Source organism: Roseovarius sp. PS-C2, assembly GCF_018862045.1.
Taxonomy (GTDB): Bacteria; Pseudomonadota; Alphaproteobacteria; order Rhodobacterales; family Rhodobacteraceae; genus Roseovarius.
The window spans coordinates 1-57,671 of the sequence record NZ_JAHKSQ010000011.1 but is presented as its reverse complement, the minus strand read 5'-3'; the positions used below and the strand labels follow the sequence as shown (position 1 = coordinate 57,671).

The 57,671-nt window shown below is 58.7% G+C and carries 52 protein-coding genes and 1 pseudogene (1 of these 53 running past the window's edge); 37 read left to right on the top strand and 16 right to left on the bottom strand.

The annotated features are described in order from the left end of the window. Together KPG71_RS17415 and KPG71_RS17410 are read left to right on the top strand one after the other, a co-directional pair. A protein-coding gene (locus tag KPG71_RS17415) for a lipid II:glycine glycyltransferase FemX (protein WP_216339687.1) crosses the window boundary here: on the top strand, positions 1-1,004 show its 3' portion. The gene continues 40 nt to the left of window position 1, outside the view; the window shows 1,004 of its 1,044 coding nt (coding positions 41-1,044); its start codon lies beyond the left edge, outside the window; its stop codon occupies positions 1,002-1,004. Further along, positions 1,001-1,681: a polysaccharide deacetylase family protein gene (locus KPG71_RS17410; RefSeq protein WP_216339685.1), complete on the top strand. Its 681-nt coding sequence runs from the start codon at positions 1,001-1,003 to the stop codon at positions 1,679-1,681. The genes KPG71_RS17415 and KPG71_RS17410 overlap by 4 nt, the downstream gene beginning before the upstream one ends. Before the next feature lie 41 nt (positions 1,682-1,722). Here the strand turns inward: KPG71_RS17410 and KPG71_RS17405 are convergent, their stop codons facing one another. Continuing rightward, entirely contained in the window at positions 1,723-3,063 is a 1,341-nt protein-coding gene (locus tag KPG71_RS17405; protein ID WP_216339683.1) for an O-antigen ligase, read from the bottom strand. Between the two features lie 74 nt (positions 3,064-3,137). Next, on the bottom strand, positions 3,138-3,857 hold the full coding sequence (locus KPG71_RS17400; protein ID WP_216339681.1) for a sulfotransferase family 2 domain-containing protein: 720 nt from the start codon (positions 3,855-3,857) through the stop codon (positions 3,138-3,140). Between the two features lie 279 nt (positions 3,858-4,136). Here KPG71_RS17400 and KPG71_RS17395 point away from each other — a divergent pair, with 279 nt between their 5' ends. Then, positions 4,137-5,030, top strand: coding sequence for a capsular polysaccharide synthesis protein (locus tag KPG71_RS17395; protein ID WP_216339679.1), 894 nt, complete (start codon positions 4,137-4,139; stop codon positions 5,028-5,030). Here the strand turns inward: KPG71_RS17395 and KPG71_RS17390 are convergent. Next, complete coding sequence (locus KPG71_RS17390; protein WP_216339677.1) at positions 4,994-5,791, bottom strand: sulfotransferase family 2 domain-containing protein; 798 nt, start codon at positions 5,789-5,791, stop codon at positions 4,994-4,996. The genes KPG71_RS17395 and KPG71_RS17390 overlap by 37 nt on opposite strands. A gap of 155 nt (positions 5,792-5,946) precedes the next feature. Further along, complete coding sequence (locus KPG71_RS17385) at positions 5,947-8,004, bottom strand: right-handed parallel beta-helix repeat-containing protein (RefSeq protein ID WP_216339675.1); 2,058 nt, start codon at positions 8,002-8,004, stop codon at positions 5,947-5,949. A gap of 479 nt (positions 8,005-8,483) precedes the next feature. Here KPG71_RS17385 and KPG71_RS17380 point away from each other — a divergent pair, with 479 nt between their 5' ends. The 3 genes from KPG71_RS17380 (at position 8,484) to KPG71_RS17370 (ending at position 12,076) form a co-directional block, all read left to right on the top strand. Beyond that, the gene (locus tag KPG71_RS17380) at positions 8,484-9,710 is read left to right on the top strand and encodes a right-handed parallel beta-helix repeat-containing protein (protein ID WP_216339674.1); all 1,227 of its coding nucleotides are present in this window, start codon (positions 8,484-8,486) and stop codon (positions 9,708-9,710) included. 279 nt (positions 9,711-9,989) lie between these two features. After that, positions 9,990-10,205: a hypothetical protein gene (locus tag KPG71_RS17375; protein ID WP_216339672.1), complete on the top strand. Its 216-nt coding sequence runs from the start codon at positions 9,990-9,992 to the stop codon at positions 10,203-10,205. A 446-nt stretch (positions 10,206-10,651) separates the two neighbouring features. After that, a complete protein-coding gene (locus KPG71_RS17370; protein ID WP_216339670.1) occupies positions 10,652-12,076 on the top strand; it encodes a UbiA family prenyltransferase in 1,425 nt (474 codons plus the stop codon). A 12-nt stretch (positions 12,077-12,088) separates the two neighbouring features. On the opposite strand, the gene KPG71_RS17365 is transcribed toward KPG71_RS17370, so the two are convergent. After that, a complete protein-coding gene (locus tag KPG71_RS17365) occupies positions 12,089-13,066 on the bottom strand; it encodes a lysylphosphatidylglycerol synthase transmembrane domain-containing protein (protein WP_216339668.1) in 978 nt (325 codons plus the stop codon). A gap of 97 nt (positions 13,067-13,163) precedes the next feature. Between KPG71_RS17365 and KPG71_RS17360 the strand changes: the two genes are divergently transcribed. The 5 genes and pseudogenes from KPG71_RS17360 to KPG71_RS19865 form a co-directional block, all read left to right on the top strand. Beyond that, complete coding sequence (locus tag KPG71_RS17360) at positions 13,164-14,507, top strand: hypothetical protein (protein ID WP_216339666.1); 1,344 nt, start codon at positions 13,164-13,166, stop codon at positions 14,505-14,507. 9 nt (positions 14,508-14,516) lie between these two features. After that, a complete protein-coding gene (locus KPG71_RS17355) occupies positions 14,517-14,798 on the top strand; it encodes an oligosaccharide flippase family protein (RefSeq protein ID WP_216339664.1) in 282 nt (93 codons plus the stop codon). A gap of 21 nt (positions 14,799-14,819) precedes the next feature. After that, positions 14,820-15,791: an NAD(P)-dependent oxidoreductase gene (locus KPG71_RS17350; RefSeq protein ID WP_216339662.1), complete on the top strand. Its 972-nt coding sequence runs from the start codon at positions 14,820-14,822 to the stop codon at positions 15,789-15,791. An 8-nt stretch (positions 15,792-15,799) separates the two neighbouring features. Continuing rightward, positions 15,800-17,266 (top strand): glycosyltransferase family 39 protein, encoded by a 1,467-nt coding sequence (locus KPG71_RS17345; RefSeq protein WP_216339660.1) that lies wholly within the window; start codon positions 15,800-15,802, stop codon positions 17,264-17,266. Between the two features lie 21 nt (positions 17,267-17,287). Then, positions 17,288-17,380: pseudogene (locus tag KPG71_RS19865) on the top strand (hypothetical protein); the annotation flags it as partial. A gap of 16 nt (positions 17,381-17,396) precedes the next feature. Here KPG71_RS19865 and KPG71_RS17340 read toward each other — a convergent pair. After that, entirely contained in the window at positions 17,397-18,659 is a 1,263-nt protein-coding gene (locus KPG71_RS17340; protein ID WP_216339658.1) for a glycosyltransferase family 4 protein, read from the bottom strand. Between the two features lie 219 nt (positions 18,660-18,878). Here KPG71_RS17340 and KPG71_RS17335 point away from each other — a divergent pair, with 219 nt between their 5' ends. Continuing rightward, positions 18,879-20,015, top strand: a complete 1,137-nt coding sequence (locus KPG71_RS17335; RefSeq protein WP_253196347.1) for a glycosyltransferase family 4 protein — start codon at positions 18,879-18,881, stop codon at positions 20,013-20,015. Here the strand turns inward: KPG71_RS17335 and KPG71_RS17330 are convergent. Continuing rightward, positions 20,012-20,932, bottom strand: a complete 921-nt coding sequence (locus KPG71_RS17330; RefSeq protein ID WP_216339653.1) for a hypothetical protein — start codon at positions 20,930-20,932, stop codon at positions 20,012-20,014. The two genes, KPG71_RS17335 and KPG71_RS17330, sit on opposite strands and share 4 nt — an antisense overlap. Continuing rightward, entirely contained in the window at positions 20,922-21,983 is a 1,062-nt protein-coding gene (locus KPG71_RS17325; protein ID WP_216339651.1) for a Gfo/Idh/MocA family protein, read from the bottom strand. The genes KPG71_RS17330 and KPG71_RS17325 overlap by 11 nt, the downstream gene beginning before the upstream one ends. Positions 21,984-22,143: 160 nt before the next feature. On the opposite strand from KPG71_RS17325, the gene KPG71_RS17320 reads away from it, so the two are divergent. From KPG71_RS17320 to KPG71_RS17310, 3 genes are all read left to right on the top strand, one after another. Continuing rightward, entirely contained in the window at positions 22,144-23,232 is a 1,089-nt protein-coding gene (locus KPG71_RS17320) for an NAD(P)-dependent oxidoreductase (protein ID WP_216339649.1), read from the top strand. 78 nt (positions 23,233-23,310) lie between these two features. Continuing rightward, complete coding sequence (locus KPG71_RS17315; RefSeq protein ID WP_216339647.1) at positions 23,311-24,486, top strand: glycosyltransferase family 1 protein; 1,176 nt, start codon at positions 23,311-23,313, stop codon at positions 24,484-24,486. 129 nt (positions 24,487-24,615) lie between these two features. Further along, positions 24,616-25,929: a hypothetical protein gene (locus KPG71_RS17310; protein WP_216339645.1), complete on the top strand. Its 1,314-nt coding sequence runs from the start codon at positions 24,616-24,618 to the stop codon at positions 25,927-25,929. A gap of 183 nt (positions 25,930-26,112) precedes the next feature. Here the strand turns inward: KPG71_RS17310 and KPG71_RS17305 are convergent, their stop codons facing one another. The 4 genes from KPG71_RS17305 to KPG71_RS17290 form a co-directional block, all read right to left on the bottom strand. Then, a complete protein-coding gene (locus KPG71_RS17305) occupies positions 26,113-26,361 on the bottom strand; it encodes an acyl carrier protein (RefSeq protein WP_216339643.1) in 249 nt (82 codons plus the stop codon). Continuing rightward, complete coding sequence (locus tag KPG71_RS17300; protein WP_216339641.1) at positions 26,358-28,223, bottom strand: HAD family hydrolase; 1,866 nt, start codon at positions 28,221-28,223, stop codon at positions 26,358-26,360. Before KPG71_RS17300 ends, KPG71_RS17305 begins: the two co-directional genes overlap by 4 nt. Positions 28,224-28,312: 89 nt before the next feature. Beyond that, entirely contained in the window at positions 28,313-29,422 is a 1,110-nt protein-coding gene (locus KPG71_RS17295) for a hypothetical protein (RefSeq protein WP_216339638.1), read from the bottom strand. Positions 29,423-29,530: 108 nt separating this feature from the next. Further along, a complete protein-coding gene (locus KPG71_RS17290) occupies positions 29,531-30,733 on the bottom strand; it encodes an MBOAT family O-acyltransferase (protein ID WP_216339636.1) in 1,203 nt (400 codons plus the stop codon). Between the two features lie 270 nt (positions 30,734-31,003). Between KPG71_RS17290 and KPG71_RS17285 the strand changes: the two genes are divergently transcribed. From KPG71_RS17285 to KPG71_RS17225, 13 genes are all read left to right on the top strand, one after another. Beyond that, the gene (locus KPG71_RS17285) at positions 31,004-31,405 is read left to right on the top strand and encodes an SxtJ family membrane protein (RefSeq protein ID WP_216339634.1); all 402 of its coding nucleotides are present in this window, start codon (positions 31,004-31,006) and stop codon (positions 31,403-31,405) included. Positions 31,406-31,417: 12 nt separating this feature from the next. Further along, the gene (locus tag KPG71_RS17280) at positions 31,418-31,567 is read left to right on the top strand and encodes a DUF5989 family protein (protein ID WP_216339632.1); all 150 of its coding nucleotides are present in this window, start codon (positions 31,418-31,420) and stop codon (positions 31,565-31,567) included. 11 nt (positions 31,568-31,578) lie between these two features. Further along, positions 31,579-33,417: a carbamoyltransferase gene (locus KPG71_RS17275; protein ID WP_216339630.1), complete on the top strand. Its 1,839-nt coding sequence runs from the start codon at positions 31,579-31,581 to the stop codon at positions 33,415-33,417. 4 nt (positions 33,418-33,421) lie between these two features. Continuing rightward, positions 33,422-34,429, top strand: a complete 1,008-nt coding sequence (locus KPG71_RS17270) for a hypothetical protein (RefSeq protein ID WP_216339628.1) — start codon at positions 33,422-33,424, stop codon at positions 34,427-34,429. Positions 34,430-34,485: 56 nt separating this feature from the next. Continuing rightward, the gene (locus KPG71_RS17265) at positions 34,486-35,073 is read left to right on the top strand and encodes a sulfite oxidase heme-binding subunit YedZ (protein WP_216339627.1); all 588 of its coding nucleotides are present in this window, start codon (positions 34,486-34,488) and stop codon (positions 35,071-35,073) included. Positions 35,074-35,294: 221 nt separating this feature from the next. Then, a complete protein-coding gene (locus tag KPG71_RS17260) occupies positions 35,295-36,221 on the top strand; it encodes a glycosyltransferase family 2 protein (protein WP_216339625.1) in 927 nt (308 codons plus the stop codon). Position 36,222: 1 nt separating this feature from the next. Further along, positions 36,223-37,191 carry a lysylphosphatidylglycerol synthase transmembrane domain-containing protein gene (locus tag KPG71_RS17255; protein ID WP_216339623.1) on the top strand — a complete coding sequence of 323 codons (969 nt, stop codon included), beginning with the start codon at positions 36,223-36,225 and terminating at the stop codon, positions 37,189-37,191. Positions 37,192-37,194: 3 nt separating this feature from the next. Then, on the top strand, positions 37,195-38,643 hold the full coding sequence (locus KPG71_RS17250) for an FAD-dependent oxidoreductase (RefSeq protein WP_216339621.1): 1,449 nt from the start codon (positions 37,195-37,197) through the stop codon (positions 38,641-38,643). Between the two features lie 3 nt (positions 38,644-38,646). Next, positions 38,647-39,402, top strand: a complete 756-nt coding sequence (locus KPG71_RS17245; RefSeq protein ID WP_216339619.1) for a polysaccharide deacetylase family protein — start codon at positions 38,647-38,649, stop codon at positions 39,400-39,402. A gap of 217 nt (positions 39,403-39,619) precedes the next feature. Next, on the top strand, positions 39,620-40,990 hold the full coding sequence (locus KPG71_RS17240) for a nucleotide sugar dehydrogenase (protein ID WP_216339618.1): 1,371 nt from the start codon (positions 39,620-39,622) through the stop codon (positions 40,988-40,990). Between the two features lie 251 nt (positions 40,991-41,241). Then, a complete protein-coding gene (locus tag KPG71_RS17235) occupies positions 41,242-42,990 on the top strand; it encodes a type I secretion system permease/ATPase (RefSeq protein WP_216339616.1) in 1,749 nt (582 codons plus the stop codon). Then, the gene (locus tag KPG71_RS17230) at positions 42,987-44,300 is read left to right on the top strand and encodes an HlyD family type I secretion periplasmic adaptor subunit (protein ID WP_367397378.1); all 1,314 of its coding nucleotides are present in this window, start codon (positions 42,987-42,989) and stop codon (positions 44,298-44,300) included. The genes KPG71_RS17235 and KPG71_RS17230 overlap by 4 nt, the downstream gene beginning before the upstream one ends. Positions 44,301-44,471: 171 nt before the next feature. Further along, complete coding sequence (locus KPG71_RS17225; RefSeq protein WP_301182915.1) at positions 44,472-45,881, top strand: efflux transporter outer membrane subunit; 1,410 nt, start codon at positions 44,472-44,474, stop codon at positions 45,879-45,881. Positions 45,882-45,886: 5 nt separating this feature from the next. On the opposite strand, the gene KPG71_RS17220 is transcribed toward KPG71_RS17225, so the two are convergent. Beyond that, positions 45,887-46,549 (bottom strand): rhomboid family intramembrane serine protease, encoded by a 663-nt coding sequence (locus KPG71_RS17220; protein ID WP_216339611.1) that lies wholly within the window; start codon positions 46,547-46,549, stop codon positions 45,887-45,889. 303 nt (positions 46,550-46,852) lie between these two features. Between KPG71_RS17220 and KPG71_RS17215 the strand changes: the two genes are divergently transcribed. Next, the gene (locus KPG71_RS17215; protein WP_216339610.1) at positions 46,853-47,068 is read left to right on the top strand and encodes a hypothetical protein; all 216 of its coding nucleotides are present in this window, start codon (positions 46,853-46,855) and stop codon (positions 47,066-47,068) included. 176 nt (positions 47,069-47,244) lie between these two features. On the opposite strand, the gene KPG71_RS17210 is transcribed toward KPG71_RS17215, so the two are convergent. After that, positions 47,245-47,847 (bottom strand): sugar transferase, encoded by a 603-nt coding sequence (locus KPG71_RS17210; RefSeq protein WP_253196340.1) that lies wholly within the window; start codon positions 47,845-47,847, stop codon positions 47,245-47,247. Positions 47,848-48,785: 938 nt separating this feature from the next. Here KPG71_RS17210 and KPG71_RS17205 point away from each other — a divergent pair. The 4 genes from KPG71_RS17205 to repC all read left to right on the top strand — a co-directional run bounded on the left by KPG71_RS17205 (position 48,786) and on the right by repC (position 53,489). Continuing rightward, a complete protein-coding gene (locus KPG71_RS17205) occupies positions 48,786-49,643 on the top strand; it encodes an ExeA family protein (protein WP_216339606.1) in 858 nt (285 codons plus the stop codon). Between the two features lie 265 nt (positions 49,644-49,908). Continuing rightward, positions 49,909-51,087, top strand: coding sequence for a plasmid partitioning protein RepA (repA, locus tag KPG71_RS17200; protein ID WP_073036513.1), 1,179 nt, complete (start codon positions 49,909-49,911; stop codon positions 51,085-51,087). Between the two features lie 2 nt (positions 51,088-51,089). Then, entirely contained in the window at positions 51,090-52,082 is a 993-nt protein-coding gene (repB, locus tag KPG71_RS17195) for a plasmid partitioning protein RepB (RefSeq protein WP_216339604.1), read from the top strand. Positions 52,083-52,289: 207 nt separating this feature from the next. Continuing rightward, on the top strand, positions 52,290-53,489 hold the full coding sequence (gene repC / locus KPG71_RS17190; protein WP_216339603.1) for a plasmid replication protein RepC: 1,200 nt from the start codon (positions 52,290-52,292) through the stop codon (positions 53,487-53,489). Between the two features lie 142 nt (positions 53,490-53,631). Here repC and KPG71_RS17185 read toward each other — a convergent pair whose 3' ends face one another. Together KPG71_RS17185 and KPG71_RS17180 are read right to left on the bottom strand one after the other, a co-directional pair. After that, entirely contained in the window at positions 53,632-54,384 is a 753-nt protein-coding gene (locus KPG71_RS17185; protein WP_253196338.1) for a metallophosphoesterase, read from the bottom strand. Positions 54,385-54,529: 145 nt separating this feature from the next. Then, positions 54,530-55,588 carry a tyrosine-type recombinase/integrase gene (locus KPG71_RS17180; protein WP_216339601.1) on the bottom strand — a complete coding sequence of 353 codons (1,059 nt, stop codon included), beginning with the start codon at positions 55,586-55,588 and terminating at the stop codon, positions 54,530-54,532. Between the two features lie 22 nt (positions 55,589-55,610). Here KPG71_RS17180 and KPG71_RS17175 point away from each other — a divergent pair, with 22 nt between their 5' ends. The 4 genes from KPG71_RS17175 to KPG71_RS17160 form a co-directional block, all read left to right on the top strand. Further along, positions 55,611-55,832 (top strand): type II toxin-antitoxin system CcdA family antitoxin, encoded by a 222-nt coding sequence (locus tag KPG71_RS17175; RefSeq protein WP_216339599.1) that lies wholly within the window; start codon positions 55,611-55,613, stop codon positions 55,830-55,832. Positions 55,833-55,844: 12 nt separating this feature from the next. Further along, a complete protein-coding gene (locus tag KPG71_RS17170; protein ID WP_216339597.1) occupies positions 55,845-56,138 on the top strand; it encodes a CcdB family protein in 294 nt (97 codons plus the stop codon). Positions 56,139-56,395: 257 nt separating this feature from the next. Next, on the top strand, positions 56,396-57,349 hold the full coding sequence (locus tag KPG71_RS17165; protein WP_216339594.1) for a DUF1403 family protein: 954 nt from the start codon (positions 56,396-56,398) through the stop codon (positions 57,347-57,349). After that, a partial coding sequence (locus KPG71_RS17160) for an SMC-Scp complex subunit ScpB (protein WP_216339592.1) occupies positions 57,346-57,671 on the top strand: 326 nt, incomplete at its 3' end. The genes KPG71_RS17165 and KPG71_RS17160, both read left to right, overlap by 4 nt.

The following is a 57,671-nucleotide window of genomic DNA, read 5'->3' as shown; positions in this document are numbered from 1 at the left end:
ATGACTGGCCCGGTCTCAGCGCCGCCTTCGATGACCTGACCTTCGAGCAGAGCCTGACCTATGCCCGCGCTGCGGCAGAGCGGATCGGAGCGCAGGTGCGGTTCATCGCCCTTGCCGACCCCGGAGGACAGACCGTGGCTGCGGCCTGCCTGCGCATAAAGACCGTCCCGGGTCTGGGGCGGGGCATTGCCTGGGTGGCTGCGGGTCCCCTGATCCAGAACCGGGAGCGCCCCGACCCCGGCCCCGAAGAGATGCGCGCCGTTCTCGCGGCACTACGCGCCCATGCGCAGGACACCGGGCATATCCTGCGCCTGCGGCTCCCGGCCTCGGGGACGCAGGATATAGCGGCAACAGACCAACTGGCTACCTCCGAAGGATTCCGCCGCACAGGCCGCGCGACGCCTTACAGGACCGTGATCGTCGATTGCACGGAGGACGAAGAAACCCTCATGCGAGACCTGCACGGCAAGTGGCGCAACCCGCTGCGCAATGCCTTGAAGGCGGGGATCGAACTCGAATGCCACCCGATTGCGGACTGTGCCGACCGGTTCCATGCGCTCTATCAGGAGGTTCAGGCCGCCAAGGGGTTTGCTCCCGACATCCCACCCGAGTTCTATTATGCGCTCAAGGGCCCGGATTTCAGCCATGAGGTGCTGATTGCGCGCAAGGACGGCGCCGATATTGCCGGCATGACGATTGGGCGGACCGGCGGCACGGGCGTCTATTTGTTCGGCGCTACCTCCGAGGCTGGACGGCGCCTGAATGCCGGCCACTTCCTGATGTGGCAAGCCATCCTCCATTGCCGAAGGCAGGGCATGAAATGCTTCGATCTGGGTGGAATAGACCCTGAAACCAACCCCAGCGTTACCCGTTTCAAACAGCGGACCGGTGGAGTGGATACTACAGCGCCTGGCCCTTATGAATTCCGTCCCGCGCGCCTGTCCTCTGCCCTGATCGGCGCCGCCGAGACCCTGCATGCCCGCATCAAGGCGAGAAAACGATGACTCGTGCGATCGGCCTGAACTTTCACGGGATCGGAGCGCCCAAGCGTGCGCTCGAACCCGGCGAAGCCCCCTACTGGCTGAGCCCGGACCAGTTCGGGCGGGTGCTGGATCAGGTCGCGGCTGCCCCCGATCCGTCGGTCTTTGTCCTGACCTTCGATGACGGCAACCTTTCGGATTACGACATCGCCCTGCCCGCTCTTGCCGCCCGGGGATTGCAGGCCCGCTTCTTCGTTCTGACAGGTCGAATAGGTCAGCCCGGATCCCTGGACAGCCACCGGATACAAGCATTGCAGCAGGCCGGCATGAAGATCGGTAGCCACGGCATCGGCCATGTCATGTGGCCCACGCTGGATGATGATGCGCTTGCGCAGGAGTTGCATAGTTCACGCGCTCGACTCGAAGATATCTGCGGGTGCCCGGTGGCCGAGGCTGGCATTCCCTTCGGACGCTACGACGCCCGTGTGCTGCGTGCCCTGCGGGCCGCTGGCTACACCGCTGCGTGGTCGAGCGACGGCGGCAGGCTGCGCCGGGACGCTTTCTTGCGCCCGCGCACATCGTTGCGCGGCGACATGTCCGACGCGATGATTGGCTCTGTCCTGGCGGGACAGATGCCGCCCCTGCGTCGCCTCCGCCGCGCGCTCGGCATGGTCCGACGGCGCTGGACGGTGACCGGCTGACACACCCGCAGGATCAGGGGCGCGGCATGAACCGGGCCGGTTCAGGAAGGTGCATCGTCCGGTGCCTGTTTCGGAAACCTCGTATATCTGATTTCCCGCCTGCCCGGTGGTTTTACCCCACCGCTTTCAGGCCCCTGGTCTTGTGTGCCATCGGTATCGGTAAACCATGCCCCTGCCCCAAGCAGGAACATGAACATGCAATATGTTGCATCCCACAGATGGACGGTGAAGGCCGAAACGATCATGCTGATGAAGGCGATCAGGTATCCGGTGCGGGCCCGCGCATGGAGCCCGGTCAATCGGGCCCGGCCAACGGTCCAGCACATGACAAGCGCCGACAGAGTCATGAGAAACCAAGCCGGGATGCCATACCGCAAGGCGACAAGAAGCCAGTAATTGTCCACGCTTGCCCGCAGCCAGTTCGGACGTGTCCAATATCCCAGCCCGATCCCGAAAACCGGATTCCTGAATATATCGTCGATCGCGTTATTGAAAATGTGAATCCGATTCCAGGCGGTGCCTGGCGAAAAGGTGAACTCCGTCGCGATGATCTGGAACGCGTTGCGGTTCGAGGCGAGTTCGAGGACGATGTAAAGCAGGCCGAAAATAAGCGCAAAAATTCTCCAGCGCGTTTTTATCGATTTCAGAATCTCATCCCAGGCAATGAGGAACGCCTGCAACAGAACCCCCATGAACGCTCCGGATGACAGGGAACTGAATACCGCTGCGCCTACCACAAGGGGCCGACGAATTTGCTTGAAAAATTTGCCTTCGGGGCTGAGCACATACCAGGATAACGCAAATGCGGGCGCACAGAAGACCCCGAACAGAATCGGGTGCGGCATCGAAGCCTGGGCGCGCTCAAGTCCCAGCCGGGGCTCCTGATTCACGTTGTAGTAGACCTTGAATACCCCGCGGAAGAAATCCATCAGGATCGGTCGCCCGGTCAGGTTCTCGTAGAATGCAAAGGGCAGCAGCACCATCACGATGGTGAAAAACCACCACACGAAGGTCCGGAATGACACCAGATCGCGGATGAGAACGCGCGCCGCCAGATAGGGGACAATAGTTTCGACGACCAGAATGCCTGCAAACTCCAATTGACTGTTGACCCCGTGATTGATGAACAGAGCCGCCATCATCCAGAATGAGGCAATGATCACCAGGATATCCGATGTTCGGATGCGCCCTCCTGCCCCGGCAAGCCAGCGCACGAAGACGGGAACAGCAAAAACGAGCAGGTAGACACGATACATGCTCAGCCGAAGGCCGCCCAAATAGAAGAAGAACGGCATCACCAGCGACAACATCAGCAAAGCAATGAGAAGCCTGTTGGGCGACTGCTGTGCCGTCTGGGTTTCGGATTGTGCTGCAAGCGTCATAGCATATGTCTTCCTTGTCGCGATCCTACACGATCCGGCCAGACTTTGACTGGACATCTTCGCACCTGCAGGTATCAGGCCGCCAGCGCGTTCTCGGCAGTATTGATGTCATACATAGCCCCAAGCAACCTGTAATCCGCCTGGGTGATCTGTAGCAGAGTGTCAATCTGCCTGCGGGTCAGCCTGTCGTCCCGCTGGCTCAAGCCGGATTTGTTGGCATGGTGGATCGGAAAGGGCTGGCCAAGCCGTTCGGAAAGGCGCGCATGCATCTCGTCCAAGGCTTCCAGCCGAAATGCCCAATCGAAAAATCCGATGTCCTCGCCCAAATGCCAGGAATACGGCGTGGTATGGACCCGGACGGGGCGGCTGACCGCGCGATACTCATGAAAATGGTCAATGAACTCGCCGAATGTCGGATCCAGCGGCAACCCTTCGTTCTCAATATCCATCTCTTCGGCACGCCACCGGAACTGGTTCCGGTGAATCTTGTCTTTCCAGGCGGATTTCATGCGGGCCACGGGATCGCGCACAAGCGTGAATGTGATGTACCCTTCCGGCACCTTCGACAGAGAAAATATCTGTGTGCGGTAGCCTTCCTGCTCATGAATATTGCGCGGCTGCATCAGCTTGGCCGCGGCCAGCCGCCAGCGCAGGTTGTTCACGACCCGCCGGACACCACGCCCTTTGAAGGGCGCGCCATGATCAAGCTCCCAAAGGGTTTCCTTCAGGCTGCTGCTGCCCACCTTCGTGATATCAAAGTAAACCGCTTTCAACGCCTGTGAAATGACCGCCATACTATCTATCCTTTTGGCCCGAATACGGCCCTATTCCAAAAAATAATATGTATCTCTTCATTATTTACAACAGAATCCCGGTGAGTGGGATGGCGCGCATGTCATGGCAGAACAATACGCTCATGTCGCTTGAATTGTTTCTGTGGCATCACTCTATTTCGCCACCATTGCGCCAAATCCGGGTATATTAAACGCGATGCTGGCGCTCGTGTTCTGCGATGGCTAGAAGTGTTGTCATGATGTTGTAAAGGTATGCGCATGCGTGTTCCAAAACCTCAGATGTGGCTGTTTACTCTGATCGTAGGTCTCCGGGTGTTGCCAACACTGTGGCGACGCGCCCGCAAGAAGCTGTGGGGCAAACCCAACCACTTCGCGCAGTCCGCGCCGCGGCAAATTCCCAGGAAAATTTGGATTTACTGGGACAGTGGAGAGAGTAACGCGCCGGATCTGGTGCGCACCTGCATCGCTTCATGGCGCAATCGAAATCCCGGGTGGGATATCCGCGTTCTGGATGCGCAGACAGCGGCAACAATCGTTGATCTGCCGCACGATCCGTCGAAACTTCCGGTTCAGGCCTACGCGGACCTGCTGCGCCTGCGTCTGCTCAAGCAACACGGCGGGGTCTGGGCCGACGCGACGACATTTTGCCTGGCTCCCCTCGACACCTGGCTGCCGGTCGCGGCGCAACGCGGGTTTTTCGCCTTCACGTGGACGAAAACCGATGCCTGGTTCATCTGGCCGGGCATGCATCGGTCAATGACAAACTGGTTTCTTGCGTCCGAACCGGGCGGGCGTTTCATCTCGGCTTGGGAAGATGCCTGTTTCGGCTATTGGCAGGGCCGGACAAAGCCCCATAATTACTACTGGCCCCATATCATGCTCGACTATCTTTACCTGACGAGCCGGTCTTTTCGGCGTGCCTTCGATGATATTCCCAAGATCAGTTGCTACGGGGCGCATTTGGTGCATGACGCCGTGACGCAGGGCAAAAATATCGAAGAAACCGCCGCATTACTCAGAACCGGCGCCACCCCGGTCCAGAAACTGCGCTGGAACTGGAGTGCAGAACGTATTGCTGCGGCACTGGAATTGCTGCAGGCAGGTCAGGGTGATCCCCGGATATCGTCGGAGCCAAATCAGGCGCAGGCAGGGGCCTTTGCCAGAAGCTCCTGATGCAGCGCAATATCGGCCGAATAGTAATGGGCGATGAACTCCTGGACGCGATCCTCGCGCAGCGCGGGCAGGTCGGCTTTGGCGCCCGGTTTCATCAGGACTCGCCGTGCCGAACGGCGCAATGTTTCGTGCACCGGCTGCGGTAGAAAATGTCGCGCCAGGGCGCTGCCGCTCTGCACCATATGTTTCAGCTGTGGATAGCGGAACACTGTCGTTCTGTTGGCATGCTCAATCCGTAGCGCATCGGTGCCGATATGCCGGCCAAGCGCCTGCACGAACAAATCTACCCTCTCGACCGGGTACAGATGACGCACCAGTCTCTCGTCCCTGAGCTGCACAAAATCTGACTGCCGGGCAAAATGAATGAACGCTGGCGCGATCACGGTCGGTTCAGACCGCAGGTAATCCATTACGCGCTCGATCTCGGTGCGCAGTTCCTGCGCGTCCATCTGCGCGAATTCCTTGCCCAGATACATCTTGGCCCGCTGCGACATCGCCGAGCGGAAACGCTGGAAAGGATCCCGCAAAAGCGCGTAACTGTCATAGCGTTTCAGCTTGTGAAAGGCTTCGGGATCGAGCTCGCGCAGCAACGCCAACGGAAGATGCCGGTAATCAATCTCCCCGAGTTCCGGGTGTTTCTCGACGGCTTTCAGAAACCGGTCATCGGCATCGTGATATGGCAGGACCGCCGCGCGCACCGAGGTTCCTGCGCATTTCGGCACATGGATGAATATGAAACGATAGCGATCCGATAAAATCATGGCGCCGTACTCTCACCCTTGTCCGGCCTATATGCAAGAACCACGGCGAAACTGGCAATACAGCACACCGGGAAAACCCGAATGCGGGGCCATAATACCCGGCCCCGCATGCATTTTCCTGTCCCGGCTATGTCCGCCGTCCGGCGTCCAGACAATCAGACGAGGAAATCGTCTACAAGCCCGGCCGACGTATCGACGAATTGAATGTCGTCATCAATCGCAAACCCGCTGACAAGCCCATCAACATCGCGATTGCGAAGGCCGATGTTCCAGCCCCATTCCATGCCGCCGTTCGAGCCGACAAAATCGAAATCCGTATTCGTCTCGTTCAGAACCAGTTGACCATCGACCAGCACCTGCAACTGGTCCGTGACCTGATCGACGATCAATGTGATCTGGTGCGTGTCAGTATCGTTCATACCCAGATCATCAACCGCAAAACCCTCATAGAATTTGCTGTCGTTATTCTTGACATGGGCTTTCAGGCCGTCTCCGACCAAGGTCAGGCCCACATGGCCCTTATTCCAGACCAGGCGTTGCGCGCTGCCATCCGCCTCTGCCCGGGTGAACTCAACCGTAAAGGCGATCTGTTCGGATTCCTCGAACTGGTGCAACCGGCCGAGTTCCACCCGGTCCTTCTGTCCGTCAAACAGAATGGCCGGGCCCGAGGCGGTGTCCACGACAGTGGCATCGTCTCTCAACTTCGCCTGATCGTTCCCGGGTAGTCCGGCGATATCCAGCACGAAATCGTCGAAAACCATCGGAGACTGCGTGCTACCGGTATCGGTCCCGCTCGTGTCTGAACTACCTGTATCGGTGCCACTCGTGTCCGTACCGCCTGCGTTTGCATCGCTCGTATCGGTACTGCCTGCATCGGTGCCACTCGTGTCCGTACCACCCGCGTTTGCGTCGCTCGTATCGGTACTACCTGCATCGGTGCCACTCGTGTCCGTACTACCTGTGTCGGTTCCGCCCGTATCGGTACTACCCGTACCCGTGGTATTCGAGCCGGAACCGCTCACCACCGTGGACGAACTGCCAACCCAGCTGTTGTAGTCATACGGATAATTGTCGACCAAACTTGAACCGGCATTCAGGGAATCCACAAGGCTCCCCGTAATGACACCGAACTGATTGTAGCCATCGACCATGCCCGTTGCATAATAGGTGAAAATTGAATCATAACTCCCGGGCGCAACAAGAGCGTTGTTCAGCAGGGTCCAATCGGCCTGGCCCTGATCGCCCACGATAGTAGGGGCGACGTTCCCGGTCACCGCCACATTCAGGGAATCGGGGGAAATGATGATCTTCGGAATCGTGACCCCGCCAGTCTGATACGGGTCGGGAACCGCGATCACGGTGTTGTTCAGGATGTTCAGCCCGTCCGTCTGATGCAGGGCGATCCCGTTTGCATGGGCGTTGTAGAGAATATTGTTCTCGATCGTGATATTGTAGTTCCAGTTCGTCGGGTCGGAATAACTGGCCTTGTCACGGCCCGCCCAGATGCCTTGGGTATAATCGCCCGCTCCCATGTCGAGAACATTGTTGCGAATGATGATATCGCTGCTCCCCGTGCCACCGGAGCGCTGGATCTGGATCATGTCGCGATGATCGCCGGAGCCCGCAGCACCGCCGAAATCATGGATATAGTTGTTCTCGATCAGAACATTCTGCACCTCACCCAATGAAATGCCGTCGGAGCGGATCGTATGGATGTTGTTACCGATCATGGCGATGTCGTTCGACATGGATGCGCCCAAGGCCTTCCACCAGGAATGGAATTCAGTGTTGATCACTTCCACATTGGTCGAGCCGCGGATCACAAGGCCCTTGCCAAAACCGGTGCCATCTGCGCTGGTGCCGGTGCCGCTGGCAAAGTCACCATCGAAGATAGAGTCCGTAAAGGTGATGTTGCTGCTGTTTTCGACCCGAAACTTGCTGGCGTAGCTCGAATCTCCGGAACTGTATGTGTAGTCGAACATTATCGTATCGAATGTGATATTCGACGCGCTGGTCACGTAAGCCTCGGAAAAACTTGCCATCGCGCTGGAATCCGCCGACTTGATCGTGACGTCCGACGCGTATTGCGTCCCTTTCAGGACCAGTTTGCCGTAACTTCCCGCAGCGAGCAGGATGGTTTCACCGCCCGTCGCGTTCGAGAGTGCCTGATTCAGCTCGGTAGTCGTGCTTACCGTGATCGTTTGCGTTGCCATCTTATACCTGCCATCTTGCGTTCTTGTTCAAAGCGCCCTCAGCGCGCAAAAGCCCCGTCTACTTGCCCGAACGATACCGTTGCCTTTGGGAAAGGCATCAGTATGACCAAAATACGGCTATGGTTGGAAACATGCGCCTGCTATGAAAAACAGCTCCGACCACCGGTCGTTTCCGAGCGAACTCGTTCTTGACTGGGAATTATTCCTTCCCTTACTCGTTGCCTGTGCTTCTGCGGAAACATTCTGACAAGTGCAACGCACCGGGAAGGAAACATCTGAAAAAGGCAGATACCCGCGCAAACCGATAGTGTATCGGCAGATTGTTGCCCTATGCAGGACAGTGGAGGGGCCGGGAACTACTCCTATGCAGCCTGTTTGCCAGTGGACAGCGCTCCACATCGCACCTACACTTTCGTGCAAACCCGGCCGGAGAGGTACTTCCGATGCGCAGACCACCCCCTCTTGTTCTGGCGGGCGCGATGCTGCTGATGCTGAGTTCTGCGCTCGCGGCCCAGCCGTCCTGCGAGGCGCAAAAATTCACGACCCAACCTTCAGGGTCGGCCAAAGGACAGGCTGTCAGGGATGCTGCTGGCCTCGGCGCAGCCCTCGAAAACGCCAAGGGGGGCGAGACATTCATCCTCGCGCCCGGTAATTACGGCGGGCTGTCGCTCGGCAAAACCTACAATGCCGCCGTAACGATTCGGTCTGCTAACCCGGCGGCCCCGGCTTGCTTCTCGGACCTGCGGCTGAAAGGGGCCGGAAACGTTACCTTTGACGGCGTCGTGTTCGACTATAGTTACTCTCCTGGAGAAAAGGACTTCGCCAACAGGTTCAGTATCCTTCAAAGCCGGAACATCACCATTTCCGGATCCTTGTTCGACGGCGATCATAACAGAACTGTGGGTCATGGGCGCGGGTTGCGCATTCGTGACAGCGCGTCGATTACCGTCACCGGTTCCGTGTTCCGGAAATGGTGGAAGGCCCTTACCGGGGGCAAGAACACCAACCTGACCATTCGCGGCAATGAGTTTTACGATATCCGCTCCGATGGCATGACGCTTGGCGTGACAGATGGGCTGATGATTGCCGCCAACCGGCTGCACAACTTCAGGGGAGCTCCTGGCCGGGATCACCGCGACATGCTGCAGATCACGCGCAGTTCGAACCAACGCAGCACGAATATCGTGATCCGGGACAATGTCTTTGACATGGGGGCGGGCGACTATTCCCAAACCATATGGATGGGAGGCGACGGCAAGAACCTTGGCGACCCGATGCTGCGCCATCAAAACGTGCTGATCGAAAACAATGTCATTTACAACGCGCATACCCACGGTATTTCCGTGCACGCGATCGATGGGCTTTCCATCCGCAGGAACTCGCTGATCCGGGTCCACAGAGCCGAAAAAGGCAATGTCACTATTCCGCGCATCAATGTCTCGAGAGGGTCAACATCCGTGGTGATCGAGCAAAACGCTACGAGCGGCATCATCGGCTACCATAACCAGCGGGACTGGGTCATTCTCAATAATGCGATCATTCAGGATACGTCACCGGGCGCTCGCGGCTTCTACGACCGCCAGTTCATCTATTATGCCACCGGCGCCACCCATGGATATCATGAATACGGTGTTCGGCCCGGCAGCCTGATCGCCAAATTGAATGCCGGCTCAACCCTGGTAAAGAACTACCCGACCCGCCGCTAGATGGGCGAAACACTTACGCGTATACTGCAAAATGTTTTGCACTCGGCATCGTTGGCCCTGTTGCAAGCCTCCGCTGAAGTCACCGACAGAGCGTTTCACAGTTGACCTTCATGCTTCTAGACGGTCTTCGAGTACGGACAAGCCTCGGTCAGTGTATGCCTTCTCGATTTCAGATGCGTATTCCTGGGGCCAGTGATGGATCATACTGTGGTCTGGAGTGGTCCCGGAAAATCGGAGAGTCGGTTAAGGTGTATCCCGAACCTTTTGTAGGGATACGAGATGGCGAAACGCCGGAAGTTCTCAGGTCAGTTCAAGGCGAAGGTCGCGCTTGAGGCGTTGCGTGATGGCGAGACGATCCAAGTCAACACATGGAAGCGCCAGACCGTTAGGGGCATGGCCGATGTGGTTGCCCGCAGCGGCAAAACCGAGCGGCTGACCGGTGCCACCGGAAAGTTCGGTCCGCCCGAGATTGCGAACACCGACCAGGGATCGTAGTTCACCGGATCGGTCGAGATCACCGCGTTGACTGAGGCGAGCATGCGCATCTCGATGGCTGGGCGGAGTCACTGTATGGACAACATCTTCATCGAGCGCCTCCGGCGCTTTATGAAACAGGAGTCATCTATTTCGAGGAAATCACAGACGGCTTTCAGGTTCGGCGTGTGATCAGAAACTGGACGGCACTCTACAATACCGGGTGGCCCCATTCCTCGCTTGAATGACGAACGTCCGAGGAGGCATAGTACAATAGTCGAAATCAGAATTTGGCAGCATGAAACCTAAACAAGATACATCTTGGAAGCGCTGCGAACCTGTCCGGAAAACTGGAATCACTTCCGCCTCTGGATTTGCAGACGCTTTGCCCTCCTGACATTGAGGCAAGGAGACGGACACGGGGACAAGATATTTTATCAGATTGTATTCACGATTAAGAGGTAGAAATGGCACAAGTTAAAGTGCTCGTCGCCGACCTGGACGGAACCCTTCTCAGAACAGACATGTTGTTCGAGACTTTCTGGTCTTCGATTGCATCGGATTGGCGCTCGCTGTTCTCGGCAATTGGCGGGCTGATCAAAGGCAAGGCGTGCTTGAAACAAGTCCTCGCAAGAGAGAGTGCGGTCGAGGTCGCACATCTGCCGTATAATGATCAGGTGATCGATTACATCCGTTCTTGGAGGGCCGAGGGCGGCCAAACAGCCCTTGTCACAGCGTCTGACCAAGTTCTCGCAGACAGGATCGCAAAACATCTTGGCCTCTTTGACGAGAGTCACGGATCAGATGGGAGCCACAATCTGAAGGGACCGAACAAAGCGGCGTTTCTGGTAGAGCGGTATGGTGAAAACGGCTTTGTCTATATCGGGGATAGTGCTGCTGACCTGCATGCATGGAAGCATGCGGCCAAGGCTGTCACCGTCGACATCCCTGATGCCCTCAAAGCACAAGTTAACGCGATGAATATCGAGGCAGATCACCTGACATCATGCTCAAAGGGCATCATTCCGTATCTGAAAGCGCTACGGCCTCAGCAATGGCTCAAGAACTTGCTGATTTTTATACCTATGCTTGCGGCGCATCAATTTGGGGCGGAAACCATTACTCAGAGCATACTCGCTTTCGTCGCATTTTGTTGTGTCGCGTCGGGTGTTTATGTTCTGAATGATCTTCTGGACCTGTCCGCGGATCGCTGTCATCCGACCAAATGCAACCGGCCGTTCGCGTCAGGCGCGCTTCCGATAGTTCACAGTGTCTGGCTTGTTCCGGGCCCGCTTGTATTGGGATTGTCTGTCGCGGCATATCTTGGTTGGTGGTTTTTTGCAGTACTGCTTTTTTATTACATATCGACTTTGGCTTATTCCATGTGGCTGAAACGGATTGTAATTATCGATATCTGCATGTTGGCGGGCCTTTATACTTTGCGTATTCTGGCTGGCAGCGCAGCGACGTCTATTCCCGTCTCTGACTGGTTGCGCGAATTTTCCCTGTTCTTCTTTTTCACCCTTGCAACCGTGAAGCGGCAGGCGGAACTGGTAGAGTGCAAGGCATCTGGGAAACCCGACGTAGCGGGCCGGGGTTACCGCGTTGCAGATCTTCCGCTTGTCAGTCAGCTCGGCTCCGCGTCGGGGTTTGTTTCCATTCTGGTTTTGGCCCTCTATTTTAATTCGCCTGCGGTGATCGAAACGTATTCAAGTCCCGAAATACTATGGGGGAGCGCGGTTGTTTTATTGTATTGGCTGACCCGTGTTTACATGATCACTCATCGGGGCGGCATGCATGACGATCCTATTATCTTTGCCGTAAAGGACAAAGTGAGCTGGGCTTGCCTTGTCATAATCTTCCTGTTTGTCTGGGTCGCATTCACTTTCTAGCATCAAACACCGCTATCGCACTGCAATGTGCCTTGATCCCGCTTCGGAAAATGGCAACACGGCCAATCCAAGCAGCACGGCATACCATAAAGTCGTGAGGCGTATGACCAAGGTTGCGAGCAGCGCTGTTTCAAGCGAGACCCCTTGCAAAAGAAGCAAAGCAACGCTGGCGGCTTCTGTTCCGCCAAGACCGCCGGGCAGGCCCGACAATGCGCCTGACAATACCGCCGCCAGAAAAATCGCTGTGGCAGTCCATAAGGATATCTCTACTCCCAACCAAGCCAACAAGATGTAAAAGGCAGCCCCTTCCAAGAACCAGCCGATCATCCCTAGAATAATCGAAATGCCTGAGATTTTCGGGGTCATGAATGGCCCCAGACCTTTCGTTACTCTGCGAAGCTTGACAAAGAAACGGGCGCCGCGCCCAAGGCCGCGCCAAGTCATCTCAACCACATGAGTCAAAAGTTTTGGGCGACACGATATCCAGGCCAGCATCACCGAGATCGCAACAACTGGCCAGATTGCGCTTGTTCCCAGGTTAGACATGCCGACCGCAAGAACAATCAAAAGTGTAATGGCCACAAGCTCCAGTGCCCTATCGGCGAAAACAATCGGGATACTGCGCTCGGGTGGCCAGCCTGTTTCCCGCCCGATCCAGCGCAGTCGCACCAACTCGCCCAGTCGACCGGGCGTCGCGGTCAGGGCAAACCCACCAAAAAAGTGACGCATATTTTGTCTGAATGTCGTCGGCAATTCGACGGCCCGTGTTAACAGATGCCAGCGCAATGCGCGAATAAAATAGTGGCTCGTGGCAAACCCAAGAAGCAGGACCACCTTCCCGGTGCCCAAGTTTGAAAGAGCCTGGACTGCTGTTGTCCACCCAATTGACGCCACAGCGCCGACCATGCCGATAACAAATAGTGCAAATAGTATAATTGTGGCCGTTAGGCCCTTATATTTCGAACGGATGCGAATGGGATTACCTTCCATTCAGATGTCAGTATCTGTCTGTTGCTGACTCTTGAGTAATTTTCTATCCTTAATGCCATATTGCTTGATGAGGTCATAGTTTTATGTGGTCGAACCTATGGTTTTGAAACAACTCCGGCATTTCCGCCGTATTGCAGTTTTTCTGGTCGCATCAGGCACATTGGCCCAGGCCGCTGATATTTCGTTAGACCCTCAAACGACATTTCAGACCATGTCCGGATGGGAGGCGACGGCGGATCTTCCTGACAATCCGACAGCACCTGTTTGGACACCTTACCGTCAGGAAATGCTGGACCGGATCGTCAACGAAGTTGGCATCAACCGCCTTCGGGTCGAGATCCGCTCCGGCGCGGAAAGCAGCACAGGCGTCATTCACCGGTTCATCAACGGGAAATTGGACTTAAAGACATGGGAGGGTACGCGATATCAGTCGAACAATGACAATGCCGATCCCTTCGAGATCAATTGGGGTGGATTTGATTTTGCCGAGCTTGACTGGCACATTCAGAATACCGCTATACCCATCCGGCAACGGCTTGCAGCGCGGGGCGAACCTTTAATCATCAACCTGTGCTATGTGAATTTCTCCGGTCCCGGTTTGCATGCCGATGCGGAGGAATATGCCGAGTTTGTCCTCGCCACCTATTTGCATATGCAGGAAAAATACGGCTTTGTTCCTGATATGTGGGAGGTTGTCCTGGAGCCCGATCTCAATAACCGCGGATGGAGTGGTGAAATGATCGGACAGGCAATGGCAGCAACTGCAACCCGCTTGCGTGCACATGGTTTCAAACCGTCTTTTGTTGCCCCATCGGTGACCGATATCAAAAACATCATGCCATATTTGGAGGGCATCGCATCTGTTCCCGGAGCAATGGATGCGTTCGATGAGGTTTCATATCATCGCTATTGGGGGGCATGGCCAGAGATTCTCAACCAGGTCACCGAATTTGCCAATCAGCACAAGCAGAGGGTTTCCATGCTCGAATGGTGGTTCGGAAATGCCACTCATGAGATACTTCATGAAGACCTTACTGTTGGGAACAATTCTGCCTGGCAAGGGCGCGTCGAAAGAGGGCTTTTCACAACGAAGAACAAGCCGACCCAAAGGCTCGAGTTGCAACCAGAGGTCAGGTATAACCTGCAATATTTCCGTCATGTTCGTCATGGAGCCGTCCGTATCGGGGCGGTCTCTACTCAACCCGATATGTTTGATCCGGTTGCCTTCATCAATACTGACGGTCGTTACACAGTGATCGTGAAAGCCTCGCGTGGCGGTTCACTCCGTATCTCGGGACTGCCGGAGGATAGCAGGTACCAAGTATCGTATGCGATCGCATCGGGATCAGTCGCATCTCCTGATTTTGTCACCCTCGGAGAGGATGGCTGGCTGACCGCCTCGATCCCCGATGCAGGGGTGTTAACGATCGCCGCCGAGTAGGCCACGTCGATGCAGAAAAAATTCTCCACTGGTGTCGCCTGGATGTCTGCGGGCGGTTGGATTGAGCAGGCAATCAATTTTGTCATCTTCGCCATTCTTGCCCGCCTTCTGGGTGTCGAGACCTTCGGCTTTCTGGCGATGGCCGCCGCTTTCGTGCTGATCTCGGAATCCATAGTGCGGGAGTCCGTTTCGGAAATCCTGCCACCCGTGTCTGCTCGCCAGCTCAGGTCACTGAGAATTGTAGATGTCTCATTGGGTGCGTGCTATAAACAGGGTGAATTGATTGTTTGAAAACAGCTTTTGCGAGGACATATGCATATTCTGGTTACTGGCGGCGCCGGATTCATCGGCTCCCACCTTGCAGAGCGGCTCATCCTCGACGGTCACACGGTCACCGTGCTGGATGATCTTTCCACCGGGCAGCTGTCAAACCTTGCCGCGCTGACTGGCCAGCGTGGTTTCGAGTTTGTCGAAGGGACCATTCTGGACCGGCCGTTGGTGGCAAAGCTGGTCGAACCTGCCGATGTCGTGTTTCACCTTGCCGCAGCGGTCGGTGTCAAACTGATTATGGATGAACCCAGCCGCTCGATACTCACCAATGTCGCGGGCACCGAAAACGTGCTGGATGCGGCCTTGCAGAACAAGGCGCACACGTTCATCGCCTCCAGTTCCGAAGTTTATGGCAAGACCACCAAATTCCCGTTTCGGGAAGACGATGACCTGACCATTGGCGCCACGAAAAACCTGAGATGGTCCTATGCCTGTGCCAAGACGCTGGATGAATTTCTGGCCTTGGCCCATGCCCGCGAATCCGGTCTTCCGGTGACGGTCCTGCGGTTTTTCAACACAACCGGTCCGCGTCAAACCGGACGCTACGGTATGGTGTTGCCGAATTTCGTCAAATCGGCACTGGAAGGGGCTCCGCTAATGGTGCACGGCACCGGCGAACAATCGCGCTGTTTCGGGCATGTGGCGGATGTGGTCGAGGCGATGTGCCGGTTGATGATCTCTCCGGGGGCACAGGGTGAGGTTTTCAACATCGGGACTGACCAGGAGGTTACCATCCACAGTCTGGCCGCACAGGTCATCGAGGCGGCGGGGTCCGGTTCGGAGATACGGCTGGTCCCATATGATCAGGTTTATCCCGAGGGTTTCGAGGATATGCAGCGGCGCCTGCCGGATGTGTCGAAACTGGAACGCGTGACCGGATTTCGACCGATGCTGCCCCTGCGGCGGATCATCGATGACATAATTGCCGATGTGCGCGTGCCGACAACAGTGTAAGTGCGACGATGCAGCATCAGGCGCACAGGTATCGTGACTATGTCTGGCTGACCGGGATACTGGTGCTCGCCATCATCTTGCGGGTGATCGGGCTGAACGCGCCGCTCTGGTTTGACGAGATCGTCACGGTGCATTCCTATGTTCAGGGGCCTTGGCGTGAAATCACGCAGGGCTATTCGATGAATAATCATTACCTGTTCACTCTGCAGTCAAAACTCGCTGCAACGCTGTTTGGCGACGAGATCTGGGCCTACCGGTTGCCGGCGGTGCTGTTCGGGACCGGCACTGTTTTGGCGATCTGGTGGTTGGCCCGCGACATCGCCGGAGCAACCGTGGCACATGTCTCTGCGCTTCTGGTTGCCATGTCCTATCATCAGGTCTGGTTTTCCCAGAATGCCCGCGGCTATACCGAACTCGCGTTCTGGAGCACATTGGGCATGATCCTCTTCCTGCGGGGGGTGCAGGTGCCGCGGCGAGGTATCTGGATAGCGTTTGGGCTGACTCTGGCTGCAGCCGTTTCCACTCATCTGACCGGCGCGTTTTTCTTTGTCGCCCTGGGAATGGTGTGGCTCGTGCTTGTGGCTACATCGGCACTGAAGGGGCGATTTTCTCGCGATCTGTTCATTACGCCGCTCGTGGGAGCCGCAACGGGGATCGCGTTGCTGGTTGCCTTCTACGCACCGGTATTGCCGGATATTTTCGCCACGCTGGGCACTGTCTCGGAAACGTCCTCGGCCGATCTGATGCAGGAATACCAGAACCCGCTCTGGACCGTGCTGGAGGGCGTGCGGACGGCCATGGGCAGGATCGGTGCCTTGGCGTTGCTGGTCGCGGCGGGGGTGCTGGTCGTGGCGGGCATCGGCGCGGTTGGGCTGCACCGCCGCTCACCTCTTTTCGCGCCAATCGTGCTGGCGCATATCGTCCTCACGCTGGTGCTGCTCCAGATATTGGGCATGCGCATATGGCCGCGGTTCTTCTTTGCAGATATTGGTTTCGTCATCATTCTGATCGTGGCTGGCACTTCAACCGGAGCCCATGCCGTGGGGAGGCTGGCCGGGCGGCCGGAACTTGCGCGCTACCTGTTCGCTGCCGCTGCTGCCGTAATGGTGGTTCTGTCCGCTGCGCTGGTGTACCGCAATTATTCCAAGCCCAAACAGGACCTTGCGGGGGCCTACAGGCTGGTGGAAGATATCCGCATACCCGGAGAACGTGTTTATTCCATAGGCCATAGCGGCCCTATTTTTTCGGACTATTTCGGAGCCGACTGGGGCAACCTGATGTCGCAGCAGGACTATGACAGGGCGTTGTCCTATCCCGGACCGATCATATTGGTCGTACCCTTCCCTGCGCGCTCTCACAGGATGATCCCGACGCTGAGAGAAGATACCGGGCAGGTCTTGCAGCCGGTCCGCCGGTTCCCCGGAACGCTGGGCGATGGAGATATTCTTGTCCTCAGACGCACCGGGCATGACTGATCTGGTCATCGGGTTCATGTCGTCGATGCGTCGGTTCTGCCCAGCATACCCGCGACGACCATAACCTTTTCCGTGATGGCCAACGCTCATCGTATCGGAATGCTGGCTGGCTAATGCTGTTCGGGATGCGTCAGGCGCCTGTTTCGAAGGCGCCAGCCTCCAGGGCATGGGCCAGTTCACTGTCCCCTTTTGCCCGGGCAGCGCGAGCCAGCGCCGCTCCATAGGCCGCAAGCACCCGGTTCTCGCTCCAGATATCCTCGAAAGCCTGCCGCGCTGCGCGGCCTTGCGTCTCGCGCCGGTCCGGGTTGTGCTGCAAATCACGCATCGCGGTGATCAGCTCATCTTCGGTTTCAAAAAGGGTACCGGCCTCCGCCCGCTCCACGATCTCGGGGAACGGGCCCAGTCGCCGGGCGATCACCGGCGTGCCCAGTCGGAAGCTTTCTATCAGGATGATTCCGAAAGTCTCGTAACAGACCGACGGCACGATCAGCCCAAGTGCACCACGGTAGTAGGCATTGAGCTCATCGAGGGTTTTACGGCCCAGGAATTTGACCCGTTCATTTCCTGCCGCCAGTTTTTTCAGAGGGCCAGCATAATCTCCGTCGCCCAGGATCAGCAGGTCGGCGTCAGGGTAGCGTTCGAAAGCCGGGAACACGTCCTGCAGCCCCTTGATTTTCTCCAGCCGACCGACAAACAGGAAATAGGGCCGGTCGTGCACCGCCGGTTCGGGCAATGCGGACTGGTCCATGTCGGGCAGGAAATAAGGCAGTACATGCATCTCATGCCTGAGACCGAATTCGCGATGCTTGGCACGGCTGAACTCGCTTTTCGCCACGATCAGGTCCATGTGGTCAAGTTGCCGGTCAAGATAGCCGGTATAGCGCCAGAGCTGCGGCGGGCGTTTATGTGCAAGCACACAGCGCAGGCATTGGCGCTCGTCGCACAGTTCGCGGTGATGGCGCCACAGCACATGGGTAGGACAGACCAGCCAGTGCTCATGCGCCTCGTAGAGCTTCAACCCCTGCCCCGCCGACAGAATCCCCGGCCCCCCCACGAGCGAGACATTGTTGTACCAAATGATGTCGTAATTTCCGTCATTCATGATCTCGCCGATCCGGCGGCGATGTACGATATTCCGCCCGGTCTGCTGGGTCAGCAGGTTCGAGAGCACCCCGTGCCGACTGCGCAACCCGATCGCCCGAACCCCGTCATCGGGGGCCGGGGCGGGCTCTTTCCCGCCAAGGGACAGATAGGCATCTTCATCATGCACCACGGTTACGTCGTGCCCGCGCACCTGCAGCGCCCGCGCCATGCGCTGCACCCCCACCGCATCCCCCCCGAATGAATAAGGCGGATAAAAGGTGGTGAACATCAGGATACGCAAAGATCTCATTCGGAATGTACCGGATAGCCAATGACCTTCCAGTATGAAACACGATCCCCGCCACAATCAAAAGGCGGAACCCATGTGATCGCCCGGTTCGTATCCAGTGTTGCGTACAAGCTGCAACCGGGCCTGCATCCGCTGTGAATCCGCGAGAAACATAGGCGAACTGCATACGACTGTTATGATTGCGCGACATTATCCGGTTTTGAGCTTATCCTTTTGAACATGCAGCCCGATCCTCCTATCAAGCCGCTTCATGTGCTCGAAATGGGCACCCAGTTTGGTATGGGCGGCATCACGCGTCATATTCTCGGCCTCAGCGACTGGTTGCGCGACCATGGTCATAAGGTAACGCTGGCCGGTACTGCCGATGTATGGGCAGGACCGAAAAACCAGACAGGGTTTGTCGACCTGCCGACGCGGTATGTGGCTGGTGATGGCGGTTATATCGCCAACCGGTTGCGCTATATGATGACATCGGCCTGGCTCTTGCGGCGCTGGCTGATCAGAAATCCGGTTGATCTGATCCATTGCCATGAATCTGCACCGGCCTTGGTGGCCGATATAGCCAGAATTGGACGCGGTATACCGCTTGCGGTCACGTATCATGGGTCCGAACCTGAACGTATCTCCGCCTTCGGCAGAATCGCGGCGAAATGTGACTTGGTCATTACCCCCAGCCACCGTTCGGCCGAGGATCTGGTGAACATCGGAGGTGTCCCGCGCAACAAGCTGAAAGTAATCGGATTGGGGGTCTCGCCCCCGCCTGATGACACCGATGAAGACATCGCCCGGCTGCGCACCGAACTGCTTGGTGACGGTGAACGGATGATCGTCACGCTGGCCCGTCTGTTGAATCAGAAAGGGATCGACATTCTGATCGACTGCGTTGCCCGGATGAAGGACACGCATCCCGGATACCGGTTTGTCGTGGCCGGGGATGGCCCGGACGAGGCGATGCTGCTCAGGCTTGCGCAAGAAAGGAACCTGGGGAAGCACCTTAACTTCATCGGGAGGACCAATCAGCCAATCCGCCTTCTTCGGGCCGCGGATCTGTTCCTTTTGACATCCCGCTGGGAAGCGCTCCCTTTTACCATAGCCGAGGCATTTCAGGCCGGAACTCCAGCGGTGGCCACCGCCTGTTCCGGCGTTGTCGAGCTTATTGATGAAACTGTCGGCGCAGTGGTGCCCATCGGCGATGTCGATGCCATTTGCGCCGCCGTCGCTGATGTGCTGTCGGACGAGACACGCCGCGCGCGCCTTGCCGCCAATGCCTTGGAACGCAGCCGCGAAGATCGGTTCAACCCGGATTGGGTACACCGCCAGTTCGAAAAGACCTATTACGAATTGACAGGTCTCTAAGGACGTTTGGTAATGTACCCCCAGACCTCGCCCAGGGTCCATGCCGTTGACAACAGCATCACATAGGGCAACGCCTTGATATATCGCATCCCGCGACCCTTGCTGGCCTGCAGTTTGTAATGCCGGAACCATAGGAGTGGCGGGATCAGCGGACCTGCCAGAATCAGCGCCAAACGTTTTGGCGTGCTTTGATTGCGCACCCGGATTTCTCCGAACAAACGCCCCCAGTCAAAGCGTTCCGGCAGCAATTCCCCGAAGGTTGCCTTCGGACGCCGGTGATGCACGATCACCTCGTTTGACAGCCACAGATCCTCGCCTTGATCAATCAGGTACCAATGCACAATCGGTTCGTGATAGCGGTCTTTCCACAGGTGCCGGGTTTCATCCAAGGCCTTGCGGCTATAGGTCAGGTTGACGTCCGACACCCAGTCGGCGGGTCCGGTTTCAAAAGGCCGGCCATAGCGGCCGAAGTCGGTAACGTAGAATGCCCAGTTCAAAGCGCTCACGGGTTCCATGCATTCAATCGCGCCACCGATCACGTTCTTTCCTGTCTCGGCATAAAGCCGAACAATGGTGCGTGCCCAATCCGCCTGTGGCAGGCCGCGATCTTCGAGAATGCCAATGATGTCGCCCTTGGCCGCGGCCAGGCCGGCCGATCGGCGGCGGTCATAAAGTTCGTGCTTGCCGGCCTCTGAGGTGATCGGGCGGATCGGGGTGATCACACCCAGGTCAAGGAATGTCACGTCGGGGTAAGCGTCTGCGTATTCCGCCACATCCGAGACACTGGCATCATACGGAATGATCACATCCAGTGGCGGTGGGTTCTCAAAGCTATGCACCGCTTCCAGGAAATCGCGTACATAGGTACCGCCCTGCACAATCGTCAGAACGATGGAAAGCGTCGGATCATTGCTCATCGGATCTCATATCCCCAAGGTTTTCCAGCACAACCGGCTGACCGGTACGAGAGCTTTCCGGTACGGCAGCGGCAATTTCGACAGCCCGCAAGCCAGCATGACCGTCAGCACACCGCAGACCGGTTTCGCCGCGAGTCAGGCGAATGAAATCGGCCAGTTCCTCGGCGAATGACATGACGGCGGTCGTTTTCCATGACTTCAGCTTTTCGCGAACCATGATTTCCGGGTAGAATTTCCGAGTCTTTTTGGCCGTCCCGCCCGGCTTGTCCAAGGTGATCAGCAAGTTCTGCATCGGCGCATAGGATCCACGCACCATTCCGTGCGAACCGTAAACCTCGATCGCGCTTTTATAGCCTTTCCAGTCGATCCAACTGGCCTGGTAAATAGCGGGTGTTCCTTCTGCGTTCCGAAAGATGGCAAGAGCATTGTCTTCCGATCCGGGTACCTGCCAGACCTTGTTGTCCGTCACACCATAGACGCTCGTGATCTCGCCCAGAAGGTGGCGGGTCATATCGGTCATGTGAATGCCCACATCCCACAATGCGCCCCCACCGGAAAATTCCGACTGATATTCCCAATCATGCGTGAAATGACCCAGCCCGTCATGACCGCCATAGACACGGACATGGTCGATTTCCCCGATCTGGCCCGACGTCACAACATCCTTTACATATGCAAAGGACGGGTAGTAACGCATGTTAAAGCCCGCTCCCAGAACCCTGCCCGCTTTCTTGGCGGCCTCGACAATCCGCCTCGCCCCTTCCACCGTGGGGGCAAGGGGTTTCTCGGTCAGGACATGAAGCCCATGCCCAAACGCCTTGAGGCACAGTTTCTCTCGGACATGAGCCGGGGTCGAGATCACGACAGCATCCATATCGGTCGCAAGGAACCTGTCCAGATCAGTAAAAGCCGGCGCATCGTTTGCGACTGCAACGGCGCGGTGCATCTCAATATCCAAGACCGCTGCCAATGTCGTATCAGGGTTTTCAATAATATTTTGTACTCGCATCTGGCCAATCTTGCCGGACGCACCGATCACACCGATCCTCATCAAATTCCTCATTCACGATTATAATTGCGTGGCACTATACACGGCCTTCTATAGCAGCAAATCATCTGCAAACGGAGTAGAATGTGTCGTTACCCTGCGCTAGGCTCCTGAAACACAACGATTTGCCGCATTGGTTTAGCCTGACAAAGGGTAGGAGACCATGAAATTCACCGGGTCGGACAAATTGCGGGGACAGAGGGTGTTTGTCACCGGTGCAACGGGATTCGTCGGGGCGCGCCTGATCCCGGCATTGCTGGAAAACGGCGCGGTGGTCACGGCCCTGCTGCGCAGCCGCCACGGCGCGCGCGACCTGGAAAAAACGGGCGTCAATGTGGTGGTCGGTGCGCTTTGCAACCACGGCGCACTGGAGACGGCCTTGCGCGGACAGGACACGCTTTTCCACTTGGCCTATGACATGCGCGCGACAGCCGAAAAAAACCTGTCGGATTTCGATTCTCTCTTCACTGCCGCCCACGCCGCGGCGATTGGGAGGATCATTCATACCAGCTCGATTGTGGTCTATGATAGCTGGCCGGACAAGGATACGGACGAAACGGGCACCATGCAGCGCCCCGGCGGCAGCCCGTATCGCCAGGCCAAGATCAAAATGGAAACGAGGCTAATGGACGGAGCCGTTCCCGCGGCCATTCTCCAGCCGACTCTCGTCTATGGACCGGGCAGCGCATTTTGGACCGACCAACTGGCAGAAAAACTCTCCAAGGGGGGGCAAGTCCTGCCCGAGCCGGAGGGGCTTTGTAACGCTGTGTTCGTCGACGACCTGGTGCAGGCGATGCTGCGCGCGGCCATCCTCGAAGACTTGGGGCAGGAGCGGTTCATCGTCTCCGGGCCCGAACCGGTATCATGGTCCGCTCTGTTGAACGGCTATGCCCGGATTATCGGAAAGGGTGAGATCCGGTCCGAGCCTTACGACATGCTGTCGGAACGGCTCGGGCCGGAGCCGGTGCATGACGGTGCGCCCGACAAACCCTCGACCGCCGCCCGTATCAGTGCGCTTGGCCGGCGGTTGCTGGGACGCCGGCGTTTTGAGGCGCTGGTAAGGGCTGTCAAGCGGCGGGTCATCGCGGGGAACGAACCCAGTTATCCCGACCGGCACCTTCTCGAACTCTTTGCCGCCAGGGGCCGGTGCGCGATTACCCGTGCACAGGCCAGGCTGGGATACCAGCCGGAGTATTCGCTTGAGAAAGGGCTGGCGGCCACGGCTGACTATCTGCGAAATCGATATGGCTGACCTCTCGGTCGTCGATTTGATGTAACTGAGGCAATAACGCATGGCCCGGATGTCCGGGCCGCTATCGAGGCAAAAGCAATGCTGCATATCGGTGTTGACGCCAGTTCTTGGGAAAACGAGCGCGGCTTTGGCCGCTTCACTCGCAATCTGATCCCGGCGCTGGCGGCGCGCGATGGAGAGTTCCGTTACACGCTTCTGTTCGATCAACCGCCAACGCGGCCTGTCCCGGACGGTGTCGATATCGTGGTCGCGGGGTCGGAAAAGTCGATGTCCGAAGCCTCGTCCGGCGCGGCGGCTCGCGGTGGGGCGGATCTCTGGACCATGGCAAAAGCCGCGCGGCGGCTGGACTGCGACTTGTTCTTCTACCCGGCGGTTTATTCCTATTTCCCCCAGCTGACCCGACGGCCCTCGGTGGTGTGCTTCCATGACACCATTCCCGAACGCTTCCCTGATCTGATTTTTCCGCGGAAACTGAATTTCCGGCTGTGGCAAGCAAAGTGCTGGCTGGCCAAGAAGCAGGCAACACGGGTGATGACAATCTCCGAGGCTTCGGCCAGGGATCTGACCCGCTTCCTGGGTATCTCCCACGACCATATGGATATCATCACCGAAGGCGCCGAGCCTGTCTTCCGGCCGGTCAGCGAAGCGCCCCTTCTGCGGCATACCCGCCAGAAATACGGCCTTCCCGCGGACGCGCCCCTGCTGGTCTATCTGGGCGGGTTCAATCGGCACAAGAACGTTCTGCGCCTGATCGAGGCGATGCCTGCCATTCTCGCGCAGGTGCCAAACGCCCGGCTGGCCATTGTGGGGCGCATTACCGGCGCGCGTTTCTGGGACAATGTCGAGGATCTCAAGGCCAGCGCAGCCGCAGATGCCGCTCGTTCCGAGAGCATTGTCTTCACCGGTGAGATCGAGGATGAAGATCTGGCGCTCCTGCTCAATACAGCCGATGCGCTGGTTTTTCCGTCACTCTGGGAGGGGTTCGGCCTGCCGGCGCTCGAGGCGATGTCCTGCGGCACGCCGGTGCTTAGTTCGGACCGGGGCAGCCTGCCGGAAGTGGTGGGCGATGGCGGGCTCTATTTCGACCCCCTGTCGAGCGACGCGTTGACAGCGCAGGCGGTTCGTCTCCTGGCCGAACCCGGCCTGCACAACGAACTGGCCCGCAAAGCCCTGACACAGGCAAAGGACTTCAGTTGGGACAAGGGCGCAGAACTGGCTGAACAATCATTCCGCCGCGCAATCGCAAGAAACTGACACATACGCATTATGCGCGGCGGTTTTTGCAACATTGGCTGTCCGGGTAACATGAAATGTTGTTTGTTCAGCAAATAATGGTGTTACTTTTGACGCAAAGGACATTTGTAACTTTGAAATGGGTGGATTGTGCTCAACCGTTTGATTTCCGAGGTTCGGAGCGATGCGCCCGCTATCAAGCGTAACGTTTTTGAAACGGTACAATCCTTTTGGCGATGGACGTGCGCCATACGCGGCGACCTGTTATTGGTTGCTGTTATAGCTGTTTTTCTGGGCGGGGCGACTTTCATTCTGGCACACCAGATGCCGGAACATGCAACACATCCGACATTCGATACCGGTGCATGGTTTGAAAGCGATCTCGCGCGAGTCAAGAAAACCATGACCGCCCGTGGGCCGCATAATTACCGTACATACGTGCATCCATTGCAAACATTGCTCATGTATGTGCCGACCAAGGCTATGATCATCGCCGGGCTATCGGAAATCACCGCCGTTATGCTTTATCTCGCAACAATAGCGGGTCTTTGGGGCGGATTGTTGTATGCAACCCTGCGCGGGCTCGGCCTGCGGCGGCCCGATGCGATTGTGTTTACCGCTCTTGGCGCTTCGACAAGCGCCTCTGTCTTCTGGTTTCCGGTTCCGGAATCTTATGGTGTCGGAGCCCTCAGCTTGATGATAACTTTTGCACTGGGAGTTGCCATTTTCAGGTATAAACTCCCCGCTTTCATACATGCAGTTGCAAGCGCATCATCCCTGTCCATTGCAACAACAAACTGGATGGCGGGAATACTGCTCGCTTTCAGCGCCAACAGTTACAAGCGGGCGATCCGCATTACTCTTGATGCGCTGTTGATCGTCACGGTGCTTTTTGCCGTGCAAAAGGTAATAGATCCGAACTCCCAATTTTTTGTGCCGGGTTCACACGAATGGAGCTTTGTTCTTCATGAATCGGCTGGCGGGCCCCTCAATAAAGTAATTGTCTTTTTCCTGTATGGCGTGGCTATGCCGGCAATTCCGAACCTGGAAAATGCCGCAAGCCCGGATTGGGCAGGGTTGACGATCCAAACCGTCATGCCCTCTCAACTGGCGCCCGCGGCCATCGCCGGGCTTCTGGCCTGGATGACCCTGCTGGTTATCGGCGTAAAGTTCGCTTGTCGGACCGGGGTCAGCCGGGGATTGTTTCATGTCCTGTCGCTCTACATAGCCTTCGAGTTGTTTCTTCACCTCGTTTATGGCGATGAAACATTTCTTTTCTCGTTGAATTACGTGCCGGCAATGGTCCTTGTTGCTGGCTGTTCCGCGCTTTCGTCAAGGCGCGTTACGGTATTGGCGCTCGCGCTTATCTGTACGGGCCTTCTCGCATACAACAATCTTACGATGTATGTCTCTGCAACCGCCGAGCTTGCGACACATATAGCGAATCTTTCGGACAAGCCCTGACAAAAGCCGGTTTCCGATATGTGCCCCTGGCAAGACCATCCTCGGCGCAGATCAAATCAGCTCTACGGTGATTGCCCTTCGGACATGAGCATCCTGGCTGGCGGTTCAGTCGAACAAGATCGCTCAAGGGAACCCTTGCAAAACAGGAGCCATCCACAAATGACAGCACCTCGACTGTTGGTATCAGTCAGAGACATGCCTATCGATGGCTGCGACCAGATCGCCGACATTCTTCAGATTTGCCACTTGACCGGTGCTGAACTTCAGCCCCGAGAAGGCCCTTTCGATTGCGATAAGAAGCTGGATATTCGTAAGCGAATCCCATTCCTCTATGTCCTCCGCCGTCGTCTCGGGGGTGAGAACAATATCTTCGTTGTCAAACACCTCCTGAAACACGGCCGATACACGCTTCCATATCTCGTTCTCGGTCAAGAAAACTCCTCCTTTACCTCAATGAAGACCGGAAGCGGCTGAAAGTCAGCAGTTGCTCCGGTCCATGTCGTATTGCCTTCCCCGTCAACGTCCTCTTTTGAAAATCCAAGTTCACCGTAGAAACCGGCAACCAGACCATTTTTGACTGTCGGCTTGTACAGACCGCTTACTTTGGTAATGCCCCGGTGAGAGGCGGCTTGCATCACATAATTGGCCATCGCATGTTCTGCACCTCGCTTGAACACCCGACAACTCATCAGCCACAGGTCGATAAAGAGCGTGCCGCCTTCCACATGGCCCGCGACGACACTGATCAAGCCGTTGTCGCCGAACGTGTCGGACAGTCTCATATAGGCAGTTATCGCATCCGGACGCCCCACCAACGCGTCGACCTCAGTTTGGGTCATGCGGTGGGTTGTCAGATTGAACTGGTTCGTCTTGTTGATAAGCTGCGTGATCCGGTCGAGATTTTGCGCGTCGAAGGGCCTAATTGCCGCCTTCTGCTCCAATGACGCGAGATAACTATCATAATCCAGAACTTGCTCCGCAAGCTTTGCGCGGGAATGGTTCGCACGATACTGTTCTGATTTGCGTTGGTCTTCTTTTGTGATTTCGAGCGTCTGCAGCCAGCTGGACCGATCGAGCAGCAGGGGATAGTCTGACGGATCATCGCTCAGTTCCAGGACCTTCACATCAGGAACCGCCTGTCGAACCAGGGCTCGTTCTGCGGGGTTGTCATCGACAAAGACGATCGCATCGAGACCGATGTTCAATTCGGCTGCAATGGCTTGGATATTCGTAGGTTTCGGTTCCCAATTCGCCTTGAACGCGACAATATCGTCTCGTTTCAAAACCATGCCTTCGAGCTCTTCGAACGGGGCAAGCGCGTTCGCTTCTTCATTTTTGGAGCAGACAGCGAGGAGAATGCCGCGCTGCTTCAATTGCAACAGGTAGCTTTGAAAGGCCTGAAAAGCCTCGCCTTCTGCCCCACCCGGACCGATGCGGATGCCATCAACACCGTCATCTCCCACGACGCCGCCCCAAATCGTGTTGTCGAGATCGAGGACGATACATTTTGCCGTCTTGCCATAGAACGCAGCGATGATGCCTGCCGTATCGCGCACTAAAGGAACGATACAATCAAGTGAAACCGATTGCTTGGCGTGATGCCAGAACCGCGGATCGAACCAGGTTTTGAGACCATGCTGCGCGGAAAGGGCTTCGATATCGAGAGTGTGGACAAAACGCGGTGCCTTGTCGGCAAGAAGCTGGTTGATCCGGCGCACAAAATTCGTCCGGTCCCAAGGTAACTGACGGCTGAGATGACCGTTGGGTGAGGTGGTCGGAAGACGCAGGTTGCCGAGGATGATCTCGGCACCGGTGTTGTTGTGGAAGGCCTCGCAAAGCCCGAGCCATCGCCCGACGAAGCTATCGGCGCAGGCGGACACAGCCGCTTCATCGTCACCGGCGGCCGGCCACTCTGAAATGTCTGAAAGGTCCAGAAGGACCACGGCCACATTCGGACGGAAAGCCGCAGTGGTGCTGTCAGACTCCAGAAGGGCACTGACATGAGTGTTGAAGTCACAACGATGGATATCGGCCCGAAGCCCAAGACTGGCAAGTTCAGCACGGAGTGGCAGTTCCAGGAAATCTGTCGTTGCACCACTCAGCAGTGCGATGCGCAGCGGTTCCGTCCCGGTGTCGGATCGCGCATGTTCCAGACCGCGCCACTTGCGGCACAGGGACAAGTAATCAGCAATTCCGTCGGCGGAACGCAAGGATGACAAGATGGCATTGCGCGACTGTTCAGAATCAATTTCGCTGTCAGCGGCGCGCTCACCAGCTTGCTTATTCAAATTCATGCGTCCCACCAGACAAAATCTATTGACAACAGTATATTAGCACATTTGACATATTCGTCACGCCTTATTTGAAATGCGGTTCTAAGGTATTACTCATACAATATCGGTTTGAGCCATGTGAGGATGTGATCGGTCATCCGTCGGGACCCCATTGGCAATGTATGTTCAGCGTCATGGAACTCTTCATCCCTTGCGAAGGTCCGCATGTCTATGAAGGGCGTTTTCCCGATCACATCGCGTATAGCGCCAAGATAGTCCTCGTAGTCGAATGTGAACGATTCCCGCAAAATCGCCCGTTCCGGCATATTGATGACCGCGACGCTGATGTCGTTCTCTTCGAGAAATGCCATCAATCTGCGAAGGCGCATCGACGCCGCCATACGGTCACCCTTGGCATCCCACTGCACAACCTGCACAAACCAGGAGTCATCATTTGTCAGGCGGCTCGCAACCTGTTCGACTGGCCGGTTTGTGTGCCTGGAAAACTTGTACGGCGTCGTAGGGTATTCAAGCTTGAGGATGCGCCGGGCCCAAAATTCTTCCAGCCCCGCAGCATTTAGCAAGGTGGCAGTTGGCGGCCAACCCGCCAACGCACGCGCTGCCGTGGCACCCCAGATGCGTGCGGATGCGTTGAAGCGCACGGGTAGCTTGCCAACGAATTTCAGGCGTGCTGCCAAAGTATCGATACGGGATTTCGGCTGTATCTCAACACCGCCCGCATCAGTCTTGACTGTCCAACCGCTGTAAGTGTTGATCACCGTGGAAAATGGCCGATCCGATGGAATGTTGGCAAAATAGCGAACGCTCATTCCCAGCACGACAAAATCGGGCAGCGCCTCTTTCCCATAGGCGGCTTCGATGAGCTTGAGGGCGATTTCGGTGTCCTCGATCGTGCCGAGACTGATCCCTCCTTGATAGATGTGAAAGTCAGGCAAGGCGTCTCGGAACCGTTCGACCCGCAGATTTTCACGGACTTGCGATGGACCAGCCAGCATGACGACCGGCTTGTCCTGCACGGCGAATTGTGACGACAACAAGAAGCGATACCAGTCCTCTTCCTTAAAGGGAAAGGCGCCCAGGTCTCGCTCAGCGCGGATTGATATCCAAACGAGCATCACAAAGGTGAACACCCCCACAGCCACGAGTGAGATGATCGCTCCGGCAGAAAGGAGGAGTTTCCTAGAAGCCTGTGTAGACAAACTCCACCTCCGTCGCTGAAAAAGTGAAAAGAACGGCAATCATGACTGCCGCAGCGAGCAACTTGGCCGTCAAGCGAAGCTTGCTTTGGCGCATCAGACTAAACCACATCAGAAAATCCCGTTAAAAAGTGCCATCACGCTCGGCGTATCAAGCTGAAAGAACAGAAAGGCAAACGCCGTCGCATTGAGGGTGAGTGCAACCCCGATGGCCCTGCCCGGCCATGTGGCCCGAATCTGCCGAACACGCTTTTTGCCAAAGCGGCTCGTCAGCAGGTGATCCCAGACTCGGTAGACGACGAGCCAGATGCCATGCACGATGCCGAAGATGAGGAAGCCAACCGTCGTGCCGTGCCAGATACCTGAGACAAACATGGTTATCATTGCGGCGAACGCGCCAGCGGCCAGCGGAACCGTGGTCGCCATGCGCGAGCTCAGCGCCCACTTGTAGAGCGGGTTGAAAACGTAATCGGTCAACCACAACGTCAATGACCGATGCTGCCGAAGCCAGAAATCGGCTATGTTCTGGGCAATGTAAGGATGATTGAAATTCTCAGGTGGTCGCACGCCCATCAAACTGCCGATGCCGATGACGATGTCGCAATAGCCCGAGAAGTTCGCATAAAGATAGAAATAGAAACCGATGAGTTGCCCCCACAGCTCGGTCGCTGAGAGTGACAGAACATCCGTACTCGGCTGCAATGCAAATCGGTTGAGGAAAGTGCCCAGGACATAGACCTTTACCAGTCCCCAGAGGATGCGCAGACCGGCATCGAGATGCTTTTCGAAATTCATTGCGATGGCACGGCTCCGGTCGGCCCACTGGTCGCGGAAGTCCGGATAGCGCTGAATGGGACCCATCATGAACGTGGTGAAAGCGAGAAGATAGTTGGCGTATGTCAGTGGTTCGATCCGGTCGATCATTTTTGCCCTGGCATCAATCATCACGTGGAGAATGCGGAAAAGAAGGAAGCTGAGGCCAATGGTCGACAAAAACGACAAGCGCACGGTGTCAGGAAGGACCAACCCCAGGAACTCGTAGTCGCGCAGGTAAATGAAGGCCGCCACAAACAGGCCTATAACGAGTATCGCACCCTGATTGGAGCCAGACACGTAGGCCCTGGTCAGTAACCAGCCGAACAGACAGAAGAAGAACACCGAAGCAACACCGAAAGGACCCACAACCGCATAGATGAACCCGATATTGGCGGCCAGGAACCCGTATTCCCGCAAGCGCCCTCGTGTCGCGGCAACGAACAATGTGATGGCTGTCGCAAAAAGTAAGAAATCCAAAGACAGAAAAGAAATGAACATATTGCGCTATAAGCCCCCCCTAGCAAACCAGCATGCAATATTTTGATCTGACGGAACAGAATATCTGCGCTCCTGCAAAGCAACATGTTCACACGTTTCATTAAATTTTGCGACATTTTTTGTGATTCTGGGCGCCCGGCTACAGTCAATTGATGACGCGGTTCGAATTTTCACCGGCCTTACACAGGGGGCGCATCGGCAACGAGGCTTCCCCAGCAAGCACATGTATGCTATTTGAAAACGATAGCGTATGGGAGGTGTGCCGACGTGTTGGAAGTCCAGTCGCATCACTCGGTAGAGCCTGGCTCGAATCGCGGATTGGGGATTGTCTTTTCTGTCGTATTCGCGATTGTCGGGCTTTATCCACTTGTTCACGGTGGTGATATTCGCATTTGGGCGCTTGTTATTGCGGCGTTGTTTCTGATTGTTGCGCTCGTCGCTCCCGGACTCCTGACAGTGCCAAACCGGCTCTGGACAAAGTTTGGGTTGCTCCTCGGGGCGATTGTCGCGCCGATCGTGATGATGCTGGTGTTTTTCGTGGCGGTTACGCCGATCGGACTTTTCATGCGTGCAACGGGCCGCGACCTGCTAAGGCAAAAGCGTGACCCGGACGCGGAAACCTATTGGATTAAGCGTGAAGGGGAATTGAGCCCAATGCGCAATCAGTTTTAGGGTATTCACATTATGTCATTCTTATCTGAGCTTTGGGACTTCATGCGGGTGCGCCGTAAGTTCTGGCTGGCCCCGATCCTTATCCTCCTTGCTCTGTTCGGCGCGCTTATCGTGCTGTCGCAGGGCTCTGCTGTGGCGCCGTTCATCTACACGCTGTTTTAGGGTCGCAATAGATGACCGCCATTCTGGGTATTTCCGCATACTACCATGACAGCGCGGCTGCGCTGATAGTGGATGGCCGCATCATCGCAGCCGCGCAGGAAGAACGCTTTACCCGGAAGAAGCACGATCCGGGATATCCCCGCCATGCCGTCGACTACGTTCTGTCGGAAGCCAAGCTGTCTCTCGGCGAGGTCGATCACGTTGCCTTCTACGACAAGCCGTTTTTGAAATTCGAACGCTTGCTTGAGACATATGTCGGTACCGCGCCAAGGGGGCTCGGGCAGTTCCGCCGCGCCATGCCGATCTGGCTGCGCGAGAAGTTGTTCCTGAAAGACATGCTTGCGAAGGAACTGCGAAAACACGACGCGGGCTTTGAAAACGGCAAACTGCTATTTGCCGAACATCACGAAAGCCATGCGGCCAGTGCGTTCTTCCCTTCGCCATTCGAAGAAGCCGTGATCCTGACACTGGATGGGGTTGGCGAATGGGCGACCACGACCGTGGCGGTCGGGCGTGGAAACGAGATTCAGATGGAGCGGGAGATTCATTTCCCCCACTCCCTGGGGCTCCTGTACTCCGCCTTTACCTATTACACCGGGTTCAAGGTCAACAGCGGCGAATACAAACTGATGGGGCTTGCGCCCTATGGCGAACCGCGCTTCCTGAACGTAATCCTTGATAATCTGGTCGATGTGAAACCTGACGGTAGCTTCAGATTGGATCTGAGGTATTTCAACTATCTGACCGGCCTCACCATGACCAACCAGGCGTTCCATGACTTGTTCGGTGAGCCGCCACGTAATCCCGAAACCGGGCCTCTCACGCAATTCCATATGGATGTTGCGGCGTCCATTCAGTTGGCGACGGAACAGATTGTCCTGAGCATCACGCGCGCGCTTGCGAAGGAATACGGGCTGTCGTCCCTTTGTATGGCGGGCGGGGTCGCTCTGAACTGCGTCGCCAACGGCAGGGTTCTCAGGGACGGAGCTTTCAGTAATCTGTGGATTCAGCCCGCAGCCGGTGATGCCGGTGGCGCGGTGGGCGCGGCGTTGGCGGCGTGGAGCCGGGAATGTGGTGGCAAGCGCTACGTGAATGGCCACACCGATACGATGCAGGGCGCTTATCTTGGCCCCGCGTTCGGACAGGAAGAGATCGAACGGCACCTCACGAATGCGGGTGCGATCTTTGAAACGCTGGATCAGGAAACGATGATTGGCACAACGGCGGACGCACTTGCCGACGGGCTGGCCGTCGGATGGATGCAGGGGCGTATGGAGTTCGGTCCACGCGCCTTGGGCGGCCGGTCGATCCTCGGCGATCCGCGATCCGAAGCGATGCAGAAAACACTGAACCTCAAAGTGAAATACCGCGAAAGCTTCAGGCCCTTCGCGCCCTCCGTGCTACGCGAGAAGGTCGCCGACTGGTTTGAGCTGGACGAGGTCAGCCCGTACATGCTGCTTGTCGCCGATGTGGCCAAAGACAAAAGACGGGACATGACGGAGACGGAAAAAGCGCTTTTTGGCATCGAGAAGCTCAACGTCAAACGATCCGAAATCCCGGCTGTCACTCATGTCGACTATTCCGCGCGAGTTCAGACAGTCCATGCCGATACCAACCCGCTCTACCACCGGCTGATCAGCGCATTCCACGAGCGAACAGGATGCCCGGTCGTGGTCAACACCTCGTTCAATGTCCGCGGCGAGCCCATCGTCTGCACTCCCGAGGACGCCTTCCGCTGTTTTATGGGAACGGAACTCGACCTTCTCGTCATTGGCAACTCGGTCCTGTGGAAGGACAAGCAGGATCAGTCCAAGGCCGAAGACTACACGACCAAGTACGAACTCGACTGACTCGATGGTGCGGGTGCTGTCCATAAACGCTCTGCTTCTGGCAATCCTGCTGGTCCTGACAGAGGCGATGCTGACTTGGCTGGTTGCACGCGGCGAGCCTACAGGTATCGGCGCGCTGGACCGCCTCGCCCGGAAGCTCTATTGGGCGAATGTGTCTTACGTTCAATACGAACCCGACTGCGCAAAACACGACCGGGAACTTGGCTATACATTGCGGCCGGGCAAATGCAATTTTTCAAATCGCGGATTTTCGTCAGAACTCTTTGTGAATTCCGCCGGTCTTCGCGACGACGAAACGTCATTGGAGGCACCGGAAATCATTGTGCTGGGCGACAGCCACGCCATGGGCTGGGGCGTCAATGAAGGGCTGAGTTTCGCCGATTTGATCGAACTGGAAACCGGCAAAAAGACACTCAACGCAGGTGTATCCTCCTACGGTACGGCCAGAGAGTTACAGATGCTCTCCCGGCTGGATACGAGCAACATGAGCACCGTGGTCCTGCAGTATAGTGACAACGATGCATGGGAAAACCGAACGTTTCTCGCTTCCGGCACACTCAATGCAATGTCGAAAGATCACTACGAAGCCCTCGTGGCAAGCAACGCCACTGCCCGCAATGGGTTTGGCCGTTACCTGTTCACACTTGTGAACGAAATCGTCGCCCGCTTCGGGCTTGTTGATCAAGCCGACGCCGAAGTGATGCCGTTGCAGGAAATGAAAGACCCTGATGTCCTGATCGGGATATTGTCACAATGGGACTGGGGGAGCGCTCCGCCACAATTGATCCTGTTCGAAATTAACACCGGCGGCAGAGGAGGAAACTTCATGAAGGTCCTGTCGGAGTCGCCGAAACTGGACAAACTCGGATCGAAAGAACTCGATCTGACATTGTTGAATATCTCAAGCATCCTTGACCCCGAAGACTACCTTTTCCCCGACGGCCATTTGACGCCTGAAGGACATCGGAAAGTCGCCGCCGCTGTCGTGAAAGCACTAAGCCCGGAAAATTGACATTCAATTCGATGTTTAGAATGTTTGCGCGTAAAGACTTTGTTTGGATAGATATCATGCGAAAACATCTTGGCCAGTTGTTAAATAATACTTGGGCCTTCTGGGCGGTTCTCACACTGCCGATGATATGGATTATCTATAAACGCTATGTTTTTCACGTCCCCGGCGGGCACCTGTTTTACTGGACCGGTGTATTCGGTGTGTGGTTTCTGTTGATCAGCCTGGCCGTCACGCCTTTGAGACGTCTTTTCAAAGGGGCCGAATGGGTCCGGTGGCTGCAAAAGCGTCGTCGCCATATCGGGGTGGCAGCCTTTTCATATAGCGCCATACACACACTTTACTGGCTGCAGCAGGCGGGAGGGATGTTGCCAATACTTCGGAGTTTTACCGAGCCTCTCGTCCTCTTCGGTTGGATCGGTCTTTTCATCTTCACGGCTATGGCGATTACCTCCAATGATCGGTCCGTCCGCGAGTTGGGAACCACATGGAAGAAAATACAGCGTTGGGTATATCTGGCGGCTCCCCTGGCGCTTTTGCACTGGTTCATGGCAGAGGATTACCGGCTTAAGACGGTCGTCATCTACAGCAGCCTGCTTTGTTTGATCGTGGCGGTCCGTATGATGCCAAAACCTCACAAATCGTAAAAGAACTTGATATTTTTCAATAATGAAGTGGTCTTAGCAAACAGGTGAAAATGTACGAAACTTGACCTCGGATCGTTCGAATTTAGCCAAATTTACAAGTGATGTTCAGGTTGCGTATGATCGACTGACATGCGCCGATAACGGCTGACGCGGTCTGAACGCCTCTTTTCAGGGGGTCGGAGAAATTTGAATATATTGGAAACAAAGGGTCTTTCGCCTCAATGGATAAACTGACAGAGACAGCCGAACCGGTCGGCGCCTCGCTCGAGGAGGTGGCGCTACCCGATACCGCGGGCATGGAACTGAGCGTGGTCATTCCTGCCTACAACGAGGAAAACGCTGTTCGCGGAACGGTCGAGGATGTCCGCGCCCATCTTGCACCGCTTGGCATCCCCTACGAGATCATCGTGGTCGACGATGCCAGCCATGACAATACCCGCGCCGAGGCCAAGGCCAGCGGCGCGACCGTGACCTATAACGACGTCAATTCCGGGTATGGCGCCAGTCTCAAGCGTGGCGTGCGGATGGCACAGTATGACTATGTCGCGATCCTCGATGCCGACAGCACCTACCCGGCGCGCTACCTGCCCGAAATGCTGGCAATGTGCCGCGATCAGGACATGGTGGTGGGCGACCGGGGCTCAGCGATGAAGAACGTTCCGCTGATGCGCCGGCCGGCCAAGAAATTCCTGTTCGCCTTCGCGTCGTTCCTGGCCGAGCGCAAACTCAAGGATCTCAATTCCGGGCTTCGTGTTTTCCGCAAATCCGAACTGATCCCGTTTCTGCCGCTGCTGCCGCAGAATTTCTCTTTCACCACCACGATTACGCTTTGCATGAGTTCGAACGGCAAGCGGATGATCTACACGCCGATCGAATACGGAAAACGGGTGGGCAAATCCAAGATCCGGCCTGTCGATTTCCTCAACTTCATCATTCTGATCCTGCGCATCAGTACGCTCTTCAACCCGCTCAGGGTGTTCATCCCGCTGGGGCTGGCCTTCTTTGTGCTGGGCTTGCTGAAAACCATTTATGACCTGACTCAGTGGAACCTCAGCGAAACGGCGGTCTTCTCGTTCCTGGCCGCCATCATGATATGGTCGCTGGGCCTGATCGCCGACATGATCTCGCGGCTGCATCTAAGGCCCTGAGGTGACCGCTTCGCCCTCTCCTGCCTCCGCCCGGAGGCGCTGGATCATCCGGGCCGCAGGGTCCGCCGTTTTGTTGGGCGTGCTGTTCTGGCTGTTGCCGGTGGACGAGGTGATGGCCGCGCTGAAGGCGATTCCGCTCACTGTGTTCTTACTGGTGCTGGCGCTGTTTCTGGCCGCCCATGCCGGGGCCGCGCTGAAATGGTGGCTTCTGCTGGGCCGCGGGATGCCGCCCATGCTGGCAATTCGGGCCCATTACGCGGGGCTGGCCGCCAATCTGTGCCTGCCGGGGGCCGTGGGCGGCGATGCCGTGCGGGCCGGGCTCGCACAGGCCGCCATGAAAGACGGTGCGCGCGTGGTGGCCGGGGCCACCGCCGACCGGCTGATCGACATGATCGCCCTGCTGACGATCGCCTGTCTCGGTCTGGTCCTGTCCTGGAACACCGGCGCGTCAGGAGGGCTGGTGATCCAGGCCGCCGTGATCCTGGCGGCGGTGCTGGCCGGTATGCTTGCCCTGCCCCGCCTGTTGCCCCTGCCCTGGCGGATCGCCCCTTCCCTGCCCGGTCGGGCCTTTGTCGACCGCCTGGTAGCGTCGTTTGCCGCGCTTGGCCGCGATCCCGCAACCCTGATCATTGCCTTTATGTCCTCGATCGCGATCCAGCTGCTGCTGGTCGGGCTGGCCTGGGGGCTGGCGGTTGCTGCGGGCGCCGATATTGCTCCGGGATACTGGATTTTTGCCTGGCCGCTGGCCAAGATAATTGCCGTTTTGCCGGTATCCCTGAATGGGCTCGGCCTGCGCGAGGCGACCCTGGCGGCCTTGCTGGACCCGTTCGGCGCCGATCCATCCGTGATCGTCGCGGCCGGGCTGATGTGGCAAGCCGTTCTGTTCGCCGCAGGCGGGCTTGGGGCGCTGGTGCTTGCCCTGTCGGGCGGGGCCAGGGAACAGAAGGCGCGAGCCGGAGAGAAAGGGTAGCACGTGACAGATTCCTCACGGTCGGACGCAAGTTCGACCAAACCCCATATCATCATCCTGGGCGCCGGACCGGCAGGCCTGGCGGCGGCGCATGTGCTGACCCGCAACGGTCAGGCGCGGGTCAGCGTGATTGAACGCGCGGACCGGGTCGGCGGCAATTCGGGCTCTTTTCCGGTCGAAGGCGTGATCTGCGATTATGGTTCGCACCGGTTCCACCCGGCGGCCGAGCCCGAGGTTCTCGACGACGTGAAATCCCTGCTGGGCGAGGATCTGCTGCTCCGGCCGCGGCACGGGCGGATCCGGCTGGGCGGCAAGTGGATTCATTTCCCGCTGAAGCTGTCCGATGCCCTGCTGCGCCTTCCCAAACCTTTCGCCCTGTCGCTGATTGGCGATATGGTCCTGAAACCGTTCCGCAGGAAAGCCAGCGGCCCGGCCACGTTTTCCAGCGTGCTCTATGACGGGCTGGGGCCGACGATTTCGGAGAATTTCTACTTTCCCTATGTGCGCAAGCTCTGGGGGCTTGACCCTGACAAGCTGGCCGTCACCCTGGCCGAACGGCGGGTCGGCAGCGGGTCGGTCGGAAAGATCCTGATGAAGATGTTGCGCCTGATGCCGGGGCTGCGCAGCGAAACCGCAGGGCGGTTTTTCTACCCCCGCCGGGGCTTCGGGCAAATCTCGGAGGCGATGAAGGACAGGGCCGCCGCAGCCGGTGCCGAATTTCTGTTCGACACGGAAATCACCCGGATCAACCGCGACGGCAACCGGATCACCGGCCTGACGATCCGTGACGGCGAGACCGAAAAACAACTGTCCGGCGACCTGATCCTGTCAACCATTCCGTTGACCGGCCTGACCCGCCTGATCGACGAACCGCCTGCCGAGGTGGTCGAGGCCGCCCGAGGAATCCGCTTCCGGGGTATGATCCTGCTTTATCTGGTGCTGGAAACCGACCGGTTTACCGAGTTCGACGCGCATTACTTTCCCGAGCTTTCGATCCCGATCAGCCGGATGTCCGAGCCCAAGAACTACGCCGCCCGGAGCGAGCCCAAGGGCGTCACGGTGCTCTGTGCGGAACTGCCCTGCGATCCGGGTGAAAAATGGTGGGACATATCGGACGAAGAGCTGGGCCGGGAATTTACCGGCTGGCTGAACCAATTGGGGCTGCCGGTCGATGTCCCGGTGCGTCGCTGCGAAACCCGGCGGCTCAGCCATGCCTATCCGGTCTATGACATCGACTATCACGCCCGGTTCGATGTGGTGGATGACTGGCTTTTGGGTCTTGATGGAGTGTTGGTCTTTGGCCGGCAGGGGCTTTTTGCTCATGACAACACCCACCATGCCTTTGCCATGGCCTATGGCGCGGCCGAATGCATCGATTCCGCGGGGCAGGTCGATCGTGCCAGATGGGCGCGCTACCGCGAGATCTTCGCCACTCATATCGTCGAGGATTGAAAGATGCCCGCGGGCCGGATCGACATCCTGATGTACCACTCGATCTCGGACGCTTCGGGGCCCACCTCGATTGCGCCCGATGTGTTTTCCGCGCAGATGCGGGCACTGGCCGAGAGCGGCCTGCCGGTGATCACCGCCGATCAATTGACCGCCCCGCCCGGTGGGCGCTCGGTTCTCATCACCTTTGATGACGGGTTTTGCGATTTTGACGAAACCGCCTGGCCGATCCTGCGCGATCACGGGTTTGGCGCAATTGTATACCTGCCCTCGGGATGCGTGGGCGGAGCCGAGAACTGGGCCGGTAGCAACACTCCGCCGCGCCCGCTGATGGGCTGGAAGCGGATCGAAACGCTGGCCGCCGAGGGCGTCCTCTTCGGTGCTCATAGCGTCACCCACCCCGACCTCTCGGCATTGCAGCCCGAGGCGCTGGAAGACGAGGTGGTTCGTTCGGGCCGTGATATCGGCGCGCGCCTTGGCCTGCCAATCCGCCATTTCGCGCCGCCTTACGGCTCGGCCAGTGCAGCCGTGCGCCGCTGTATCGCGCAGCATTACACCACATCGGTGGGCACGCGGCTGGACGTTGCCGGACCGGGGGATGACATCCACGACCTGCCTCGGCTCGAGATGTTCTACTATACGGATATCGCCCGCTGGCGCTCCCATCTGGCTGGGCAGGGAAAACCCTATCTGATGGCCCGCAGGACATTGCGCCGCCTGCGCCAGATCGCGCGTCCGCCTATGGGTTTCGGGTCGCCATGACCTGAAAAGAACCGGCATCTTTCCCACGCAGGTGGTGAACAATTCGGCGGTCCGGCCATAACTGCCTCTGATCCGTGAACAGCGGGTCCCGGTCTGCGGCATTTTCAAAAAATTTGTTGGCTTCGACACATGTTCCATCTTATCGATTGAAAGGGCCGGTTTTTTTCCGGAAATCCGTTGATTGAATTATTTTAGCTTCAGAGTACCAGAGCGCGGCATGAATTATGAACCCTCACACCACCTTCCTGTTGGCCGGCGCATCGTTTCGCGCGAGGCGCGGGTCGCGGTTGTGGGTCTTGGCTATGTCGGGCTGCCCCTGGCCCTGACCGCACATGACGCGGGGTTCGATGTGACCGGTGTTGACCTCGATCCGGAGCGGGTCGCGCGGATCATGCAGGGGGCGCAGGTGATTTCCTATCTCGCGCCCGACCGCATTTCCGGCGCGGTTGCATCCGGGCGGTTCCGCGCCACGCAGGACAACGCGGCCCTGTCGGAGGCCGATGTCATCCTCATCTGCGTTCCCACACCTCTCACCCCGGATCAGGAACCGGACATGCGCTTTGTCAGCGCCGCCGCCAGGCAAATCGCGCCGCATCTCCGGCAGGGGCAACTGGTCGTGCTGGAAAGCAGCGTCTGGCCGGGCGCGACCAGCACCCTGGTGCGCCCGCTCCTCGAAGCCGGGGGGCTGACGGCAGGGCGCGATTTCTTCCTTGGGTTTTCTCCTGAACGCGAAGATCCCGGCAACAAGACATTCGATACCCACAACATCCCCAAGGTGGTCGGCGCGGACGATCCTCAGTCGCGCGAGCTGATCGAGGAATTCTACCGTGCTATCATCACCCGTGCGGTGCCCGTCAGCTCCTCGGCAACAGCCGAAGCGGTGAAACTGGTCGAAAACAGCTTTCGCACCGTCAATATCGCGCTGGTCAACGAATTGAAGGTCGCGCTTGACGCAATGGGAGTGGACATCTGGGAGGTGATCGACGCCGCGGCCACCAAACCCTTCGGATTCATGCCCTTCTATCCCGGCCCCGGCATCGGCGGCGCCTGCATTCCGGTGTCCCCCGCCTACCTGTCCTGGCGCGCGGCGGATGTCGGCTCGGCCACGCCGCTGATCGACCTTGCCCGTCACAGCAATGATTCCGTCCCGGCGCTTCTGGCCGCCCGGATCGCCGCCGGGTTGGTCGCGCGCACGCGAGCGACCGCGAGCGACCCTCAGACCCCGCTCACCGGGCAGCGCATCCTGCTGGTCGGAATCGCCTACAAGCGCGATGTCGAAGATACCCGCCGCAGCCCGGCGCTGGTGCTGCTTGAACAGCTGGAAAACCTGGGGGCGGAAGTCGATTATCACGACCCGTTCTTCCCGCGCCTGCCCGCTGGCGGGGAATTCCCGGCACTGGCGGGCCGGCAATCCGTGCCGCTGACCCCCGAGACCCTGGAACGCTACGCGGCCATCGCCGTCATCACCGACCATAGCGCCCCGGACTATCAGTTGATCGCATCGCATGCGGCGCTGATCTTTGACAGCCGCAACGTCTTCGCCCGACAGGGCATCACGGTAAGCGATGACAGACTGATCAAGGTCTGAACCATGCCGGACCAAGGCTGGCGCCCCCTGCCAACCTGTTTCAATCCATGTGCACTGTGCCGAGACGGGAGCCGTTGATCCTGTGTCCTGTTCAGCAAAAGAACGCTATAACGACAGGCAAGGCTTCTGCAGTTTCAGGTGGATCAGCGGAACAACGCGTAGAAACGCAAAACGTCAGAAATTGTTTCCATTTCCGCAGCAATTAGTATTGTTGGTCAAAATTGGGAAAAGCCACAGGCTTTGGGGCAAGTATGACAACTGAAGACAAACCGGGGCTCCCTGAGCTTCAGGCGGCGCGTCGCAAGGGGCGTGGGCTGTTGTTCTGGGCTTTCGTGTTTTCGATTTTCGTCAATATCCTGATGCTGACCGGCCCGCTTTACATGTTGCAGGTCTATGATCGGGTGCTGGCGTCGAAATCGGTGGAAACGCTGGTGGCCTTATCGCTGCTAGTGACGATGCTCTATGCGCTGATGGCGGTGCTGGATTATGCCCGCGGGCGGGTGATGGCGCGGATCGGGGCGCGGTTCCAGACGGCGCTGGATGCGCGTGTTTTCCGGGCGACGCTGCAACGCTCGGCCAACCCGCATGAGCGCCCGGCCTGCACCGCCGTTCTGCGCGATCTGGACGCCCTGCAAAACCTATTTGTGTCGCCGGTTCTGATTGCGGTCATGGATATTCCCTGGACGCCGCTGTTCATCGCCGCGATCTTCATTTTCCACCCTGTCCTGGGCTGGGTTGCTCTGGCCGGGGGGCTGATCATCGTGGTTCTGGCGCTGCTCAACCAGGTGGTCACCGCCTATCGCGTGCGCATGGCGCAGATCGCGACACAGCGCGCCCATGCCTTTGCCGAACAAACCCATGAGGCCAGCGAAGTCGCGCTGAGCCAGGGCATGCATGACAGCCTGCTGACCCGCTACAAGCGCCTGCGCAACCTGGCGCTGCGCGAAAGAATGAACGCCAATGACTGGACGGGCATCTTCACCTCGCTCACCAAGGCGTTCCGTCTGTTCCTGCAATCCGCGATCCTGGGCCTCGGCGCCTATTTCGTGTTGCAGGGCGAATTGACGCCCGGCTCGATGATCGCCGGGTCGATCCTGTTGGGCCGCGCCCTCGCCCCGGTCGAGCAGGCGATGGGTAACTGGCCCGTCCTGCAACGGGCGCGCGCCGGGTGGAAAACGCTGGAGCGCTTCCTGTCCGCCGTTCCGCTTCCCGACGAACGCACCGAACTGCCGGTGCCCGGTTCGTTGTTGCAGGCCAAGGGGGTCACGATCATGCCCCCCGGCGCCAGGAAACCCACCGTGCGCTCCGTCTCCTTCACGCTGGAGCCGGGCCATGCGCTTGGTATCATCGGCAAAAGCGGTTCGGGCAAATCCAGCCTTGCGCGGGTGCTGACGGGGTATTGGCCGATGGCCGCGGGCGAGGTCCGTCTTGGCGGCGCAACGCTCAATCAATACGACCCGATGCATCTGGGCCGCCATATCGGTTACCTGCCGCAAACCGTCAGCCTGTTTGCCGGAACGATCTCGGAAAACATCCGGCGCATGTCGCTGGAGTCGGATTCCAAGGGCGTGGTCGAGGCCGCCAAACAGGCCAACGCGCATGAGATGATCATGCAATTGCCCAACGGGTACGATACCTATCTCGACGGCAACGAAAACCAGCTTTCCGGCGGTCAGCGACAGCGGATCGCCCTCGCCCGTGCGCTCTATGGCGATCCCGTCCTGTTGATCCTGGACGAGCCGAACTCGATGCTGGATGCCGAAGGCTCGAACGCCCTGAACCAGACCGTCAAGCGCTTCAAGGAGCGCGGCAAGTCGGTGATCATCACCACCCACCGGCCCGCCGCCATTGCCGAATGCGACATGCTGATCGTCCTCGACAAGGGCGCGGTCGTTGCCTTCGGCCCGCGTGACGAAGTGCTGGCCAAGACGATTGCGGACCCACGCAAGCCGCGTCTGGCGACGGCACAGCCGGACAAGTCGAACAAGGTGGCGATGTGAGCGGCGCACAGATGGATGAAGACCCGAAATGGAAAGGGACCTTGCCCCTGACTGCCGGTATTCTGGCGCTGGTCGCGCTGGTGGGGGGGCTGGGCCTGTGGGCGGTTCGGGCCGAACTGTCGGGCGCGGTGGTCGCGCCGGGGCAGGTCAAGGTCGAAACCAACCGTCAGGCGGTGCAACATCCCGAAGGCGGTGTCGTGGGGGATTTGCTAGTCAAGGACAGCGATCGCGTGGACGAGGGCGACATCCTGATCCAGCTTGACGGTCGCCGCCCCAAATCCGAGCTGAGCATCGTCGAGGCCCAGTTGCGCGAACTCGCGGCGCGCAAGGCCCGCCTTCAGGCCGAACGCGACAATGCCGAAGAAATCGCCTTTGATCCCGCTCTGGTCGCTCTGGCCGCCTCCCGGCCCGAGGTCGGCAAGCTGTTGCAGGGCGAACGCACGCTGTTCCAGTCGCGCAATGAATCGCTTGAGCAGGAGATCAGCCTGCTCAACGAACAGAACCAGCAGATCGAGGACCGGATCGCCGGGCTGCAGGCGCAGCTCGATGCGCTGAACGAACAGGCCAGCCTGACTCAGGACGATCTGGATTCCGAACAGCAACTGCTGGATCAGAATCTCACACGCGCCTCGCGGGTCAGCGAACTGATGCGCGAACTGGCCGGGCTGAAAGGCCAGATCGGGCGGCTCGAGGCCGAGTCGGCCGAATTGCGCGGCCAGAAAACCAGCAACGGGATCGCCTTGCTGCAGCTTGAAACGCAGCGCCGGGAAAATGCGGTGTCGCTCCTGCGGGATCTGGAATTTCGCGAAATCGAACTGTCAGAGCGCCGGTTGAGCCTGCAGGACACCATCTCCCGGCTGGACATCCGCGCGCCGGTTGGCGGGATCGTCTATGGCCTTCAGGTCTTCGGTGCGCAATCGGTCGTGCAGGCGGCGCAGCCCCTGATGTATATCGTTCCGCAGGATCAGCCCCTGGTCGTCTCCGCACGGGTCGACACCATCAATATCGACGAAGTCTATGCGGGACAGGAGGCCTCGCTGCAATTCTCGGCCTTCGATCAGCGCGAAATCCCCGAACTCAAGGGCGCGGTGCGCAGCCTCTCGGCCGATGTGCTGCGTGACGAGGCGACGGGCGAAGCCTATTACTCGGTCGAGATCGTCCCCGACAGCTCTGAAATCACCAAACTGCAAGGCCAGACGCTCTTGCCGGGGATGCCGGTGCAGTCCTTCATCCAGACCGGCGCACGCTCGCCCCTTACATACCTGATCGAACCGATGGCCAGCTTTTTCCACCGCGCATTCCGCGAATAGGGCTGCCAAAGCCGGCTGACGCAAATGCGCAACAGTCTTTGCCAACCTGTGCAAACCTCACAAGGCCGTGGAAAAATTGCCGAATTTCTGTTAACTTTTCCCGAAGGACCGTAAAAAGATACGCAAAAATGCGTGCGATAAGGTCCGCGAGGCAGAGAACGAGCAGACACCATGCGTATTTTATATTGCGCGTGCGCGGGATTGATTTTGTCGGCATGCACTGTCGGCCCCACGTACCAGCCGCCAGAAATGGACCTTCCCGACCGCTATTCGCTGTTGGCGCCGGTCAGCAAGGCCAGCCGCGCCGATCTGCACTGGTGGCTGGATTTCAACGACCCGGTCCTGACCCGTCTGGTCGATACCGGAATGCAGGACAATCTGAGCGTCGCCGAGGCCCGAGAGAGGGTTCGCGAGGCCGAGGCCGTCCTGCGCCGCGACAGCGTTGCCGTGACCGGCGACCTCACCGCCAGCGCGCGCAGCAACTCCAACAGCCCCGATACCGCCTCGGGCGAGCTTGAGGCGAATTTCGGTCTGGCCGGGCGCACGCAATGGGCCAGCCGCGCCGCACGCCAACGGCTTGAGGCCGCGCAACTGGGTGAAACCGAGGCCCGCCGCCTGCTTTTGTCGGAACTGGGAACGGCCTATGTCCAGATGCGTTTCCTGCAGCGCAGCCTCGAAACCCGGCAACAGGATCTGACCTCGCGGCGGCGCACCCTGCGCGACATGCGCACCATGCTCGACGCAGGCGCGGCGACCCAGCTCGATGTGCTGCGCGCCCGTGCGCTGGTCTCTGAAACACAAACCGAAGTGCCCGATATCCAGGCCGGGATCGTCGCACAGCGCAACCGTATTTCAACCCTTCTGGGGCAGCCGGTGGGACAGCTTGGGGTCGATCTGGGCTATCAGGGCCGCCAGCCGCTTCCGCGTGGCGGGGGCGATGCCAGCGTGCCCGCCGATCTGCTGCGCGCCCGTCCCGATATTCGCATGGCCGAACGGCGCTATGCCGCTGCGGTGTCCGATCTGGGCGTCGCCGAAGCCTCGCGCTATCCCAGTTTGAACCTCAGCGGCCTAGTGACCGCACCCCTGAAAAGCGGGTCATGGAACGAAGGTATCGTGGCGGGACTGACCATGCCGGTCTTTACCCAACCGGCGCTGGCAGCTTCGGCCGATGCGGCTGAATCGCGGGCGCAACAGGCTTATCTGCAATGGCGTCAGAACGTCCTGACGGCGGTGGAAGAGGTCGAGAATGCCCTCGCCCAATTACAGGCGGCACGCGATGCCGTCGGCTCGACCCGCGAACTCGTCTCACTGAACCAGCGCTCGCTCGATCTGTCGCGCCGCCTGATATCCGATGGTGGCGATGCAACCGTGCTCGACGTGATCGACCGGGAACGCTCCCTGTCATCCGCGCGCGCCAGACAGGCGGGCGCGCTGCGCGACCTGTCGCTGGCCTATATCGACCTGCGCGTGGCTCTTGGCATCGGGCACGAGGAAATGAGCCGCGATCGCTTGTCCGCCGACGCCGGACAGGTCAGCCGCGCAGCGGTAACGACAGCGGCAATGGGTGTGGTCGCCGAATAAGGGCCTCAGCCCTCTGATGCGCCCATCCGGGGCGTCATGAACACAGCCATGACCGCCCCGGCCAGAAACCCGCCAAGATGGGTTTCCCAAGCCACCGCGCCATCCGTGCCGACATACATCACCACGTTCAGCAGGATCAGAACCCCCACCGGCCAGGCAAAGTTGACAGCCGTCAACAGGATGCCAGCCCCCTGCCTGACGGTCAGAACCACGTTCCAGACGATCAGCGCCCCCGCCAGCCCGAACAGCGATCCCGAGGCCCCCACCATCGGGCGAAACCCGCTGGAGGCCAGCAGCGCAAACACCACCCCGCCCAGGATCGCAGAGGTGGCATAGATCGCCATGAACCGCCATGGCCCGACGCGGTAGATCACGGCATTACCCAGGGAAACCAGGGTGATCATGTTCACGACCAGATGCACCAGCCCGCCATGCAGGAACGCGTAGCTGAGAAACATCAATACTGGCTGCGCCTCGTAGTTCGGATGCCGGCCTGCCAACAGGTCAGGCCAGAACGCCCCGAACTGATAGGCCAGCGCCCGCCAATGCGCTGTCCCGACCAGCCCCCAATCCGCCGCCTGCAAGATCAGCTCGATCGCCGCGCAAGGCAGGACCAGCAGAACAAGGGCAAGCGGCAGGAGGCCCGGATAAGACTGGCTATGCGACATGGCCCCCGATTCTCAGATCCTGCGTGCGATGGCACGATCCATACAGGCGCGCGGGCGAAAGATCATTGGAAAATAGTAAGTTCGCGCCCGATGCGAACAAAAACCGCGCAGGATCAGCAACCCGGCGTATCTGCCTTTCATCGTGGCGGAAATGTGGCGCTCAAGCGGCAGCGATAAGGCAAAAATGCACGTTAAACACGAAGTCGCCATTGTTTTTATTGAATTTGCCCACATTTGTCGTCTTTTATGTAACACGTATAGCGGTATACCCTCAGCTATACGTTCGTCACGGAGGCTGCCAATATGCTCGCATTTGTTCTTGTCGCCATGTTCGCTGGAATGATGACAAGTATTGCCACCCTGATGCTCGGGTCGTCGATCTGGGCAGCGCTGGCCCTCTATATGGTCAGCGGAACCGGGATTTTGCTTCTGGTTCTGGTGAGGGCATTCATCTGCAACATTGTGAGTGACCTGCGCGGTGCCGGCCACAGCCCCGTAAACGTCAGCGAAAGCAACTGAAGCTCCATTACCGGCAGATATCAGGCTGGGACGCCATGCGCGACTCTTGCGGGCTTTTGCATCCGGCAAGCGCGATACGTGCCGCGCCGTGGGGCATTTTCAAGATTCAGAACAAACCAAGGCCGCCTGGAGCATACGCCTCAGACGGCCTTGGCTTAACCACACAGTGAGTGGTGTCAACAACCTGTTGCGCGCAGGACAACGCCGATTGTTTGCCCCAGCACCTTCAGATCGGTGCCAAGGCTCATGTCATTGTAGTACTGAGCATCGAAAGAGGCGCGGTCCGCGAACGATGATTTGTTGCGATCCGAAATCTGCCAGTATCCGGTAACGCCGGGACGCATGTCGAAATAGGCGACACCAGGATACATCTGGCGTTGATCGAGCATCATCGGGCGCGGGCCGACCAGGCTCATGTCGCCGATGACGACGTTCCAGAGTTGCGGCAATTCGTCCATCGAGCTTTTGCGCAACGCACAGCCAAGCCGCGTGGTGCGCGGGTCATGGGCCAGTTTCTGTTTGTTACTCCATTCGGCGTGCGCTTCGGGGTTGGACTCCAGATACTGCTGAAGCCGCGTATCCGCGTCATGCACCATGCTGCGCAATTTCCACATGCGGAATGCGCGGCCATTTCTGCCGATACGCTTTTGCGAATAGAATGGATTGTGACCATCCAGCGCCACGAGGATCGCCAGAAACAGGACGACCGGAACCACGATGGGCGCCAACATGAGAACGAAAATCAGGTCGAGAACGCGTTTGAAAATACGGCTGTACATACTGAAGGAACGATGGGTTCCCCGGCCCGAAATCACGATACGCGGATGAGCGGGGATAGCGTTGAAATTCTTACCAATATCTTTGTCTTGTATCGTCATAATAATAACCAATCCCTGAATATCCCCGGCATCGGAACCTAAAATTCACTCACAAAAACCAACGACTGGCGTAAAAACTTGCCAGGGGACGATCTCATTTTACTGCTCGGGATTAACAGTTTTTTATATAGGCTTTAGGCCACTTATTTTGAATTAGCTCAAAGCTAACATTGTGAAATCAGTTAATCAAAGGTTAATGCATGAAATACATGCACAGGCGGAAATATAATCCGCCATCACAACTTTGAGTAGCCTTATCGTTCACAACCTGAAACAAAACTCACCCTGCCTGCCGATTGTGTTCTAAATAAGGCGCGCAATTCGGACCCTTCTGCGCAGTCCAGAGAGCAGGGGCGCGAATCAACCCGGTTTACGGTGGCCTGCGCCCCGTGACATGAAATCACCTTAGTGCCGTCGCCATGTCGTCAAAGGTGTCGCTTACTCCCCAGGATCGGACACACCCTGCGTGAGGCACGGCATATCCGTGCCTTGGGCTTTCGAGGTGCGGAAAGGATGATCAGGACCCCATGTTACCGGAGAACCTATTCACCCTGTGGCGCAAACGGGCCGGCAAGTCGCTCCAAAACTCGGAGACACAAGCCGGGGGGCGTGTTGTAGCATTCAAAGAGAACAGGAAGAGCCCGGAACCGGCGCCATCCGGCGAACTTCGCGGTGACCCTCCCGTTTTTCAAAGCGCCCAGACCGACAAGGCGCCCCTGCCCGAAAATGCGGCAAGTTCAGAGAGACCGACCGTCAAGACCTTGGCAGTCAAGGGCAAATCGTCAAAACTTATCCTTAAAGCGGTGGATGAGATTCGTGATTCAAGTTACATCAACCCCATGAGCGGTACGCTGAACATATACACACGGCATTTCGGACTGAATGCACGTCCATTCACTTTGGTGCCGGACCCCGATTTCCTGTTCTGGTCGCCGGCACACGTCCGGGCGTTTACCATGCTGGAGTACGGTACGCTGACCGGATCGCCGATCACCCTGATCACCGGCGAGGTCGGCGCAGGCAAGACCACGCTGCTGCACAAGTTCCTCAAGAGGATTGGCGAGGATGTAACGGTTGGCCTGGTTTCGAACGCGCATGGATCACGGGGGGAGTTGCTGCGTTGGGCGCTGATGGCGCTGGACCAGCCCGCCGATCGCGACGCCACCTATGTGGATCTGTTCGACACCTTTCAGAAATACCTGATTTCGGAATACGCCCGAGGTCACAGGGTGGTCCTGATTTTCGACGAGGCGCAGAACCTGAGCATCGAGTCGCTCGAAGAACTGCGGATGTTCACCAATATCAACTCCAACAAGGACGAGCTGTTGCAGCTTGTGCTTGTCGGTCAGCCGGAACTGCGCGACATCATCCATCGCCCCGAACTACGGCAATTCGCACAGCGAATCGCAGCCAGCTTTCACCTGAGCGCGATGGATGAACGCACGGTGACGGCCTATATCGGGCACCGGCTGCGCGTGGCGGGGGCCCGCAAGAACCTTTTTGCCGAGGCCGCCTGCCGCCTCATTTACGAACAGACCGGGGGTGTCCCCCGTCTGGTGAACCAGCTTTGCGACCTTTCGATGGTCTATGCGTTTTCGAAGAACCAGAAAACGGTCACCCTGGCGACCGTTGAAGACGTTCTGGCCGATGGTGCGTTCTTCGCAGCGGGCGCGTTCCCGCAAGAGCCGGTCACCTAGCGCGAAACGCCTGAAGCTGCTGTATATCGACGTCGGGACAGGCCTCCTGCCCGCTTGGCGCGGGCCCGTACGCGGTGTCGAAAATCATCCTTGAAACATCGAAAATACGGGGCGCATGTCGGAACGGGTCTTGTGCCCGGCCCTGTCCTCACCACAAGATTGTGAATAAGTCCTTGTCAGAATCGGAAAATCCGGTCATTTAATTACGGTAACAAACGAATAAAACGCGATTTTCCGTAACAAACGGAAAACGGATGAGGACAGAATGGCAGTGGATCAGACCCGCATCGACGCGCTGATCGGAGATCATGCAAGCAAGCTTTCCGAGCGGCTGCAGGCGCATCGCGCCCAGCTTTTTCCGCCCAATGCGCGCAAGGAATTGCGCCGCTTCACTTCGGGCGAGGCGGCCGACCTTCTGGGCGTGAACGACGCCTATCTGCGCAAGCTCCATCTCGACGGCAAGGGCCCCTCCCCCGAGGTGCGCGGCAACGGGCGGCGCTATTATTCCACCGCAGATATCCAGGCCCTGCGCGAGTTTCTCGAAGACGGCGCCAAAAGCCCCGGCACCTACCTGCCGGGCCGGCGCGAGGGCGATCACCTTCAGGTCATCACCGTGATCAACTTCAAGGGCGGGTCGGGCAAAACCACCACCTCGGCCCATCTGGCGCAGAAACTGGCGCTCGATGGCTACAAGGTGCTTGGTGTCGATCTGGACCCGCAGGCCAGTTTCTCGGCGCTGCACGGCTATCAACCGGAATTCGACCTGCTGGATGGCGGCACGCTCTACGATGCGATCCGCTATGAGGACCCCGTGCCGCTGCGCGAGGTGATCCAGAAGACCTATTTCACCAATCTCGACATCGTGCCGGGCAATCTGGATCTGATGGAATTCGAGCACGACACCCCCCGCGCGCTGGCGCAACGGGATGGTAACCTTTTCTTCACCAGAGTCGGCGCCGTTCTGGCCGAGGTCGAAGGGGAGTATGACGTGGTCGTGATAGATTGCCCGCCGCAGCTGGGGTTCCTGACCATGTCGGCCCTGTCCGCGGCCACCGCCGTTCTGGTCACGGTGCATCCCCAGATGCTCGACGTGATGTCGATGTGCCAGTTCCTTCTGATGACCTCCAACCTGCTGGGCGTGGTGTCCGAGGCCGGGGGCGATATGTCCTATGACTGGCTGCGCTATGTCATCACCCGCTACGAACCCGGCGACGGGCCGCAGAACCAGATGGTCAGCTTCATGCGCTCGATGTTCGGGGAACACGTCCTGAACCACCCGGTGCTGAAATCCACCGCGATTTCCGATGCCGGGATCACCAAGCAGACGCTTTACGAGGTCGAGAAAAGCCAGTTCACCCGTTCCACCTATGAGCGGGCGATGGAATCCCTCAATGCCGTCAACGGCGAGATCGAGGGCCTCATTCAGCAGGCATGGGGGCGCTAACCATGGCACGCAAGAATCTTCTCAAGGGATTGATGGAAGAGGCCACCAGGGCCCCTGCCCCGTCCGAGCCTGCCGAGTCCGGCGAAGACACCCGCGTCGATCCCGCCCGCCCGCGCTACAAGGGTGGCGCCATCGGCGCTGTCAGCCAGTCCATCGCCGAACTCAAAAGCCGGTCGGTCATCGAGATCGACCCGCATCAGATCGACGCCGGAGGGCTGACCGACCGGCTCGATGACGATGACGGCGATCATCAGGCGCTGGTCGAGTCGATCCGCGAAAGCGGTCAGCAGGTGCCGGTTCTGGTGCGCCCCCACCCCGGCGACGAGGGCCGCTATCAGATCGTCTATGGCCGCCGTCGGGTTCTGGCGCTGCGCGACATCGGCCAACCGGTCAAGGCGCTGGTGCGCGATCTGGACGATCGGGAATTGGTGCTGGCTCAGGGGCAGGAAAACGCCGCCCGCAAGGATCTGAGCTTTATCGAAAAGGCCAATTTCGCCAGACAGATGCGAGATTTGGAATATGATCGCAAGGCGATCTGTGCCGCCCTGCATGTGGACAAGACCGTGATCAGCCGCATGTTGTCGGTGATCGACCGCATCCCGATCGACGTGATAGAGGCCATCGGCGCCGCCCCGTCCGTCGGGCGGGATCGCTGGATCGCCCTGGCCGAGCTTCTGGATGGTGAAAACGGCGCCACCCCGGACGAGGCCGTGGCCCTCGTCAACCTGTCCGGCCCCGCCGACAGCTCCGACAAGCGGTTCGAGGCGCTGATCAAGGCGCTCACCCTGCCCCGCCGCCGCGCGCAGGAGGATCGCCCGAAACCCGAGAAAAGCAAGCTCAGGGGGGCCGACGGCGCCCCCATCGGCCATGCCACCCACAAGGAAAACGCCACCGTCCTGACCCTGCCCCACGATACGGCGGACGGGTTCGACAAATGGCTGATCGACCATCTTTCAGATATTCACCGTGACTGGCTGAACCGTCGCGGGGAATAGCCGTTTTACGGCTTCAACGAGGACCAGAGCAGAAAAAAGACAAGGAGGCACGAAAGGACAGGACGAAAAGGAAAGAGCCCCCCGAGAAAACTTCCCGAGAGGCCCTTGGTTCGTGATTAAGCACCTCTGAATCTAAGGTCTCAGGTTGGCGGCTGTCAACTGGCGTCGGACTCCGGCGGGCGAAAAAGTTTTGTCTCGTGATAAGCTATGGACGTTTTGACAACGACGCCCTTTGGGCAGCGGCCGGTTTCGGCTGCTTTGATGAAACATGCGCAGGCCGCTCAGGCGCAGCCCGCCATTCCCCATATCAACAAATGGGAACTGTTCCGCGAACTCTGCACTGCCAAGGCCGCCTTCGGCGTGTCCGACCGCGATCTGACGGTGTTGAACGCGCTTCTGTCCTTTCACCAGGAAACCAGCCTGTCGGACAATGACATGCTGATCGTCTTTCCCTCGAACGCCGCCCTGGGCGAACGGGCGCACGGCATGGCCGAAAGCACCCTGCGCCGGCATCTGGCCGTTCTGGTGGAGTCGGGTCTGATCCTGCGTCACGACAGCCCCAACGGCAAACGCTACGCCGTGCGCGGCGCCGATGGCGACCTGTCGCGCGCTTTCGGCTTCGATCTGCGCCCACTGCTGGTCAAGGCCGAGCAGATCACCACAGCCGCCGCCGAGACCCGCGCCGCGGCCGAGCGCCTGCGCCGGATGCGCGAAGAACTGACCCTGATGAAGCGCGATGCGATCAAGCTGGTGGCCTACGGGCAGGACAATGCCCCTCACAGCGCCTGGGAGGCCCTCCAGAGCCGCCTTCTGACCGTTCACAAGGCTATGCGCCGCAAACTCCCCCTGGACGATCTCCAGAGCCTCCTGGCAGAACTACGCGACGTGCTGGCTGAAACGCAACGCCGTTTGGCCACTGAGTCAGAAGAAATGAGCGGCAGTGACAGTGAAACTGAGCGTCACCATCATAATTCAAATAAAGACTCTCATGAATCTGAACTTTGCCATGAAAATGGCCAAGGCGGCGGGGGTAGCGCTCCTGATCCAGATGTCGAACCTGCTGAAACGGAGTCTAAAAAGCAGGTAAACCTGCCGCTCGCTCTGGTCACCAAGGCTTGCCCCGATTTGCAGCCCTACATGCAGGATGAAATCCGGACATGGCATCAGTTGATCGAAGGGGCCGCTTTCGTTCGTGGCATGATGGGCATCAGCCCCGACGCCTGGCTCGAAGCGCAACGTGCGATGGGGCCGGAAAACGCTGCGATCACCGTGGCCTGCATCCTGCAACGTGTCTCCGAGATCAACAGCCCCGGCGGGTATCTCAGGGCCCTGTCGCGCAAAGCGCAGGATGGCGGTTTCTCACCCGGTCCGATGGTTATGGCGTTGCTCAACACCGGGGCTACGTAAGGCGATTATTGCAATGTTAGAGCCGTATTCGGCTGATCGGTTGGCTGTGATGGCGATTGTTGACAGCTGTCAACTCTTGGGCTGGAGGGTGTCTTCCAGGGCAAAAGTTGACAGCTGTCAACTCACCGCCCTGCCCTGCCCGTCAGGTCGACAGGAACCGCACATGCCCCGGCTCGATGATCGCCGCCGTCAGACGGCCCGTCTGGAACGCCCCGGTATCAATCCCGATCCGCCCATCGCGGAATTCCGGGGCCGTGCGGATGAAGTGCCCGTGAACGACCCACAGATCGTCCTTTCGGGGTGTCGAGAACAATTTGGAATGACCCCACAGCAATCCATGCCCCCTACGCGGCTCGATTGGCCGTGTGGGATTGCCCCCGGCATGGCTGGCCACGATATTCCCGTTCCGCCAGATCAAAGGGCGACGGGCGATCCAGTCCAGCAGTTCCCCCCCTGCCCTGTCGCGCAACGCAGCGCTCAGTTGTTCGGCGCTGCTCCCGTCGTCCGGGTCGATCCCGAAACTGCGCAAGGTCTCCCGCCCGCCATTGCGCGACCAGAGCGGCCATTTGCTGTCGGGAAGCTGCAGGAATTCGATCATCATCGCCTCGTGATTGCCCATCAGGCAAACCACCTCGCCGGGCCCCCTGCCCTGTTCGAGTTCCAGCAGCCGGCGCAAAACCTGCGCGCTGTCAGGCCCGCGGTCGACATAGTCGCCAAGACAAACCACAGGCAAACCCGGCGCTTCGGTCTCGAGCTTGTCCAGAAGCGTCTCAAGCAGATCGTCATGGCCGTGAATATCACCAATGGCGGCAAAGCTGTGGTCCGGGGCAATCGGCGCCGAGAAGCGAGACCGCCGTTTTCCCAGCCGGGTTATGAAATCCTGAATCATCGCCATGACTACAGCTTTAAGGTGTTTGAGGACTTCGGCAAGGGGTGGCGTGTTATTTGCGCGCCGTTAACAGACCGTGCGGGAGTTCATGGCGTTTGCGGCACCAAGGGAAACGCGACAGCCATCGACGCCGCGAAAAGCCTGATGCGTGTCACAACCCCGCCGCCTTGGTCAGGTTTACGCGGAACCGATCCCGCCTGCGTTGATAGCGGCGGGTCATTTCGGCGGAGGCGTGGCCGAGGTGTTTCTGGACATAGCGTTCGTCGACCTCGGCGGAACTGGCGAGACCGGCGCGGAGGGAATGGCCGGAGAACAGCCGCAAGCGGTCTTTCTCGGGGAGGTCGGCGCGGATGCCGGCGGCGAGGACGGTTTGCTTGATCAGGCGGGCGACGTGTTTGTCGTTGAGGCGGGTTTCCAGGGCGCGTTTGCCATCGCGGGAGGTGCGCACAAAAACCGGGCCGAAGTCGATCCTGGCGAAGTGCAGCCATTGTTCGAGCGCGTGAACCGGGCAGGTCTGATCGGTTGATCCGCGGCCGATCTCGACCTCGCGCCAGCCGGTTTTGGCATTGAGCGTGAGCAGGGCGCCACCCTCGAATATCCCGATCCAGCCGCCGGAGTCGGGCGTGTCGTCCTTGCCGACATCGAGGCTGACGATCTCGGAGCGCCGCAGGCCCCCGGCATAGCCGATCAGCAGGATCGCGCGATCCCGCAGGCCCCGCAGATCGTGGGGCAGGGTGGCCAGCATGGCGAGGATGTCCTCGGCGCCGATGGCTTCTTTCTGCACGGGGGGGCGGGCGTGTTTGCGCTTGATCCCGGCCAGCACGGTGGCGATATGGCGGTTCTTACGGTCGAGCGTCAGGCCGCGCTGCGCGTAATTCCAGACGAGGCCGGAGAGGCGGCGCTCGATGGTCGAGACCGAGAGGGCAGGGGCGTTGCCGCCCGGTGCGGCCAGGTCCGCAAGGTAAAGCCCGATCATTTCCGGCGAGGGGGGCAGGGGATCGGTGCCCTTCAGACGGCACCAGCGGGTGAAATGCGCCCAGTCCCTTGCATAGGCTTTCAGCGTGTTTTCGGAAGCGGCGGCGCGGGCATAGTCGCGCGCGGTGTCCACCAGCCGATCCAGCGTGCCCGACCCGGCGACATGGGAGGGCAGGGCGATGTCGTCAGCCTCCTCTTGTTTTGGGGAGGCGTGAGGATTATACTCCTTTGACATGCGTATTCTCCGGGAGGCTTCTATGGGGCGAGTCAAGGTCAATCTGACGCTGGACGCGGACGTGGTGGAAACGGCCCGGTCGCTGGGGCTGAACATGTCGCGCCTTGCGGAAGCGGCGATTTCCGAGGCCGCCAAGGTGGAACGCAACCGGCGCTGGCGCGAGGAAAACAGCGCGGCGATCAGCGCCTATGCCGACGAGGTGGCGCAAGAGGGCCTGCCCCTTGCGCGGTACAGAAGTTTCTGAGGCGCGGCCCTGATGGCGCAATTCGATCTTTACCGGCTGAGCGGCGGGCAGCTTGTGGTTGACCTGCAAACCGATCTGATCGGGATCGAGGCGTCGCGCGTGGTGGCCCCATTGCGCGAGGTTGGCCGATACGCGGCCTTTCCGGGGCTGACGCCGACGGTCGATTTCGACGGGGCAGAGTGGATCGTACGGGTTCAGGAACTGGCCGCCGTTCCGGGGGCGGAGTTGCGCGACGTCGTCGGCTCGTTGTCCGGGCATCGGGATGCGTTGACGCGCGCGCTGGATATCCTGATCGACGGGGTGTGAGGGGGAGCGGGTGAAAGCGCGCCGATCTCTCTGGTCGATCTGAGCCGCGGTGAACATATCAGACGGGGCTGAAGCTGATTTCCCGGTCCTTGGCGGCATCTTTTCCCTGATATCCTGCGCAAAATGGGGCTGTGATGTAGCCTAATCCATTTACGTCCGATAAGGCAATATTATTGGACATAATTAGGAGCGCCAAGGTGGGGCGGTTTGCGCATCATATTGTGGACGAAAGCGCCGTGAGAGACTAGTGTTGTGGCATGACATACCAATCGGCCACGATCTCCGACGACCTAAACATCCTACCGCAGCTGCCGGGCTGGGTCACGTCCCGGTGTGCCGAAACCCTTGAAACTGTGGCCTTTCGGTCAGGGGCCGCGCTGATGGTGCTCGACCAATTGATCGGCGATCCCAGGTATGGCGTACCGGTGAAACTGCTGGCCAACCGGCTGGCGCTCAGTGCCGCGACGGCGACCTCGAAATTGGAAGGGCGGCTGGCGCGGGAGGCCGATATTCGCGACGCCTGGCACCTGACGCCGCCGGGCGAGGCGAGGGGGCCGGATGGCGATCTGCTGGCGTTCTGGCGCGAGGCTGTGCGGTGCCGTTCCGGTGGGGTCGGTGACATCGCCGACTTGATTGGTGCGGAGTTCGCGGGCGACGTGAGTGTCTGGCTGAACGCCGGGCAAGAACGCGCCCGGACTCATGGGCCTCTGGCGGGCTGCGGGGCTGTCCTGCGTGCCGTGCTCGATGTCGACGATCGGGCGGAGCGGGTTGCCTGCTTGCTGTCCGATATCGTCCTGGCGCGGGCGCTGAACTGGAAGGTGGTGCTGCCGGTTACGGCGCAGCGGCTCAGCAAGGGGATGCTGCGCGATCTGACAACGAGCGGGCAGGGGGCCGAACTGGCGGTTCAGGCGCGTTTCCTCGAATCCATCGAGGACGCGATCCGGCAGGCGCGGGACTTGGCGCGCCGGGCCGAGGCACTTCGCACCGTGGCCCCGAAGCTGCGAGCAAAAGGATCGGAAGCCGCTGTCGATTTGTTCCTGACCGAGGATGCCGTGGCGCCGGCCTCGATGCTGTCGCCGCGCATCCGCGGAACGTCGATTCCGATGACGGATCGTGCCGCGCGCCGCTTTTGCGAACGGTTGGTCGAACTGGGCGTGGCGAGGGAGCTGACCGGGCGGGCGACGTTCCGGCTCTACGGGATTGGATCATGACAACAGCGACCCGGAAACGGAAACCGGCGGATGAGGGCGGCGCCGTCTTTGACCGGGAGCTGAACGACCTGCCGCCGGAGTTGCGCTGGCGCGAATGGATGGGGCGGATCGAGGCGGTGCTGTTTGCCAGCGCCGCGCCGGTCGGGCGCGAGGATCTGGCGCGGGTGGTGGGGCAGGGGGCCTCGGTCGAGGTGCTGATCGAGGATATTCAGGCCGAGTTGGGAGGCCGCCCCTATGAACTCGCGCTGGTGGCGGGTGGCTGGATGTTCCGGACGCGACCGCAGTTCGCCGAGGCGATCAAGGCGGCGACCGATCTCGGCGA

Coding starts and splice junctions, on each gene's coding strand:
- KPG71_RS17410 (WP_216339685.1), top strand. CDS start 1,001: ATGACTCGTGCGATCGGCCTGAACTTTCACGGGATCGGAGCGCCCAAG.
- KPG71_RS17405 (WP_216339683.1), bottom strand. CDS start 3,063: ATGACGCTTGCAGCACAATCCGAAACCCAGACGGCACAGCAGTCGCCC.
- KPG71_RS17400 (WP_216339681.1), bottom strand. CDS start 3,857: ATGGCGGTCATTTCACAGGCGTTGAAAGCGGTTTACTTTGATATCACG.
- KPG71_RS17395 (WP_216339679.1), top strand. CDS start 4,137: ATGTGGCTGTTTACTCTGATCGTAGGTCTCCGGGTGTTGCCAACACTG.
- KPG71_RS17390 (WP_216339677.1), bottom strand. CDS start 5,791: ATGATTTTATCGGATCGCTATCGTTTCATATTCATCCATGTGCCGAAA.
- KPG71_RS17385 (WP_216339675.1), bottom strand. CDS start 8,004: ATGGCAACGCAAACGATCACGGTAAGCACGACTACCGAGCTGAATCAG.
- KPG71_RS17380 (WP_216339674.1), top strand. CDS start 8,484: ATGCTGCTGATGCTGAGTTCTGCGCTCGCGGCCCAGCCGTCCTGCGAG.
- KPG71_RS17375 (WP_216339672.1), top strand. CDS start 9,990: ATGGCGAAACGCCGGAAGTTCTCAGGTCAGTTCAAGGCGAAGGTCGCG.
- KPG71_RS17370 (WP_216339670.1), top strand. CDS start 10,652: ATGGCACAAGTTAAAGTGCTCGTCGCCGACCTGGACGGAACCCTTCTC.
- KPG71_RS17365 (WP_216339668.1), bottom strand. CDS start 13,066: ATGGAAGGTAATCCCATTCGCATCCGTTCGAAATATAAGGGCCTAACG.
- KPG71_RS17360 (WP_216339666.1), top strand. CDS start 13,164: ATGGTTTTGAAACAACTCCGGCATTTCCGCCGTATTGCAGTTTTTCTG.
- KPG71_RS17355 (WP_216339664.1), top strand. CDS start 14,517: ATGCAGAAAAAATTCTCCACTGGTGTCGCCTGGATGTCTGCGGGCGGT.
- KPG71_RS17350 (WP_216339662.1), top strand. CDS start 14,820: ATGCATATTCTGGTTACTGGCGGCGCCGGATTCATCGGCTCCCACCTT.
- KPG71_RS17345 (WP_216339660.1), top strand. CDS start 15,800: ATGCAGCATCAGGCGCACAGGTATCGTGACTATGTCTGGCTGACCGGG.
- KPG71_RS17340 (WP_216339658.1), bottom strand. CDS start 18,659: ATGAGATCTTTGCGTATCCTGATGTTCACCACCTTTTATCCGCCTTAT.
- KPG71_RS17335 (WP_253196347.1), top strand. CDS start 18,879: ATGCAGCCCGATCCTCCTATCAAGCCGCTTCATGTGCTCGAAATGGGC.
- KPG71_RS17330 (WP_216339653.1), bottom strand. CDS start 20,932: ATGAGCAATGATCCGACGCTTTCCATCGTTCTGACGATTGTGCAGGGC.
- KPG71_RS17325 (WP_216339651.1), bottom strand. CDS start 21,983: ATGAGGATCGGTGTGATCGGTGCGTCCGGCAAGATTGGCCAGATGCGA.
- KPG71_RS17320 (WP_216339649.1), top strand. CDS start 22,144: ATGAAATTCACCGGGTCGGACAAATTGCGGGGACAGAGGGTGTTTGTC.
- KPG71_RS17315 (WP_216339647.1), top strand. CDS start 23,311: ATGCTGCATATCGGTGTTGACGCCAGTTCTTGGGAAAACGAGCGCGGC.
- KPG71_RS17300 (WP_216339641.1), bottom strand. CDS start 28,223: ATGAATTTGAATAAGCAAGCTGGTGAGCGCGCCGCTGACAGCGAAATT.
- KPG71_RS17290 (WP_216339636.1), bottom strand. CDS start 30,733: ATGTTCATTTCTTTTCTGTCTTTGGATTTCTTACTTTTTGCGACAGCC.
- KPG71_RS17280 (WP_216339632.1), top strand. CDS start 31,418: ATGTCATTCTTATCTGAGCTTTGGGACTTCATGCGGGTGCGCCGTAAG.
- KPG71_RS17275 (WP_216339630.1), top strand. CDS start 31,579: ATGACCGCCATTCTGGGTATTTCCGCATACTACCATGACAGCGCGGCT.
- KPG71_RS17270 (WP_216339628.1), top strand. CDS start 33,422: ATGGTGCGGGTGCTGTCCATAAACGCTCTGCTTCTGGCAATCCTGCTG.
- KPG71_RS17265 (WP_216339627.1), top strand. CDS start 34,486: ATGCGAAAACATCTTGGCCAGTTGTTAAATAATACTTGGGCCTTCTGG.
- KPG71_RS17260 (WP_216339625.1), top strand. CDS start 35,295: ATGGATAAACTGACAGAGACAGCCGAACCGGTCGGCGCCTCGCTCGAG.
- KPG71_RS17245 (WP_216339619.1), top strand. CDS start 38,647: ATGCCCGCGGGCCGGATCGACATCCTGATGTACCACTCGATCTCGGAC.
- KPG71_RS17240 (WP_216339618.1), top strand. CDS start 39,620: ATGAATTATGAACCCTCACACCACCTTCCTGTTGGCCGGCGCATCGTT.
- KPG71_RS17235 (WP_216339616.1), top strand. CDS start 41,242: ATGACAACTGAAGACAAACCGGGGCTCCCTGAGCTTCAGGCGGCGCGT.
- KPG71_RS17225 (WP_301182915.1), top strand. CDS start 44,472: ATGCGTATTTTATATTGCGCGTGCGCGGGATTGATTTTGTCGGCATGC.
- KPG71_RS17220 (WP_216339611.1), bottom strand. CDS start 46,549: ATGTCGCATAGCCAGTCTTATCCGGGCCTCCTGCCGCTTGCCCTTGTT.
- KPG71_RS17215 (WP_216339610.1), top strand. CDS start 46,853: ATGCTCGCATTTGTTCTTGTCGCCATGTTCGCTGGAATGATGACAAGT.
- KPG71_RS17210 (WP_253196340.1), bottom strand. CDS start 47,847: ATGTACAGCCGTATTTTCAAACGCGTTCTCGACCTGATTTTCGTTCTC.
- KPG71_RS17205 (WP_216339606.1), top strand. CDS start 48,786: ATGAGCGGTACGCTGAACATATACACACGGCATTTCGGACTGAATGCA.
- repA (WP_073036513.1), top strand. CDS start 49,909: ATGGCAGTGGATCAGACCCGCATCGACGCGCTGATCGGAGATCATGCA.
- repB (WP_216339604.1), top strand. CDS start 51,090: ATGGCACGCAAGAATCTTCTCAAGGGATTGATGGAAGAGGCCACCAGG.
- repC (WP_216339603.1), top strand. CDS start 52,290: ATGGACGTTTTGACAACGACGCCCTTTGGGCAGCGGCCGGTTTCGGCT.
- KPG71_RS17185 (WP_253196338.1), bottom strand. CDS start 54,384: ATGGCGATGATTCAGGATTTCATAACCCGGCTGGGAAAACGGCGGTCT.
- KPG71_RS17180 (WP_216339601.1), bottom strand. CDS start 55,588: ATGTCAAAGGAGTATAATCCTCACGCCTCCCCAAAACAAGAGGAGGCT.
- KPG71_RS17175 (WP_216339599.1), top strand. CDS start 55,611: ATGGGGCGAGTCAAGGTCAATCTGACGCTGGACGCGGACGTGGTGGAA.
- KPG71_RS17170 (WP_216339597.1), top strand. CDS start 55,845: ATGGCGCAATTCGATCTTTACCGGCTGAGCGGCGGGCAGCTTGTGGTT.
- KPG71_RS17165 (WP_216339594.1), top strand. CDS start 56,396: ATGACATACCAATCGGCCACGATCTCCGACGACCTAAACATCCTACCG.